The organism is Mycoplasma sp. 6934, from assembly GCF_055523595.1.
This window is the reverse complement of sequence record NZ_JBVFVE010000001.1, coordinates 922,743-980,413: the sequence shown is the minus strand read 5'-3', so window position 1 is coordinate 980,413 and position 57,671 is coordinate 922,743. Positions and strand designations below refer to the sequence as shown.

Here is a 57,671-nt window from a genome sequence, read left to right as displayed (position 1 = left end):
TATTTTCATACCAAATATTCAAATTTTTTTATTAATTTCAACAATAAAAATGGTAAATTTTTCCTAAAAGACAAAGAATTTAAAAATAAGAGAATAAAAATAGAATTAAATATTAATAATTATGACAAAAAAATTTTTACATCATTAGATGATTATAAAAATTTTTTACTTATACTCCCATTAGACAAACTTTATAAAAGCAAAAAAGAAAAGGATCCCCTATGAAAATAAAAAAACATTTCATTAGTTCATTTAGACAGGGAAGAAATATTCGGACAAAATCCGAATATTTTTAATATAAAGAAAAAGAGGTAGTTATGAGACATTTAAAGACTAAAGAATGAGTTAAAATTTTTGACTTATACGATAAATACTTGAACCTGGTAATAACCAAAGCAGAATTTGAAAATTTCTGTTTTGACATCAGAAAAGCATACTGAAATAAAGAATCAATGAAAAATATGTTAAAGAAAAGAAAACTGTATAATTTAAATATGAACATAGAATCACAAAGCGGTAAATCACCCAAGAAAGATAAAGGTGTTGGGAGAAAGAAAAAGAAAGTTCTCGATTATACATGAATTAATACTCTTAAAGATGATGAAAAAGATGCAGTTATAAAATACTACTATCGAATTTTTAATGAAAATAATATTGATGCAGATATTAAAAATATTAAAGAAATTGAAAATCTTTCATCAAAATACAAGGCAAAAATTTTTTTAATAGCAAGATCCACATATTATGAGAAATTGAAAGATAACAACAAAGCTAAAGAGATAAATGTCAAACACAAAGAAATAATTTTTAAAAGTTTTGTCGAAAATAAAGAAAGGTATGGACGAAGGAGGCTTGCTAAATATATTTTCCAAGAATATAATATTCAAATAAATCCTAGAACCCTTGGGAATTATATGAAAAAACTTAATTTAAAAACATTTGTTAGACAAAAACGTAAAAACAAAGAATCTAAAAATACTTGTGTTAAAGTGCCTGATTTAGTAAAACGAGATTATAATTCAATCAACAATAATATATATGCAACAGACGTGACCTACATACCAGCACCAAAAGACATTGAGCAAAATCATATTTATTTATCCGCAATTATCGACCATAAAACTAAGTTTGTGACCTATGAATTATCACTTAGAAATGATACCGAACTAATTTTGAATAATATCAGTAATACAAAATTCAAAAAAAATTTTATTTTACATTCTGACCATGGATCTGCTTATTCGTCGGTTGAATATACTAAAAAAATAGAATTGCTAAAAGGTAAAATATCAATGTCAAGAATTGGCAATAGTCTAGACAACCGTGAAATTGAATATTTCTTTTCAATTCTTAAAAGCGAGATTTTTCCAAATTTTGATCAAACCTGTAAAAGGCTTACTTTTATTGAATTATCACAAAAAATCAAAGAATTTATAAACTGATATAATTATAAAAGAATAAGATAAAAAAAACCTTCCCAAAGCATTCCGTTTGGCTTAGCCAAATGGTATGGTTGGGGAAGGTAAAACCGTCCGAAAAAAATTTCCCAGTTTAATTAGATATTGTACAAGTAGCAAGTGCATCAGGTGTTATAAATAATGTGAGTCAGCAACATTTAAAAACTACAAATACTCAACAAAATGATATTAATAAAGCAAAAGAATATTTATCACAAGTTAAGGCTTCTGATATAAAAGCAAAGCTTAAAAATCCGACTGAATTAAACAAAATTTTAGAAAAAAATACCCACGATAAATTCGATAAATACCGTAATAAAGCTATTACAGATGTTTTGTCTAAGGTGGTGGTTACTAACGAAAAACAAAATTTAAAGTATATAAATGAAAGAATTTTTAGCATAGATCAAAACCCTATACTATCCTATGCACATTTATACTCTGTAATTACAACACCATTAAAAAAGACTGAACAAGAAAACCTTAAAAATAGCGCTCCTGAAGTTATTAAAACTGAACTAAATTGGTATGTTAACAATGATATTAATAATAAAGATTCAGAATCTTCGAAAATATTGCATATTATGTTACAAAAAACAAAACAAGAACTAATACAAAAAGATGATTTATTAAAAAAATTACAGTACTCGATGCAAACTATTAAAGATATAGATACTGCTATTTTAGTTTTATCATTTGCAGCTCTTGGTGCTAGCCTGGTTGCTTTTTTATGACCGCCTGCAGGAGCCCTTAGTATCTCATTAAGTATCATAATAATTATTCTTAATTATATTAAATCGGTTAATATTACAAAATCTAATTCTATTAAAAAAACACTTGGTATGTTAGATTCTTTGCGGGATGATGGTTTGTTATCAATTAGTAAAGATACGGGAAAGGCTGCTTTTGATAGTTTTCTACTTCATGATGAATTAAAAGCCTTAAAACAAGAATCTGCCAGAGTTTTATCAAAATCAACAGCAACCATGTTATCTGTTGTAAGTTTTATTTATGATGTAAATTCTATGATGGTATCATATGGTGAGTTAAAAAAAGACTTGAATGAATTAATGAATATTCATTTTAATATCTGAGAGACTAATGAATTAAAACAGAAAAATAAACAAAAATGAGAAGAATTTAAAAGGTTAAATAAAATTGTTGTTATTTCTGAATCCCCACAAGATAAAGCGTATAAATATGGAGGAACTGGGGGTACAAACAGACTGTTTAAGCGCTTAATTGATGGTAAGATTTTTACTCGTAAGGAAATGCTTAGTATGAGTAAATCTGAACTTGCAAGCTATAAGCTTATAAAAGTTAAACGAACGGTTACTAAAAATAACAAAACATATACATATGAATATATACGCAGCAAATACAGTAACAAAAGCTTAAAGGATAATTTAGGTTAAATTATATGCTGCATATCGCTATTATTGTGGGATTTGCATTACTTTCTTTGCTTTGGTTTTTATATGCTATCTTGATTTTCGTACTTAATAAAAAAACTAAAAACCTTGGTTTAATAAATGCTACATTATATTTTTTGGGCTTTGGTGCCACACAAAAATATTTTATGGAAAATAGTATAAAAATTGATGACTGGTTTTTCGAAGCACTGAAGGACCTTTATGATAAATATAGTTTATACTTTCAAAAGAGATCTAAGTTATTTAATGATGCTTCAATATTATCACATATCATAATGATTTCAACAAAAATATTTTCGATTTACATACCAATGCTTTTCTTATTAATAGATACAACCCCATATCCTGGAATTCCATTTTTTCTTCTGTCTTCTATATCTTTTTTTATATTTTTGGCTTATATTATACATCTTCATTTAAAGAATTATGCTATTGCTAAAATTGATTGGGACAAAATAGAAGAATGAAGATCGTATAATAATGGTCTATCAGATGAAAATTTTCTTAACCTTAGTGAATTAAAAAATCTATATCAGGAAAAATTTTTAAAACCAAAAAGAATTAGTATTTTATTTACTAAAAAATCAAGAGTTTTATTTATCAATAAAGTAAACTATGATTTAACTGATAAGGAAATTTTTGATACTCCGGAAAAATATTTATATTTTGCACTTGTTTTACCTTATGAGAAAATATTGATAAATTTTAAAAAGAAAACACATAATTTTATTAAAGATATTTAAAAAATCAAGCAATTAATATTGTTTGGTTTTTAGTTATTAAATTTAAATTGTGAATATTCTTTATTAACACCTTCCTTAAAAACATGTGTTTTCATATTAGGGTTAATTTTAGCAAGTGCTTCGCGGTATGAATTACCTTCTGCTTGGTCTTTACCTCCTCCGTATATTAAATCGTATTGAGGTAAGTTATATTTGCCATATAATCCTTGGTAATTATATCCTTCAGATCTAAAGGCAGATGACATACCAAGTAATGTATCAGGACCCACAGAGTGGAAGATGGAAACTAATTCATTTTTATCATTGCGAACTGACGATCCTGAAGCTCCACCAGGAGCTTCATAGTTTGCTAAAGCATATCCCAAGCCCATTTGGATGAGGCTTGTTGTTTTATCATTATAAACAGTTTTTAATGGGTTTGTATCAGTATCCACTAGTGGTCAAGCCAAAAATGCATCATAAACCCCTGGTTTATTTTTAAAAGTAGTTACAGCTGGATTATTAGTTAGGCGATTTCCTATTATATTAGTGTTAGGATTCATATCGAGTTGACCAGTTGTTTGATTTAAATTAATAAACTTAGGATTTTTAGAAACTTGATTTGTTCACAAGTTTCTAAAATTAAAATCAAAATTATATCTTTCTTCAACATAATTTACAATATCTTTTTCTGTAGTTAAATTCCTTGGCCATGATAAATTATTGGCACTAAATTCTTTTGGAAACCCTAGAGCTAGTAAGGTATCTTTTTGAGATCAATCACTATTGGCAAGTGGTTGATCTATTTTGTTATAGTTTGATAAATAAGATTCATTTAAGAATTTAATTTCCCGTTTATTAGCAAAATCATTAGTAAGTTTTTTTAAAAAATCAGCTGGATTTTCAAAGTAATTATTATTTTTAGGATTTTTAATTTCTAAACCAACCTTAGAATCCAGGTTGCTAAAATCTATTTCAATAACCACAAAATCAGCATACTCTTTGAATTCAGAAAAGCGGGCTTTTTGTTCTTGTGACAAATAATCCTTTGGATCTGCTTTTAAGAAATCAACAGCACGATAGACTATTTTAACACGATCTTTGAGGCTTGGAACTTCTAAGTTAATATTAAAAGTTGTGAAATATTCATTTAAAGGTTTATTATCATTATTATTTCGATCACGCATTGTTAAATTAGTATTTAAAGGAGCTTCTGGATCTAATCTTGTTAAATTAAAGTAAGTTGTATCTTTGGTAAATTCATTTGCAACATGCAAATTGGTTGCAATATACCATTTAGTTGGATATTGATTATTTTCAGAAAGTTCATAATCAATAATTCAAGCGGTTCCAAAGTATGAACTATTAATACCTTTGTAAAGGTTAAGTGAATAAGTTTGCATAGCAATTTCTTTATAACTTTGATTGTTTAAAATGCGACCTAAACCTTTACCAGGATTATCATTTAATTTAGCATAGTTCTCTTCAGTTTTATTACTTAAAAAATCTCATTTAACCTGGATATTTAATCCGTCTATTTCCCCATTTTCTTTATAACTTGGAATTGTATTTGATTTATATCTTTGATTGTCAAAAGTATCATGGTTTAAGGTTTTAGCTAAAGTATCAAATTTTTGGGCATTTTCTGGTGATGTAGCTAATTTATTTTGGTTACGATAAACAACACCATCTTGGTATTGCGAATTTTGCTTTTGTTTGTTTAATAGTTTTAATTGGTCAACCATGTTTTTATTTTCGAGGTCAAAATGGCCCGCATTATTTTGATTTAAATAAAAATCAATATTATCTTTTTGTTCCTGAGTCAATTGTGGTGTTGGGGTGGGTGCTGGATTAACAGGTCCAGGTTCAATTCTTGGTGTGGGGTCTTGTGGCTTGGTTTGGCAACTTACCAAAGCAAAAGGTAAGGCTAAAGCACCTATGTTAAAAATTCATTGTATTTTTTTCTTCATAATTCTCCAATTATTAGTTTATTTATTATGCCTAAAAATCCAACATATTATGTTGGATTAAAAGTATTAATTGTTAAATTTAAATTCAGGGTATTCTGCACTTACTCCGTTTTTAAATAAGCGAGTTTTTATATTTGGATATAACTTGGCAAGTGATTCTTTATATGAATTTTGTTGGTCTTTGCCTCCTCCGTATATTAAATCATATTGAGGTAAATTATAATCACCAAATAATCCTTGGTAATTAAATCCTTCAGATCTAAAAGCGGCGGCCATCCCAAAAAGTGTATTATTAGCAATTGAGTGGAAGATTCCTACTAATTCATTTTTTTGGTTTCGTACTGATGAACCTGAAGCTCCTCCAGGAGCTTCATAGTTAGCAAGTGCATACCCAAGTCCCATTTGAATTAGTTTAGTTGATTTATTATTGTAAGTAACAGTTAAAGGTGCTTCAATATTATTAACAAGAGGCCAAGTTAAAAACGAATCAAAAACACCAGGTTTATCTTTAAAGGTAGTTACTGAAACATGGTTTGTTAAACGATTACCTACAATTTCAGGTATTTTAGTTAATGAATCATAAGAAGTAACTTTATCAATTAATAAGTAACTAGGATCTTTAGCAACATTATTAGTTCAAAGATTCATTTGACCTAAATCAATATTATAAGTTTCTTCAATATATTTTTGGGCTGCTTGAGGGTTATTTGCTTGGTTTTGAGGTATTGGGATACCATGACCAAAATTTGAAGGATAACCTAGGGCAAGTAAGTAATCTTTTGAATTTGCAGTGCTTGCATTATTGTTTGCCAAAGGTGTATCAATAGGTTCATAATTTTTTAAATACGAATCTTTTAGGAAGGTAGTTTGTTTATCTTCTGTTTTAGTAGCATAATTGTTAGTTAAACGCTTTAAAAAATCTTCAGTATTTAAAAATGCATTTGAATTGGGTTTTGGACTATAAATTGCCAAAGCACTTTTATCATTTACATTAGAAAAATCAATTTCAAAAACTGCTAAATCTGCATACTCTTTATATTCAGCAAATTCTGATTGCTGTTTTTCTGATAAATAATCTTTAGGGTCTTTTTTAAGAAAGTCCACACCTGTATAAACAAGCTTAATTTTATTTCTTAATTCAGGTTTTGTTAAATCAATTTTAAATTTAGTAAATCATTGATTAAATACGCCTTGTGAATCTTTTTCAGATTCAATTCTATCTTTAGTGGAAATAGTTTGGTTTAATGGTGTATCTTCATCAACACGCCCAATTCAAAAGGTTTTGGTATCTTGACCAAGGTATGAAACTACATGCAAGTTGCTTGCTAAATATCATTTAGTTGGGTATTTACCATCTTCAGATAGTTCATAATCTAATATTCATGCTGTACCTGAATATTGTCTTCCAGCATAGGGGTCATTTGGATTAGCTGAATTATTGCCTGAATTATCAATAGTAATTGCAAAAGTTTCTAGTGCAACGTCTTTGTATTTTTCATGGGTTAAAGTTCTTCCTAGTCCTTTACCATGGGCTTTATTTGCACCAACTAATAAATTTTCAATATCACTTGGAGGGATAACTACTTTCTTTTGAATATTTAATCCATTAATTATTCCAGATTCATTATAACTTGGCAAAGTAAATGATTTGTAACGCGAATTATCAAAATTGTCTAGTCCCAGCTTTTTAGCAAGATCATCATATTTATCTTTGTATGATTGATTTGTATCAAGATTATGTTGTAATTGTAATACATCGCGCTGCGCTTGCTGAATTTGCTGATTATTTCGGTGTACTTCATTAATTTGTCTTAGTTGATCCACTACAAACTTATTGTCAAAATCAAACCTTTGTGCATTATCATAGTTAACAAAGTAATCCAAACGAGTTTGGTCTACATCATTTAACTCTTGATTAGGATTTTGAGTTGTATTATTGCCTTGGTTTGGTGGTGTATTTGTTTGAGTATTATTTTGATTTGGGTTATTTACCTTTGCGGGCGGGTTTGGATCTGCTGGTTTTGTATCTTGTGGTGGATTAGGGTCATTTGGAACTTGACCAGTAGAGTTTCCAGGGTTGGTAGAATTACCATTACCAGGATTTGGGTTAATAGGGACTGGGTTTGGCTGCACCGGTGCAGGTTTTACTGGAGCTGGGCTTACCGGTGCAGGCTCTACTGGTTTGGTAGGTTCTTGGGTATTAGTGCAACTTACAATTGCAAGAGGCAAAACTAAAGAGGAAGTTGTAAGTAATAAATATCATTTTTTCTTCATAATTAATATCTTTCTTATTTAAATTTAAATTCTTCAGGTATATTATTAAACCCTTGAGGGAATAACATTGTTTTAAGATTTGATCTTTCTTTTATCATAGTTTCACGGTATGAGGTATTTTGATCTTTACCTCCACCATATACTAAATCATATTGAGGTAAGTTATAATCACCATATAAACCTTGATAGTCAAAACCTTCAGATCTAAAGGCAGCTGCCATCCCAAAAAGGTTTTGACTTGCAATTGAGTGGAAGATTGCAACTAATTCATTTTTTTGGTTTCGCACTGATGAACCTGAAGCTCCTCCAGGAGCTTCATAGTTAGCTAAACCATATAACAGCCCCATTTGCATCATATTAGTTGTTTGACCATTATAAACAGTAGTTAATGGATCACCAGTTTGCCGAATTAATCCTCAAGCTAAAAAAGCATCTGAAAGACCAGGTTTATCACTAAAGGTAGTAGCACCAATATGCTGAGTTAATCTATTACCAGTAATAGATTTATTTTCTTTAAATTCAAAACCTTCTTTATCAGTATGAACATGTAAGTATTTAGGGTTTAATGACAGTTCATTAGTTCATAAATTCTTGTTACCTAAATCTAGATTATAGGTTTTTTCTACATAGTTTAAAATACCATATGGATTAGTACCATCATCAGCTTGTTGTTGTACAGTTTGTGGTCAAGTAACAGAACGATATCCAAAAGATTGTGGATATCCTAATGCATATAAGCGATCAGTTGTCAGTTCCGTAAAGTTAGCTAATTTAGTATTAATTTTTTCATAATCTTTTAAATATGAAGTACTTAAAAACTTAACTTTATTTTCTTCTTTACTTGCAAAATTATTAGTTAATTTTTGCAAGTAATCCTGTGCATCTTTAAAGTTCTCATTTGCTTCCTTACCTGCAGGAGCATTAATGCTCAATCCTTCATTACTAGTTACATCAGATAAATCAATTTCAATAACAGCAAAATCTGCATATTCTTTATAATTAGCATATTCTTGTTTTTGAGATTCGACTAAATAATCTTTAGGATCAGCTTTTAAAAAGTCAATTGCTTTATATATGACTTTTGCTTTGTTTTTTAAATTTTCTTTAGTTAAATCTAGATTAAACTGAGTAAAGTATTCATTATAATGAATTTCATCAGAAGCTTCTGGCCATCCATTAGCCTTGTTCTTAGCTGATAATGTTTTATTAAGCGGAGCATCAGCATCTAACCTAAGTAATTCTAATTTAGTAGTTTTTTCACTTAAATGAGTTGCTACGTGTAAGTTAGTGGCTAAATATCATTTGGTAGGGTATTTTCCATTTTCCGCTAATTCATAATCCATAATTCAAGCGGTTCCATGGTGTTCTTGACTTGAACTATTAGTTGAATTATCAATGTTAATTGAAAAGGTTTGTAAGCCTATATTTTTATAAATATCATTAGTTAAAGTACGACCAAAACCAATTCCACGAGAGTTATTTAATTGTGCATTTTCGGATTCTAATTTACTTGGTGGTAGGATAAGTTTCTTTTGCACGTTTAAACCTAAAAATTTACCATTAGCATCATAACTTGGAACAGTAAAAGATTTAAGCTTTTGATTTTCTCATGTGTCTAAGCCCAATTGGTTTGCTTTTTGGTCAAACTCAGCAATTTTTTCTTGGGGGGCAGTGATTGATTTTTGATAATCAATAACTGCTTTTTCTTTTTCGTTTAAATTATTATAAGCACTTTTATGATATGCTTCAATTTGATTTAAAAAATCACCATTATCTAATTCAAATCTACGTCTATTGGTAGCATTTACATAATAATCTAAAAGTTTTTGTTGGTTTTCTGAAATAGTGGTTTTAGGTTCGTTTCCTGGGTTTCCTGGGTTTCCTGGGTTTCCTGGGTTTCCTGGGTTTCCTGGGTTTCCTGGGTTTCCTGGGTTTCCTGGGTTTCCTGGGTTTCCTGGGTTTCCTGGGTTTCCTGGGTTTCCTGGGTTTCCTGGGTTTCCTGGGTTTCCTGGGTTTCCTGGGTTTCCTGGGTTTTGAATAATTGGGGCGGGCGATGGGCCAGGTTTAACCGGCTCAGGTTTGTTTTGTGCTTGACAACTTACTGCAGCAATTGGAATAATGCTTAAAGTAGTTAGCAAGCTAAATATAGTTTTCTTTTTCATTATTTATTTACTCCTTATTGATACTTATATTTTACTACTTTAACAAGAATTTTATATTTATAAAATAAATATATAATTTATTAATATGATTTACAAATTAAATTCTGACTTTAAGCCTGGTGGAGATCAACCAAAGGTAATTGACTTTATCAGCAAAGGAATAGAAAAAGGCCATGAACACCAAGTCATACTTGGTGTTACGGGATCTGGAAAAACATTCACTATTGCCAATATTATTCAAAATTTTGATCGTCCTGTATTGATCTTATCACACAATAAAACATTGGCTAGTCAACTATATAGTGAATTAAAAGGTTTTTTTCCTGAAAATTGTGTTGAATATTATATTTCGTATTTTGATTATTATCGACCTGAAGCATATATCTCAAGCACAGATACTTATATTGAAAAAGATTCAAAAACTAATGAGCAAATTGAAATAATGCGGATGAAAACTGTGAATTCACTTTTAACTCGTAAGGATGTTATTGTGATTGCTTCAGTTAGTGCAATATATGGGGCATTAAACCCGGCTATTTATTCGCAAAGTTTTTTAAATGTATATGTTGAACAAGAAATATCAATCCAAGACTTTGCTCGTAAATTAATAAATATTAAATATGAACGTAATGATGTAAGTGATTTAAGTCCAGGCCAATTTTCTGTTAAAGGAGATATTGTAATTATTAGGCCTGCCGATTCAGAAACTAATGCTTTGCAAATTAGTTTCTGGGGAGATAATATTGAAGAAATATCATTAGTTGAGCATTTAACCAAAGATATTATTAAATCAGTAACTATTTATAATTTATCACCTGGTGATGCATATGCAGCGGAAAATTCAATTTATGATCAAATTATTCCTAAAATAGAACAAGAATTAGCAAGTCAATTAACTTACTTTACTAATGAAAATAAGTTAATTGAAAAAGAAAGAATTAATCAAAGGGTAAAAAATGATATTAATGATTTAAAAGAATTTAGAATGTGTAAAGGGATTGAAAATTATTCAATGTATTTAGATGGTAGGGATTTTGGCCAAAGGCCATATACCTTACTTGATTATTTTCCTAAAGATTCATTAATTTTTATTGATGAATCTCATATTACGGTTCCGCAAATTAATGCCATGATTAGTGGGGATCAATCTCGTAAACGTAGTTTAGTAGAGTATGGATTTCGTTTACCATCTGCTTTAGAAAATCGACCATTATCATTAAAAGAATTTGAAGAAGAATTTGAGTTTAAAAAAATTTATGTTTCGGCTACGCCAAGCCAATATGAACTCAATAAAGCAAATGGACTAGTTGCTAAAATGTATGTTAGGCCTACTGGCTTAATAGACCCTGAGATTATTGTCAAACCCACTAAAAACCAAATTGAAGATATTTTCGAAATATTAGAAGTTCAAAAACAAAACAATGAGCGGACAATTATTTTAACAACTACCAAAGAATCAAGCGAAAAGTTATCTGAATATATGCAGCAAAGAAATGTCAAAGCTGCATATATTCACTCCGAACATACTATTTTTGAACGTAATGAAATAATTAGAAAGTTAAGACTTGGTACCTATGATGTAATTATTGGTATTAATTTATTACGTGAAGGAGTTGATATCCCTGAAGTTTCTAAAGTGCTTATTTTAGATGCTGATAAAGGGGGATTTATGCGCAGCGAAACTAATTTAATCCAAATTGTAGGTAGAGCTTCACGAAATGTTAACGGCCAAGCCATTTTATATGCTGATACTATTTCTGAAGCAATGCATAAATGTATCGCCGATAATCAAGAAAAGCGGAAAATTCAATTAAATTTTAACGAAAAATACAATATAATTCCTAAGTCAGTTGTTAAAAAGATTCCTACTTTACTTGAAGATAAGCAACTTAGTGCTTCAGTAAATAAGATAATGCAAACTAAAACAAAAGGTAAAAAAGCAAGTAAAAAACACCTTATTGAACAATTGACTAAGGAGATGCTAAAAGAAGCATCTAACCGCAATTATGTAAAAGCTCAAGAACTAAAGGATTTAATTCTTGAGCTTGAAACTGAAGGAGAATAAAATGTATAAATACCAAGATTTAATTGAGAATAAGGATTCAATTACTTCATGAAGCATTGATGTAGTATCAATTTATGATGTTTTTCGAAAAATCTTTTTATTAGTTGTGGATAAAGAGGATAAATTATTCCATGAATTAACATGAAATAATTTTGTCAGAAATTCAAACTTTTCATCTGTTGTAAATAAATATATCTTTTATTTATTTAAATATTTAAAAGGTGATTATATTGGCAAAGATCAAGATATTAAAGATAAATTATCCAAAATAAATCACTATTATGATTTAGATAATAGTGATTATCCAAATCATAAATATCAAGATGAAATTTTAACGATCGCTAAAGATATCTTTAAATTAGCTAAATTAGATGGCGATGTTAAAGATATTATTTTGTTAGTTGAGAATTTTAAAATATTCCAAAACCAAGATTTTAAGGACAAATTATCTAAAGCTAACTTCGAATTCGAACCATTTAATGGTTGTGATATTCCTTGATAGTAAAAACTCCAACGAAAGTTGGAGTTTTTAATAGTTTTATTTTATTTAAGGTATTGTTCTTTGTATATGTTTTGGGGAAGGATTATCAACAGAATTTTTTAGTTTATACATTATTACTTATACTTAAATCAATTATTTCAATTTTTTTATCATCAAGCGATGTAAGTTTATCAACAACAACAAAATGAGTTGTCCTTGATATACTAGTATTTGTGGCTTCAATAGAACTATTAGATCTCACTGGAATATATTTATATATATATTTAATAATCATTTTCTTATTAGTAATTTCAATGTTGTCAATTCAGTATCCTGAGCCTTTAGCATGTCCACCAGAACTATAATGATAAGTATCTAATCCGTTTATAATTAAAATGGTTTGCCTATTAAAATCAACGTTTTTAAATTTATTCTTTATCTCTTTATAGTCTTCTGGAAAATCATCAAGATTGTTTATAAGAGTAAAAATTCTATCTTTTCAGATGTAGGGTGATTTTCCAGTCAATTAGCAACTATTTTATCAGTTATTAAGTCGCTTTCTTGCGAAAGTTTATCCAGTTCATCCGGTGTGAACCTATCTTTTTTTCTATACTCTTTGTTTATTTCATCCAAACGATTAAATAATTCATTATTTAATGTTTTAAAGTTATCATCAATTAATTTATAAACACCTATACCTATAAAGGAAAATGTGACGTTTTCTCTTGATCAAAGGCGTGTATTATTTTCTAAAACATTTTCTCCGTCCCCTCCTCTTGGATAATGTTTTCTAATTCCTGAATATCCATTTTGTGTTTTGAAATCAGAATAATAGGGCTCGGTAACTTCATTTGAACACGAACTTAAAACTAAAGGAATTGTTGCTACTACACATAAACCTAAAGAATTAATTAGTTTTTTAGTACGTTTTACTCTTAACATATGTGAATGCCACATCTCTTGCAATATGATTTTTATCACTACGATAAATTAAAAAATCATAATAGCCAGCCTTTTAAGTTGTAAACTCTACTGTTTCAGTGTTATATTGCTTATGTGTAGAATTTGTTATTAAGTTATTTTTTGAATTAAAATTTAGATAAAAACAACGGAAATACTAACAAAACCTGTTATCATTCTAAACAAAAACTTAATTTTATTATTAAATATTGACATATTATCCCTTTCATAATTTGATATTAATTTTTTACCCATTTTTATTATTAAACAATATCACTGGGATATCAAAATTATAACATAAATTATTAAACTTAACTTCCCGGTGTTTTAAGAACTATTTGATTGGATTATCTCAAACAAGATAAACCATTTTTTCCTTTATAAAACTTACTTTTAGATTATTACAAAATTATAGATAATAAAAAAGTTGACATATATAGTCAACTTTTTGTACTCCTTTATAGGTTGGAGACTTTTATATATTAATCATTAACGTTTTATTATTCAACTGAAACTTCAGCACCAGCTTCAGCTAAAGTAGCACGGATAGATTCTGCTTCTTCTGGTTTAATGTTTTCTTTAATAACTGCTGGTAAAGCATCTACAACTTTTTTAGCATCCATTAATGAAAGACCAAGAACTGCTTGAACCGCTTTAATAACTGGAATTTTCTTACCGTTATCTGCTTTTAAAACAACTTTAACACTTGTTTTTTCTTCAGCTCCACCTTCAGCAGGAGCAGCAGCAACTGCCATAGCAGCCATTGGGTCAATACCAAATTCTTCTTTCATTGCTTCTACTAATTCCATTACTTCTTTAATTGACATTTCTTTTAATGATTCGATAAATGTTTCTTTTGTTAATTTAGCCATAATTAAATTTCCCTTCTATATATTTAAAATAATTATTCTGATTGTGCTTCACTATACATTTTAAGTGATAAACCTAATTGTTGTAAAGGAGACATCATTGAACGCGCAAGAATTGCAAGTGCTTCTTCATAAGTAGGAAGAGCTGCGACATCTTTAACACCTTGAGCATCAATAACTTTACCTTCAAATGTTCCAGCTTTTACAACCATTAGTTTGTGCTTTTTAGCAAATGATACTAATAGTTTTGCAGCTGACATACCATCATTGTTTGAAAACAAGAAGATATTAGGACCAACTAAATGTTGTTCTAGATCTGCTAGACCATTATTAGCAGCAGCAATTTTGAATAAACGGTTTTTGTATACTTTTACATCAACGCCTACTTTAGCTGCTTCAACTCTAAATTTCTCTAATTCGGCAACTGTAAGGCCACGGTATTCAGCAAAAGCTACAGCAACTGAATTTTTAATTTTATTTGAAATTTCAAGAACAACTTCTTTTTTAGTTTCTTTAAATTTTGATTCTGCCATTTAAGCCCCCTTTCAAAATATTTATATTTGCAATACTAGAAATGAAGACATACATTAGGCAACATATTAAGCTTTAAGATTATTAATAAAGCAGTTGCTGTCTTTATGCATTGCTGCTTTATTATATAATAATTTTTAAAAATTACTAAATAAAAATTTTTTGTTTTGGTAATTATTTTTTGGAAATGAATCATGTACTGGCTTTCTTTTGAATTTTAATAATTTTTAACATTTTATATATTTTTCCCAAAGTTATTTTAAAAATTTAATAAATATTATGTCTAAAATAAGCATAAAAATTCCCATATTATTGAATTATATGGAAACGTTTCCAGATTGTATATTTTATATGCTATAACTATATACTATACATTAATATATTCTTTTATTTGCTGATAAAGTATTAAAAATTCTATATAAAATGCACAAAATCTTATGAATGTCATTAATTTTTATCTTGAACAGTCCATACCACCACCAACATATTGACTTTCTACTCATATATATATATATATATTAAAATTAAATTAAGGAGATATTTAATTTTAAACAAGTATATATATTTTTATTAAATAAATCCTTAATTTAAATTAACAAAAACATATAAATATAATATTGAGGACATATAGCTTATGAAATTACGAAAATTTTTATTAATAACAACTAATTTAATATCTATAACCACATTTACCGCTGTATCATGTACACCAGGTAAAGATGGTCAAGATATTAGTAAGTACTCAATAAAAAGTTTCAGAGTACTTAAAACAACTGAAAATTCTGCTGAATTAGCAGTTAAAATTACTGGCTTAACAGCTACTGATAAATTAGATGTTAAAATCGGTGATAAAGATTATACCTTTACAGTATCAAATTTAACTAAATTAGGAGAAGACGAATACAAAATAGTTATTACAGGTTTAACTAAGAATAAAGAATATGAAGTTGACGAAATTGAAGTTAACGATAATATAGACTTCAATATTGATCAAAAATTCAGAACATCAAATGGCGAGCAAGCGCAAAACACTGCCCCTGCTCCAAAAGATCCTACTAATAGTAATGCTAACCAAGAACTACCTAAAGAAGGAAATATACCTCCTAACCCAGGTCCTACTGATCCAACGCCAAAAGACCCAGCCAAAGAGCCTACCAATGATAAAGGCACACAAGAACCTCCTAAGACCGACCCAAATCCTGCGCCTGCTCCAAAAGATCCAGCCAAAGAGCCTACCAATGATAATGGCGACCAAGAACCTCCAAAGACTGACCCAAATCCTGGCCCCGCTCCAAAAGATCCAGTAACAGAAGATCCTGGAACTGGTGCAAACCAACAGGATGAGGAAAAGACAAACAATGGTACTGATAATGGATCAACTGGCGCAGATAACCCCGAAAAACCTGCTCTTCCAGAACCTACACCACCTACTAATGATGGAACTAACAATCAAGATAGTAGTCCAACAAAACCGGATGAATCAGAAACTGAAAAAAATAATAGTAGTGAGAATTCTGGAACAATTAGTACTGAACAAGACAAACAACAAGAAACACAAAAACCTGATAATGTAGACTCTACTAGTGGCACAAGAAATACTGATGCTTCAAATAACAGCGGACAAGCAAACTCTGAAATTGACCAAACTTCCTCAGGTAATTCTCAAAATGGATCTACAAGTGATAGAGAATCAGGTAAAGCAACAAAACCAGGTTCTACAGGACCTAGCACTGGAGACACAGTTTCACAGCCTGACAGTACCATTTCAAACGGAGAAACTGGATCACCAGGTTCAAATAGTGAAACAACTAGCCAATCTCCAACAACCCAAGATGGTGCTCAAACCAACGAGCAAGAAAACACTAAAAAAGTAACTTCAACTTGAAGTACTGATAATGATAAAACTAATGCGGCATCAGAGAAAAACTATTATAAATTTGAAGATCAAAAACAAGAAATTTATAAAGAAACATTACTAAGATCAGATATTTATACAGACCTAAAACTAGGTGATATTTTACCATTACGTAACTTTATGGCTGCTATCTTAGGGATAAGTAATATTAATGATTTATATGGAAATAATCAAGATCATAAACACCTTATAAAAGCGGATTTATTAAAACCTAATGCAACTGGCTATGACAATGAAAAAGAAAATGGTGAATTACATGTTCGAAAACTTGAACATCATTTCTTTGGTGCAAATGGTGACACTGTAAATGAAATAACTTCTTTAATTACTAAGTTAGAAAGTGCACTTAAGCATGATATTAAAAATAAAAAAGATGCTAGTGACACTCAAGTGGTCTCTAGTGCTTCTAATGGGTCTACAACAACTGAAGGAATGCAAAAGATTAGAGATGATATAAATGAAAAAGTGAAAAACTTTGTCAATGTTTACCGTAAAGAGGGTACTTTAAGTGATGAAGATCGTAAAAAATATGTTGATTCATATTTAAATGTTTATTTAAATGTGGCTCGTGTGCGTGTAATTTTCAGTGAATTAAAAGATCATTATACAACTAATAATTCTTCAAATACACAAGAACCTAAATGAGATGATATTTTCCAGAAAATCTTCCCATACAAGAAGGATTCTTCTTCTTCTTCTTCTTCTTCTTCTTCTTATGAAGGTAAGGGAGTTGTAGATAGTTTTTGAACAAAAGGCGGGGCAAATACTTCTGGTAATACTGACACAGATCCTAAAGCAGACGCAAACTATATTAAAGTAACTGATCGCCAAGGTATTTTAGATAATCTTTATAAACATATTGATGATCAATTTAATAAAATAACTGAGTCAAACTTAAAAGATATCTTACCTTTAAGAAATACTGTTGCATCCCTTTTAGGTATTGCAGATGTCTCTAATTTAAAAGGAAAAGAAAATAATGGTAGTGGTGCTCAAGATGATAAAGATTGATTAGTTGCTAAAGAACTTTTAAAAGAAGTAGTTAGTGATTCTACCACCGACCCATCTTATAATAGTATGAAACATACTAGTGGTGAGGCATTGCATGTTCGTAAAATCGAAAAAGAAATTTTTGGGATAAATGGTGATGGCGAAAATAATAATAAAGAACAAACTATTAGAAACTTTATTAAAGAATTAGCCAATAAATTACCTAGTGTAACTCAAAATACTACACAAACACATTCTGAAACTGCGCAAGCACAAACTCCAACAACTGAACCAGAAAAAACATTGCATGATATTAAAGAAAAAGCTAAGAAATTTGTTAATGCTTATGCAAAAGAAACAAGCTCTGGTGATGATACTAATCTAAAATTTACTAAAATCAATGATACTGACATTGATAAAGTTGTTAAACTATACTTTAATACATACTTAAATAAAGCTCGTGTTGTTAAGTGAACTTTAGATTGAATTAAACAAGATGCAAATATTAAACCAACAACAAATACTGGTTCTTCAGGAAGTACAACATAATAATATTAATATAATTAAATAATCTATTTTTAAATAGATTATTTGTTATTTTAATTTATATATAAGAGGTAATATTGTAAATGAAAAAACAACTAAAAAAGATATTTAATTTAGCCTTAATTTCAACTCCACTAATTATTAGTGTTGCTTGTACTATGACTCCTGAAACAATAACAAAACCTGATCCAAAACCTGCGCCTGATCCAGGTATAAGGGAGACAACACCACCTGAAAATCCTGGTGGTTCAAATAATCAACAGCCTACTCCCCCCACTATTACATTACCAGGCAATCCCAATAAATTAAATGAAACTAAAGTTAAAGAACTTAAAGAATTACAAAACTCTAAAACCTTATTAAATTGAGGTGATGAAAGTTTTGCTCAAAAAGTAAGATCAAAAAATTTAACTAATCTTACTTATAGTGATGAAGCAACTAATGTTGCTTCAATTGCTCCATTTAATAAAGAAGCTAAAAGATCAAATGTTATGTACCAATTAACAGTATATTCATTTGCTGATGGAAATAACGATGGAATTGGTGACTTTATTGGTTTAAAAAATAACCTAGATTACTTTGTTAATCTAGGTATTGATACTTTATACCTTTCGCCTATTCACCCAGCTTCATCATACCATGGGTATGATGTAATAGATTATACTGACGTTGCTCCTGAACTTGGGGGGATGCAAGCTTTTGATGAATTTTTAACAGCGGCCCATGCCAAAGGAATTAGGGTGGTCATCGACGTAGTTATTAACCATACTTCGTACGAACACCCTTGATTCCAAAAGGCATTGCAAGGTGATCCAAAATATAAAAATTATTACTATATGTATGATAAAAATTCTGATGGTCATGCTAAAGAAGGAACCGACGATATACGTCAAAACTTTATTTATGTAAATGAGCCTGGTAAAAATATTCCAAATACTGACTATAAATGAGTGGCAGAATTTTGATCTGGTATGCCAGATCTAAATTTAAAGAATCCTGAATTATTACAAGAGATGTTAAATGTACATAAGTTTTGAGCTGCTAAAGGTGTAGATGGGTTTAGATATGATGCATTTTACCATTTCTTTGATTCAGAAAATATTTATAAAAATACTTCTAATAAAGGTTTAGAGGTTGATTTAATGGCTGAATTTAGAAAAGTTATTGAACAAGAATATCTTAAAGCAAGTCAAAATAATATTTCAAGATCATCTGAAACTGCCTTTATGTTTGGTGAATGATGAGGAAGTTCATCTGATGATAAAGCCAAAGGAAATTGGTTTAGTAAAACTGGGCAAAAAGCACTTAGTTCCTTAATTGATGGAACTAAGTGAAAAGATGATGTTAATAATGTTTGAATTCATCCAGGGGATGAATTAAACTTAATTAAATCATTAACTGATTATAAAGGGCAAAAACGTGAATGAATTCCATTTTTAGATAATCACGACGTTGAAAGATGGATTAACAAATTTAAGTGACAATTACGTGAAACTGAAGTTAATGATGAGCCGCACAAACTAACTGATAAAGAAAGATATCGTTACATTGCCGCAATTTTCTCATTATTATCTCGTGGTGGACTACCTACCTTATATAATGGAAATGAAATTTTAATGCAAGGTGGCCCAAAAAGTGAGGATGACACTAAAGTAAGGGAAGCATATTACTGAAATGATCCTAAGAAAACAGTTTATTTTAAAGAAGCTAAAAATGATGCTGTAGTAGTGCAAACTGGAGCTTCAGTAGGTGAAGGATCAATTGAAAGCATTACTAGTGATCAATCTTCAGCTTATAACTTAATATCTAAATTAATTCAACTTCGGCAAAATTATATTTCACTGCGTGAAATGGATGAAAAATATATTTGGTGGGATTTAGACAAAGTATTAGAGTTTTCCGGTAATGATAATGATTTTAAAGGGCACAATACAACCCTGAGATTAAATGAAGATGGTACTTTGATTTTAATTCTTTATTCTGATTCACTGGAAAATGAATCAAGAATATCTCTTAATTCAAATTACTATGTTAAGGAAAAATTATTAGGAGATAATTTTAGGCATACAACTGAAAATAATAAAGATAGTATTATAGCAACTGGGAAAGGAAAATTTGGAGCTTATTTAATAGCTCCAAGATAATAAATAAATTATGAAGTTTAAGAAATTTTTATTAACTAGTTCAAGTATTATATCCCTTAGTTCTTTAATGCTTGCTTCATGTACTAATGAAAAACCCGGTGCTCCTGATAAACCAAAGCCACCAGTTAATGCGAACCCCGACCCAACTAAACCTAATGATCCTGAACCTGGGAATGGCGATGGTAAAAATAAAACTAGCCAAATCAATGAAATCAACCAAAATAAAGAAATTGTTATTGCAATTGATGGTAGTTTAAGACCTTTTTATAATCACGTCATTGATGCTTATAATAAAACTGAAATAGGTAAAAATTATAAGGTTAAAACTGTTTCAAAAGATCTTTGGGGAGCTTTGCAGTTAGCCTTTGATTCAAGTGATCAAGATAAAGATTCACTGGATATTGTCTATATGCCTTCAGATTATATAACACTCTTAACCCAAGCTAAAAAACTTACTTTCCTTGATGAATATATGCCTGAATTATTTAATGAAATAACCAGCCAAATCAAAGCAAGTCCAACTGAAAAAAATATTATGCAACAATTTGGAAGTGTTAATTTCAAATTAAATAATAATAACACTTCTAAATTACTTGGTATTGTGCATAATACCGAAGGATTAACCTTAGCTTCTAATTTACCTGAAAATGAAGCTAAAGAAATTTTAATGGATAGTTCAACTGATACTTTAGTTGAACTAATCAAAGAAGGAAAGATGCTAGTTAGATTCCAGGATTTTTGGTATTCAAATGGAGTTTTTGCTGGTGTTTTTGAGAAAATCAAACAAGATAATCCTGAGCTTAGTGATGTTAATTTAATGACTAAGATCTTATATACAAATCCAGAAACTAACAAAGTTTCTTCAGGATTTATCAACACTGATAAATATAATGTTTATTTTAAAGAGGCAATTAAAGTATTTACCTCGTTATTTTTCCCAATTTATGAGGCTGCTTATATAAAAACTGAACAAGAATTTCAAGAAACTCCATGAGCAACAAAAGGAATTAGTCAAAATGATTTAAAAGCAACTTTATCAAATAATGCAAGTGTTGCCAATGATCGTATTTTTAGTTTACTAAAAAATAATAAAATTAATTTTACGGTAATTGGTTCATGAGATGCTAAATTATCGCAAAGCCAAGCTAATGCTCAAAGTTTTTTCTCTATTGTTAAAACTGACGAAGATCATGAATTTATCCAGGCTCCAGGAGCTTGAAGCTTTGGAATTAGTTCTAAAAATAAAGACGCTTCGCCTGAACGTAAAAATGCCTTAAAGCAATTTATTAAAACTATCTTTGACGTTTCGTCTTATTATGAATTATTTAAAAATGGAACTAATATTCCATTTGTTAAAGAAGTTTATCAAGATTTAAAAACGGCAATTAAAAATGAAAACCTAGAAGAATACAATAAATTAACTGACTTAGCTAAATCACAAGGTTACCAAACCTACGAAGAATTAAAAGAATTTTACTTCCAAAAACAAGAACAAACCACTGAACTTTCAATACTTTACGAACAAGCAACTTGAGGCGAGTCTTGATCATTAGATCTTGATAAAACTAGCCCAAGTTCAGAGCAAAATATGGTTTTAGTTTCATCTTTAAAAGAAGAATTAATTAAAAAAGAACCTAATTTAACCGATCAGCAATTTAACGAAATGAAATTGCAAAATATTTTACCATTACGTAACACTGTAGCTTCCTTATTAGGTATTGAAAATATTGATAATTTAAAAGGTAAAAAATTTCCTGAATGAAGTGATGAGCATACTGACAATTGATTAGTTGGTAAAGATTTACTTAAAGAAGGTGTAAAAGAAAGCCAAATGCGCTATGAGGAAAATGGTCGTTATTCTGAAGAATCATTACATATCCGTAAAATTGAAGAATATATCTTTGGAGTCTATGGTGATAATGAAGCTCAAAAACTGGACTTTATTGATAAATTAACTAAACTACTTTGGGAAGATTATAAAAATAATTCTTCTAAGGTAGAAGAATTAAAAACTTCAATTATTAACAAAGCTCAAAGCTTTGTTAATGAATTTAGTAAAAAAGAATTAACTTTAGAAGAAATTACTAAAATAGTGCAAGGGTATTTAGCTGTATACCTTAATCCAGCATTAGTGCGATTTTTCTATGTTAAAGACTTTACTTCATTTCCAAATACAATTTATAATGAAGCGCAAATTGCTGAATTAAAGAATTGAACAAATTATAATACTTGAGGAGAATCTTGATCTAAGAATACTAATACTACTAAAGCAAATGCACAAGAGAATTTTGTTAGTGCACAAGAATTAAAAGATCAAGTTAAAAAACTTAATTCATTGCAAGAACGTGATTATGAAACATTAGAAATTGAGAGTATCTTACCATTACGTAATACCATAGCTTCATTATTAGGTCTTGAAAATGTTAATCTTTTAGTAGGTAAAGAAGAAAACCAAGATAAAGAATGGTTGGTATCGCAAGATTTACTTAAAGAAGATAGCATTAATCATCCTTTTAGCTCATTACTTCGCTATAATACTGAAGCTTTGCATATGCGAAAAATTGAAGAATTTATTTTCAGTGTTAATGGTGATAATCAAGCATCGAAAAATGCTCTTTTACAAAATTTAACTGAAGCGTTAGTTAAAGACATAAAGGCTCGCAATAGCAACAATATTGATGAAATTAAAACTTATGCTTATAGCAGGGCTGAATTATTTGTTGAAACTTATAGCAAAGTAGCAGTTAAGCAAGAAACCATAAAACAAGCAATAGATGGATATTTAAATGCTTATTTAAATCCTGCGAAAATAAGGGCTTTAGTTCTAAATATTATTCGTCGTCAATCAAAAAACCAAAGTAATGTAAGTGTTTCAGACGAAGTTTTAGAAACTATCTTAGCTTTTGAAGATAAATTTAAAACCAATAAAACAATGAATGTTTTTGGTTCAACTACTAGCATTGCTGATGGGGGGTTAGGTATTACAAGATTACAACCAATTCGTCCAGATAATTCTAATCCACTTTTTGAACAAGTATGGAATATTATGAATAAAGAGGTTTTTGGTAATAGAGCAATATATGAAAATATGGCGCGTTATAATATTAAAACCCAGGGTGCTTTTAATTCTGAACTAGGTCGAGAATTACTAATTGCCTTTAATAAATATATTACAACCTTAAATGAAGAAAATAAGAATACAAATTTAGTAATTGATAATTAACTATACAAAAATTAAAACAACAATTATTAATTTTATTAAGATTGTTGTTTTTTCTCATTTTAGCAATGCTTTACCAATTGTTGTCAAACAGTTACTCAACTATCCTTAAATTCCGATTAATTTGGACTATAACAGTGTTAAATATAACTTATTTGTTTTTAAATACAACTCAAAGGAAGATTTTCTTGTCCAGAATTATTTTGTAGTATACAATTTAGACTTTTATAAAATATATTTTATTAATTGACATTTTTCATATATAATAGTTTTATTATTATAAAATATCATATATAGCAAAGGAGTAGATTATGGCAAGAGAAGGATATACATTAGCATGTCAAGATTGCAAAATGGAAAACTATATTTCTAAGAAAAATAAGAAAAATCATCCTGAAAAAGTAGAATTATCAAAATACTGCTCAAAATGCAATTCTCATACTAATCACAAAGAAAAAAAATAATATATAACTTATTAGACAGGGAAGAAATATTCGGACAAAATCCGAATATTTTTAATATAAAGAAAAAGAGGTAGTTATGAGACATTTAAAGACTAAAGAATGAGTTAAAATTTTTGACTTATACGATAAATACTTGAACCTGGTAATAACCAAAGCAGAATTTGAAAATTTCTGTTTTGACATCAGAAAAGCATACTGAAATAAAGAATCAATGAAAAATATGTTAAAGAAAAGAAAACTGTATAATTTAAATATGAACATAGAATCACAAAGCGGTAAATCACCCAAGAAAGATAAAGGTGTTGGGAGAAAGAAAAAGAAAGTTCTCGATTATACATGAATTAATACTCTTAAAGATGATGAAAAAGATGCAGTTATAAAATACTACTATCGAATTTTTAATGAAAATAATATTGATGCAGATATTAAAAATATTAAAGAAATTGAAAATCTTTCATCAAAATACAAGGCAAAAATTTTTTTAATAGCAAGATCCACATATTATGAGAAATTGAAAGATAACAACAAAGCTAAAGAGATAAATGTCAAACACAAAGAAATAATTTTTAAAAGTTTTGTCGAAAATAAAGAAAGGTATGGACGAAGGAGGCTTGCTAAATATATTTTCCAAGAATATAATATTCAAATAAATCCTAGAACCCTTGGGAATTATATGAAAAAACTTAATTTAAAAACATTTGTTAGACAAAAACGTAAAAACAAAGAATCTAAAAATACTTGTGTTAAAGTGCCTGATTTAGTAAAACGAGATTATAATTCAATCAACAATAATATATATGCAACAGACGTGACCTACATACCAGCACCAAAAGACATTGAGCAAAATCATATTTATTTATCCGCAATTATCGACCATAAAACTAAGTTTGTGACCTATGAATTATCACTTAGAAATGATACCGAACTAATTTTGAATAATATCAGTAATACAAAATTCAAAAAAAATTTTATTTTACATTCTGACCATGGATCTGCTTATTCGTCGGTTGAATATACTAAAAAAATAGAATTGCTAAAAGGTAAAATATCAATGTCAAGAATTGGCAATAGTCTAGACAACCGTGAAATTGAATATTTCTTTTCAATTCTTAAAAGCGAGATTTTTCCAAATTTTGATCAAACCTGTAAAAGGCTTACTTTTATTGAATTATCACAAAAAATCAAAGAATTTATAAACTGATATAATTATAAAAGAATAAGATAAAAAAAAACCTTCCCAAAGCATTCCGTAGACAGGGAAAAAATATTCGGACAAAATCCGAATATTTTTAATATAAAGAAAAGGAGGTAGTTATGAGACATTTAAAGACTAAGGAATGGGTCAAAATTTTTGACTTATACGATAAATATTTGAACCTGGGAATAACCAAGGCAGAATTTGAAAATTTATGTTTTGATATCAGAAAAGTATACTGAAATAAAGAATCAATGAGAAATATGTTAAAGAAAAGAAAACTGTATAATTTAAATATGAACATAGAATCACAAAGTGGTAAATCACCTAAGAAAGATAAAGGTGTTGGGAGAAAGAAAAAGAAAGTTCTCGATTATACATGAATTGATACTCTTAAAGACGATGAAAAAGATGCAGTTATAAAATACTACTATCGAATTTTTAATGAAAATAATATTGATGCAGATATCTCAAAGATAAAGAAAATCAAGAATCTTTCACATACTAAAAAATCTAAAATGATATGTGTTTCAAGATCTACATATTACGAGAAATTGAAAGATAACAACAAGACTAAAGAACTAAAGGTTAAACACAAAGAAATAATTTTTCAAAGTTTTGTCGAAAATAAAGAAAGGTATGGACGAAGGAGACTTGCTAAATATATTTTCCAAGAATATAATATTCAAATAAATCCTAGAACCCTAGGAAATTATATGAAAAAACTGAATTTGAAAACATTTGTTAGACAAAAACATAAAACTAAAGAATCTAAAAATACTAGTGTTAAAGTACCTGATTTAGTAAAAAGAGATTATAATTCAAGCAACAATAATATATATGCAACAGACGTGACCTATATACCAGCACCAAAAGATATTGAACAGAATCATATTTATTTATCTGCAATTATTGATCATAAAACTAAGTTTGTGACCTATGAATTATCACTTAGAAATGATACTGAACTAATTTTGAATAATATCACCAATACAAAATTCAAAAATAATTTTATTTTACATTCTGACCATGGATCTACTTATTCTTCGCTTGAATATACTAAAAAAATAAAATCACTAAAAGGTAAAATATCAATGTCAAGAATTGGTAATAGTCTTGACAATCGTGAAATTGAGTATTTCTTTTCAATTCTTAAAAGTGAAATTTTCCCAAATTTTGTTCAAACCTGTAAAAGACTTACTTTTATTGAATTATCACAAAAAATCAAAGAATTTATAAACTGATATAATTATAAAAGAATAAGATAAAAAAAACCTTCCCAAAGCATTCCGTTTGGCTTAGCCAAATGGTATGGTTGGGGAAGGTAAAACCGTCCGAAAAAAATTTCCCAGTTTATATATAAAAAAAGAAACTGATTTTATTCAGTTTCTTTTTTCTTATTATGTAATCTTAATATAAATTCGACTAAGGTTGCTACTAATGGGCCTTGTGGCCGTTGATTAGCATCAGCAGTTCCAGCAATATCACAATGAATAAAATCAATGCCTTTAGTGAATTCTTTTAAAAACATTGCAGCTTGCGAAGAGTCTTGCCTTACTATTTTTGATCAACTGGCTAAATCTGCTACCTTTGAACTTTTATTACCTTTATGAAAATCTTCATGTAGTGGCATACGTCAAACCTTTTCTTGTGCTTCGCTCGCTGCCTCATTAAAGATTTCTCATTTTGAATTATTGGTTGACCAAATTCCGCTATAAACATTAGATAAACTCGTTAAGATAGTACCAGTTAAGGTAGCAACATCTATAATAGTTGTTGGCTTTAATTTTTCTGCTGCATAATAAATTCCATCTGCTAAGACTAGTCTCCCTTCAGCATCTGTATCTACAACTTCAACTCATTTACCACTCATAGATTGGTAAACATTTTCAGGTAATGAAGCATCATTATTAATACGATTATCCGTGATGCACATAATAGCACTAACGTTAACTTTAGCTTTAAGTAAAGCTAAAGTTTTAACTGTATAAGCTGCAACTACTGATCCTGACATATCATATTTCATTCCTTCCATATGATATCCTTTAGTATTAACTCCACCTGTATCAAAAGTAATTCCTTTACCTACAATGCTAGTATGCTCAGTATCTTTTGGATTACCTTTATAAGTGATAATTACAACACGTGGTTCATGGGTACTTCCTTGGTTAACAGAAAGAAGTAAATTCATGTTTAAATCTTGAATTTCTTTTTTAGTTAAAATCTCAACTTTTAAATTATCAATTCCTGAAAAGTCGCTTGAAATGATTGAAGCAAGCATTTCAGAGTTTAAGAAATTTTCAGGAGTAATTTGTAAGTTTCTTACTTGGTTTACAGATTTTGCAATTAAAGTTACTTTATTAATTAATTGCTTTTGCTCTAAAGAAGGCTGTTCAATTAGCAAGCTTAAAGATTCTTCTTTAGTTTTTGCTTCTTTTTGATATGTTTTTTTGAATAGTTTTGCTTTTGCAAAAATTGCCCCAAAGACAAATAACCGAATTAATTTATTTGTCTCAAAATGATTACTAAAAGCTTTTAAATCTAATACATAACTTCTTTGTAAATTACTTGCAAAATTATTAAATCATTGTGAAAATTCATATCAAGATTGCTTTTCCTTACTAAAATATACATATGATTCTTTTGCGTTTAATTCATCACTAATTGTAAAATTACTTTTTCCGACAAAATTTGGAAATTCAAAACCTTCAAAAGCAGGTTTTAATAATTGTGTATTTGCATCATGTTTATTGATTATTTTTATCATTATTATTCCTTTTCTAAATATTGTTCAATGGCTAATTTAGCACTTTGGCGGTATGCTTTTTGTAAACCGCCAAAACCTAGTAAAGTACCTCCAAAATACCTTACTACAATTACTAGGATATTTGGCAATTTTTTAATTCTAATTAAATCATAAATAACTTTACCAGCGGAATTAGAAGGTTCGCCATCATCACTAAAACCTCCATTTTCGATATTATTATTTAAGATTAAATATCCATAGCAAATATGCCTTGCTTTCTTATGCTCTTTTTTGAGCAAATTAATTATTTCTTTTATATTACCTTTATCAGTTATGTTATAAACATACGAGATAAAGGTAGATTTTTTAAAAATAACCTCTATACCTTGTTTAGTCAAAAGTTATTCCTTTTAAATTTCTAACCATTTGTACAAAATGGTTATAAGCTTTAGGTAAATCGAGTTTTCCCTGACTTTTAAAGAAGTTGAATTTTTTAGCATAATCGCTTAAAAGCCCATAAACTTCAATTTCATCTAGTGAAGGTTTGAGCCCTAGTTTTTCGAGTTTCTCAGGATAATATTTACTCAGTAAAACATAGAATTTAGTTGCTAAAAATTGTGGCGAGAAATTTTCGTATTTAATTGATCCTATTGCTAATAATTTGACCGCTGGTTCTTGGTCATCGAATTTTGGCAATAAAATACCAGGAGTATCTAAAAATAAAAATTCTTTATTTGCTACCCATTTTTTTTCCTTAGTAACACCAGGGAAATTTTCCACTTTTAAGGATGCTTTTTCAGTTACTAAATTAATTAAGGTACTTTTACCACAGTTTGGAACCCCAACAACAAACGATTTAATTTTAGTTTTAATTATTCCTTTTTCAAAATTTCTTGATATTTTTTCTTTATTTATTTCTGTTAATTTACGTAATATTTTATTTTTAGAACTTTGATTACGTAAATCTAGCCATAATAAATGTTCGCCGCTAAATTTCTCATTAATTTGATTTTTCTTGTTTTTATCCATTAAATCAATTTTGGTAAAAATAAATAAGCGTGGTTTATGCGGAGCTATTTTGTCAAAATCTTCATTATATGAACTAATTGGAGCTCTTGCATCTAAGACAACTATAAAAACATCGGCAAGGGCAGCACTGTTTTGAATTTCTTTAAAACCCTTGGCCATATGTCCAGGGTATCATTGAACTAGTGTTTCGTGGGTAGTTTCTTTTGGCTCAGTATACATTTTTAACTCCTTTTATTATAAATTTTATCTAAGATTATTCCAGCAGCAACTGCAACATTTAAACTTTCAAAAGCAATTGGTATATATAAACTATGATCTGCGAGGTTTTTTATTGCCTGCGATATTCCATTTCCTTCATTACCTAAAATTACAATAATTTTATCTTCCGAAAATTTAATATCGTTAAGTTTTTGGGCTTTTAAATCAAGGAGCGAAGCATATAGAGTAAATCCTTGATTTTTATAATCTTGTAATTCGTTAGCCAAATTTTTGGTTTGGATAATATTTAAATTAAAGATCGATCCTTGGCTAGCTCTAATTACTTTATCGTTAAAAGGATCTAAATTTTCTATGATAATAGTATCAAATCCAAAAGCAACGGCTAAACGCATGATAGTTCCAACGTTACCTGGATCTTGTAAATCATTTAAAGCAATAACTTTATTAACTTTTGCAGTTTTTAACTTGCTTTTATCGCATAAAGCAAGGCAGCTTTGGGGACTAGTAGTTTTTGCTAAATATTGAATGATGTCATAACTAACTTTTGTTGAATTAGGGTAAATTTTTGAATCTTCTGTTTCAAAAATTTCTAAAACTAAATTATGTTTTAAAGCTTCATTAATTAAATGTTTACCAGAAACCAAAAACTTTTGTTCTAAAGTACGGTACTTTTTTTGTTCTAATTTTTTTAAATATTTAATTTTAGGATTTTGCTTACTTGTTAAAATCATGTTTCAAAAAATCTTTCCCTTTTTCTACTTCGTATAAAGATAATGATTCAAAATTTAATTGGCGCATGATTTCAAAAGCGACAATGCAAACTGAGTTTGCTAAATTAATCGAACGCATGGCAGACACCATTGGTATTCTTAAACAATTATCTAAATTATTTTGCAAAATACTTTTATCAATACCTGTTGATTCGCGTCCAAACATGATTCAAATTTCTTGATTTTGATCATGAATTTTTTGATACTCAATATCACTATATGTTTTTAATCCATAGCGAGTAATATAAAAAATATTTTTATCATGATATTTATTATAAAAACTTTGATATGAATCATGGACTTCGTGGCGAATATCTGAAAGCATGCGTCCAGCTCCCGCTCTTTTTAAGTATTTAGGATGTAAGTCAAAACTTATTGGTTTAATGATATGTAATTTAGCGCCTAAAGCATAACAGGTTCGAATAATATTTCCTGTATTTGGTGAAATTTCAGGTTGGTATAAAACTATATTGATCATAATGTTCCTTTTCCTTATAATAATATTATATTACCTTCATTAAATATACTTTTTAATTTTACTAAATTAACCGCTTGAGTAAAATTAAAAATTAATATTTGGTATAATAATTAAAGTAATGAAGAAAAATAATAAAAGAATGAAATTATTCCTCACTTTCATGAATTTATCAATTTTACCTGCTGTGGTAATTTCATGTACTAGTAAGGAAGATAACCCAAAACCTGATGACAAAAAGCCTGGGAATGGTAAAGAATCTGCTAAACCAGTAATCCCAGCACCAGTGCAGCCAGATCCAGCCCCTATCAACACAAATCCTGGTAATGGCAAACCAGGAAATTCTACAGGCCCAGTTTTAAATAACCCTAACCCGTCACAAGATCCACAACCAAAAGATCAAAATCCTGGATCAAGTAATCAAACTAAACCTACTGATCCAGTTAATTCTACAGATTCAGGAAACCAAACAATTGAGCCAAAGCAACCAAATGAAGGTTCAGATGCAAAGACACCTTCTCAAGAACCAAGGGAACCAGAAAACCCTGGGGTTTCTAATGATTCCGCAAATCCCCAATTACGTGAAGAAGTATCTAAATTAATTGATAAAGTTCAAGATCCTGATAAAAAGAACTTTTATACATTTAGATTGCAATTTTCAAGTGATGCTGCATTAAATAACCTTAAAACTGAAGTGCAGCAAACTCTTGCCCAAGAGGAAGAATGATCTAAAGATACTTCGCCTGCCGAAAAAAGGCAATTTAGTTTTCCTAAATTAACAGAACGTGAGGCAATTGAAAAAATTAAAAATAAGACTTTTTCAATTGGTTACGGTTGAACATTTGAGACTGAAACTACTCCTTTAGCACACCCACATAACGGAACCGGTTGGTTGCTAGATTATGCTTGGGATGCTAACAAAGAAAATTTAATGCTTTTTATTGCAACAAATTTACATGTACACAAATATGCCTTTAATAGTTTTGATAAAGATTTAAAAAATGATTTTCCAGAGTATTTCACTGAAGCAAAACGAGAAACACTTTATGGCTTTTTAGGTGTTGCACGAGATGATATAAATCTTGACCCAATTCCAAATAACACCAAGCCAAATACCGCTACTAATAGGCCAAGCATTTTCACAAATGAGCCTAAAGAACGAGCGGAGCTTAAAGGAGCAACTTCATTAGGTGATATAATGAAAGCTCCGCAAACTATATTTGCTGCAATGGATTTTTATAATGAAGAAGGTAATAAAAAGATGCTTGATAATGTGTCTTGATACAAAGATACAACTTACCCAGATCGTCGTCCAGGGTTAGATTTTGCTGTTTTCGGAGTCGAAATAAATTATAAAAAACTAACAGAAAATCAAAATCAATATGCATTATTTAAAAAGCATATTGATAGAGCAATTGCCACTTTTGATAATGATGTTAAAACCATTAAATATGAAGATGATGCATTATACATCCCATTTGATTATGTTGCATCATATTTAAGACCAGGTGCTAATAAACTTAAATCATTGCGTCCTGAACGTTTGTATGTGGCAGGATACCCACAAGTTTCTAATACTGGATTATTTATGTCTAATACTTCTAGTGATTTAGATCATTCAGTTTTAATTGATAGAACTACTTTTACAAATAATATTAGTAATGAAGGAGTCTTAGACGATGCAAGGATTGCAATTGGAATTGGCTATTCATTTGCTTTAACTAATTCATCTTTAGCCGGTGGAACAAGTGGATCAGTGGTAACTAATGAATATGGGGTTCCAGTTGGTATTTATAATACTTCATCAAATACCAATGGTACTGATTTATCACAGCGATCTGGTTTTGTTCCACTAATTCAAGGTGAAGATTTAGATTCATCATATGCTTATAACTTAATTGATGGAAGCGATAAAACTAAATACCCAATGCAAGAAAAATCTTATCGCCAAAATTTAGCTAAACTTGATAAAATATTAGCTAAATATCCAAAAACAGCATTATTCCCTAATGGTGTGAAACAAACTAACTAAGAGGAGAAAAATTATGAATAACAAAAGATTATTAAAAATGTTCGAACGAACAGGGGCTGAAGTTTTAATTTCTGAAGCGCCACAAACTAGATTATGGTATGCTAATGTGCAAACTACTGATGGTTTTATTGCCATTGAAAAAGATAAAGCAACATTGTTTGTAGATGGACGCTATATTGAATATGCACAGAAGCATGCAAAAAATGTTGAGATTGTTCTAATTCAAGGAACCAATATGCAAGATTGGTTTAAAGCAAGAAACTTTAAAAAAGTTGCTTTAGAAAAAGATTACTTAATTAAAGATGTCCAAGAAAGAATTATTAATATTGTTAACCCAGAAGAATTACTTTGAGTAAATGGGCAAGAATTAAGAATTGTTAAATCTCAAGAAGAACTTAAATTAATGCAAAAAGTTGTTGATATTTCTTTAGCAGCTTTAGATGAATTTAAAACTTGAGTTAAACCAGGTATTACTGAAAAAGAAGCAGCAGCTATGTTAAACTTTTTACTTAAAAAACACGGAGCTGATAAAGAAGGTTTTGATGAAATTATTGCTTCAGGTCCAAGCAGCGCCGAGCCACATCACCACCCTACAGATAAATTAATTGAAAATAATAATTTATTAAAAGTTGATTTTGGTGCTAAATATAAAGGGTATACTGCTGATATTACTAGAACTTTTGTAATTGGAGATCAAAGTAAAGTTAATCCAGAAGCTTTAAAAATCCTAGAAATTGTTAAAGAAGCAGCGGCTTTAGGTCGTAAGGCAGTGCGCCCTGGTATTAAAGTTTCAGAAATTGATAAAATTTGCCGTGACTATATTACCCAAAAAGGATATGGGCAATACTTTACCCATTCAACTGGCCATGGTTTAGGTATTGATGTACATGAACTTCCGAATGTTTCAACTCGTTCAAACACTATTTTAGAACCAGGTATGATTATTACTGTTGAACCAGGTATTTATATTGAAGGCTTAGGCGGTGCTAGAATTGAAGATGATGTTTTAGTAACTGAAGATGGTTACTACGTATTTTCTAGACCATATGAAACAAAACAAAACTAAGCAAAATAACTTACTTGAAGCAAATTATCTTCAAGTAAGTGGAGGGCACTCTATCTATTACCAAATATATGGAAATCCGCAAGGATTTCCTATCTTTATAATTCATGGAGGACCAGGCGGAGGCTCAACTCCGATCTTAAATAAATTATTTAATTTAAATGTTTTTAAGCTAATTTATATTGACCAAAGAGGCTGTGGCAAATCTAAACCTCGTTTAGAGCTAAAAAATAATACTACTCAAGCCTTAATTGAAGATATTGAAGCTGTAAGACTTCATTTAAATTTAAATAAAATAGCTTTATTTGGCGGAAGCTGAGGAACAACACTTGCTTTAGCATATGCAATTAAATATCCGCGCAATGTTGAGCGGATATTACTAAGAGCAGTTTTTTTAGGACGCCAAGAAGATATAGATTTTTTATATGAAGCAAATGGAGCAAGTGATTATTATCCTGATTATTTTGAAACTTATAGCAAGCTAGTTAAGGATATTCCAGGGAATAGTATTTTAGAAAAATACTATAATGTATTTACCAGCCATGATTGAGAATTTAAAAACTTAGCAGCACAAACTTTTTATAATTGAGAAGCATGCTTAGTTTCCGTTAATCAATTTAGGGCTAAGTTAAATCCAAGCAAACAAGAACTAAAGTCATACTTAGATGTTGCATTATTAGAAACTCATTATTTTGTTAATAAATGTTTTTTTGATGATGACAATTACATCCTTAAGCATGTTAAAATTCTTAAGGATATTCCAGTTGATATTGTGCATGGGCGACAAGATGTGGATTGCCGGCCAATTGGGGCTTATTTATTACATAAAGAATTAAATAATTCAAAACTGTATTTAGTTGATGGAGCAGGTCACACTTCACTTGATAAAAACCTTTGGAATGCTTTAAAAACTGTAACAAAAAACTGAGAAAATATTTATGCTATACAAACCAAGAATTAAGTTTCTTGGTTTTTTATATTTGACTTGTCAAGTGCTTTGAGTATTATTGACAAACTATTGTAATTTTTAATAAAATTTAAATATGAAGAAATATTTTAAATTACTATTGAATATAAGTGCTTTGCCAATTTTTGCATGTACTTTGGTAGCTTGTTCAACTCAAGAATTAAAATATGATCAAGCTCGTGAATTTAAAAAATTGCAAGATACCAAAACCTTATTAAATTGAGGTGATGAAAGTTTTGCTCAAAAAATAAGATCAAAAAATTTAACTAATCTTACTTATAGTGATGAAGCAACTAATGTTGCTTCAATTGCTCCTTTTAATAAAGAAGCTAAAAGATCTAATGTTATGTACCAATTAACAGTATATTCATTTGCTGATGGAAATAACGATGGAATTGGTGACTTTATTGGTTTAAAAAATAACCTAGATTACTTTGTTAATCTAGGTATTGATACTTTATACCTTTCTCCTATTCACCCAGCTTCATCATACCATGGGTATGATGTAATTGATTACACTGACGTTGCTCCTGAACTGGGTGGGATGCAAGCTTTTGATGAATTTTTAACAGCGGCACATGCCAAAGGTATTAGGGTGGTTATTGACGTAGTTATTAACCATACTTCGTACGAACACCCTTGGTTCCAAAAGGCTTTGCAAGGTGATCCTAAATATAAAAATTATTACTATATGTATGATAAAAGTCAAAATAGTAATGAGCAACAAGGAACTGATGATATTAGACATTTATTTAAAGTAGTTAATACCCCTGGTTCAAATCCGCCGCAATCTAATTATAAATGGGCAGCGGCCTTTTGATCAGGAATGCCAGATTTAAATTTATCAAATCCTGAAGTGATCCAAGAAATTAAGAATATGCATAAGTTTTGAGCAACTAAAGGAATTGACGGGTTTAGATATGATGCATTCTACCATTTCTTTGATTCTCCTAATATTTATAAAGGAAGAAGTAAAAAAGGCCATGAAGTAGAATTATTTAGTGAGTTTCGTAAAGTAATTAACGAAGCATATAAAGAAGCTGCAAATAATGGAATTGTTCGTTCTTCTAATGATGCATTTATGTTTGGAGAATGATGAGGTGATTCAAGTGATGCAAATGCTCAAAAAAATTGGTTTAACAAACAAGGAGATGTTTCACTTAGTTCATTAATTGATGGAGTAAGGTGGAAGAATTCAACAGATGTAAGATTAAATTCATATGAGGAACTCAAGTTAATTGAAGGTTTAACTGATAAAAATGGTGTAATTAGGGAATGAATTCCATTTTTAGACAATCATGATGTTGAAAGATGAATTACCAGAATTAAACAAGGAGTAGGGGGTGCTCCTGCGACTAATGAACCATATAAATTATCATTAGATCAACGCAACCGGTATATTACAGGGATCTTTGGACTTTTATCTCGTGGTGGTTTACCAACTTTATATAATGGAAATGAGATTTTGATGCAAGGAGGGCCTAAAAAGCGGGATGTAAATGTTCGTGAAGCTTTTTGGTGAGAAGATACAACTAAGAATGTTGATTTTTACGAACTTAAAAGCCCTGATGATCGGATCTCACCAAAAGCTTCACCAGGCGAAGGAAGCGTTGAATCAATAATTAAAAATCCTAATTCATCATATAATGTAATTGCTCAGTTAATTAACCTACGTAAAGAATATATTTCACTACGTGAAATGAATTCTAAATATGTAGTAAGTAATTGAAGGGATATTTTGGACTTTGAAGATGTCCAAAATGGCTTTAGCGTCAATAACACAACATTGAGAAAAAATGATGATGGAACTTATTTATTAATTGTATATAACCCACTTGGTAATAATGAAGCAAAAATTACTTTAAAAAATAATTTGGTGGTCAAAGAAAAATTATTAGGAAGTAATTTTACAATCAAAAATATAGACAATAATGCAACTATTATTGGGAGTGGCCAAGGTAAGTTTGGAGCCTTTCTAATTGGTCCTAAATAGTTTGATATTGCAAGGTAAATTATCAACACTATATTTTAAGTATATTATAAGTGAACAAATAATATTTAATATTTTGCTATAATATTTATAGAAAAATGAAAAAAAAATACAAATTTAAGCGAATTCCGCTCAAAACTAAGTTAAGATATTTGATTTTTGGTAAATATCCACTTGAAAGACGGTATAAACCAAAGATTTTAGAGTACTTATTTATGATTTTTTCAAACATTGTTGCTTTTGTAATCACAATTTTATTGTTTTTTATTATAAAAAAGGCTATAAACGAAGGTACAGAAGGAACAATATATGGAAACGTTTCCACAAGGTTAAATGCATATGAAAGTCGTATCTTTATTTCAATTCTTTTACTAACTTATATAGTTAATTTGATACTTTCAATCCATGTGCTTTATATTTTGAAAAAAACGGAATTTAATAAAATATTCGCTGTGCTTGGAGTTATTTCTTCATTAACTTTTTTAACTCCACTTGCAATCATTTTTCTAATTATTGCTTATCAAAAAAATGAATTGGCTTTTGAATAAGCCATAGATTGAAAATAGATATTTAAGGAATTATTATGAAAATACGTAAATTTATATTATCAGCAACAAGCTTATTATCCGTAGGTACATTTGCAGCTGTTTCATGTACTGGTGGTGGTAATGCCAAACAAGAAGAAATTGTTGTTGCAGTCGACGGGGTTCAAAGAGCCTTTTATGAAAAAGCTATTGAAGCTTACAACAAAACAGAATCAGCTAAAAAATACAAAATTCGTACAATTGAAAAAGATGTTTGAGGTGCTTTAGACTTCAGTCTTCAAGGAATTACATCACCTGAAGTAGCTGACATTTTCTATTTACCTGGAGATAGAGTTACTGACTTAACTCAACAAAATGCACTTAGTTATATTGACGAATTTATTCCTAGTTTAATTGATGAATTATCAACATCAACAGGTGCTACTGCTGCAGAAAAAGAACTTCTTAGAGCATTTGGAACAATTCGTACCCGTGTAAAAAATGGGCAAAATATTACTAATGTTACAAAATTAATGGCTATTAGACATAACACTGAAGCAATTTTAATGGCTTCAAGACTTCCAGAAGCAGATGCTCGTCGTGACTTAAGTAATGCAAACACAGATACTTTAGTTGAACTAGTTAAAGAAGGAAAACTTCTTTTAAGATTCCAAGACTTCTGATATGGTAATGGAGTTTTAGCCGGAGCTTTAGAAAAAATTAAAACTCAAAATTCACTTGATCCAAAATTAAACTTAATGTCAAGAATCTTATACACCGATGAAACTCGTGGTCAAATTACTTCTGGATTTATTGACGGAAACCAATACAATGCTTACTTTAAAGAAGCATTAAAAGTATACTCTTCATTATTCTTCCCAATTTATGAAGCTGCTTTCTTAAAGAGTGAATCAGATTTTGGTCAAACTGTTTGAGGTAAAAAAGGTATTTCTCAATCAGACTTAAGACAAACTTTGGTTAAAGAAGTTGGTGAAGCTCAAGCTACAATCTTTAGTTTAATGAACCAAGGAAAAATTGACTATGCTGTTATTGGTTCATGAGATACACAAAATTCAGAAAAATCAGCTGGCGCTCAATCATTCTTTAACGTAGTTAAAACAGATGATAACACCGAATACTTACAAAGCCCAGGTTCTTGATCATTTGCTATTAACTCAAGAAACAATAGCGCTAGTGAAGAAAGAAAAACTGCTATTAAAGAATGATTTAAAGCAATTTATTCTGTAGCAGCTTACAAAGAATACTTTAAAAATGATTCAAAAGTTCCATTTGTTAATGGAATTCAAAAAACCTTAATTGATGACATTAAAGCTGAAAATTCAGCTCAATTTACTGAAGTTGAACAATTTGCTAAAGACCTTGGATTTGCTTCATATGATGAACTTAAAACTGAAAGAAATTCAAAAACTGCTAAAATCTCAGTATTAGCAAACCAAAAAGTATGAGGAAATACTTGAAGTGCTGACAAAGATCAAACTAGCCCTTCTGCTGAAGCAAACCTACTTAAAGCAGCTGATCATAAAGCATCAATTGAAAAACCTGAAGTGCTTACTGATGCAGACTTTAATGCAATTACTTTAGGAGATATTTTACCGCTTAGAAACCTTGTTGCATCATTATTATCAATTAGCGATGTTAAAACTTTAGTTGGAGTTCAAAATTCAGATAACCCAGGAAACGAAGAATGATTAGTTGGAAAAGCTTTACTTAAAGATGGATCATTTAATATTCCACAAGCTGAAACCTTGAAGCATGGAGATTCTTCATTCCACATGCGTAAAGTTGAAAAAGAAATCTTTGATGTAAATGGTGATAATGAAGATGAAAAAGAAAAAATTATCAAAACATTAACAGAAGCTTTAACGAAAGATAAAACAAACAACAATACAGCAGAACTAGACAAATTAGTTACAAAATACCTAAATAAAGCAAAAAGTTTTGTTTACAACTTTGCAAAATCATCACTAGATGATGCTAAGGTAAAAGAATTTGTTACTTTATACTTAAATACATACTTAAACCCTGCTCGTGTTAGACTATCAGTTGGAGATATTTTCAACAATAAAAAATTTATTGAAGGGAAAGATGCAACTTATAAACAAGTTGATGAAAAAGTTTCTGGATATGAATCTAAATTAACCTTTAATAAATTACTTAACGTTATCTCATCAACACAAGCAATTAGCGAAGGGGGACTTGGTGTTCTAAAAACCCAATTAACTCGTGCTGATAACTCTAATCCACAATTTACAACAGTTTGAGGATTTATGAATGATCGTACATTTGGTAATGCTGAATTATACAGAGAATTTGCCAATAAAAACATAGATACTCTTGATAAATTTACCAATGAAATGGCCAAAACATTATCTAAAGTATTTGACGAGCAAGCTGGTAAATTGAATGCAAGTAACTCAGATACATATGTAACTATTTCTAACTAATGGTTAAATATAAATCAAACATAAATAAAATTAGTTTCTATACCCTTTTAGTACAAATAGCACTACTTACAGCAGTGCTCTTTGTTTGACTGTTAATCCCTTTTGGTATGGGGATTAGTGCTGAACAATATCAGCATTTAACCAGAGATTTAACTGATGAACAAATAAGTGATTTAGGACAACAAATTGCAATGCGCAGCTTAATGTCATATTTAGCAAACACTTTTGTAATCTTATTTTTCTTAGGATATTTAGTAATGCTTAGACATAAATTAAAACATGGATATATTTTTTTATATTCATGAATGATTGTCTTCTTGACGTTAGCTTTTTCTCCATTTTTTAATGGCACGGAGCTTTTGTCAACCTTACAAATTGTTATAGGAAGCTTAATATCTATTTTAAATATCAGCTTAATTATCACTTTAATTTATCTCTTGGTGCAATACCACATTAAACGTAAATTTTATTATTATGAATGGTTTAAAATACATAGAGGAGGAAGCAAGTAGTTGTGAAAGAATTAAAACTTTATAATTGATACGGCGAAGAATTCGACAGTATCCTACCGTCTTCCGTTGGTAATTTAAAAGCATATAAAAAACAAGTCAAAAATATTTTCTTGCGTAATAATGACAAAATTAAAGCGCAAGAAAGAGTTGACCGTGACTTATATTTGCGGGCAAGAAATAAATTAAGTGATAATTTAAAACGTGAACTTGCCAGCCATAGAGTTGCATACAAAAATAAAATTGGTGTCCTAAAAGACTCAATTAAAAAGTTAAAACATTTTGATTCAATGCCTTCATTATTACGTTTTGAAATCAAAAAATTAGCTAAAAGCAAAAAAACTATACAAAATTATGCACAAGACTTTGTTTATTCTTTAACAAAGTCTGCTGATGAACTTAATTATAAAATCTCCATTATTGAAGATTTAAAGAAAAAAACATATCTTGATGAAAAAGAAATCTTTAAAAAATATACTATTTTCAATATTATTTTGTTATATATTGAAAATAACCAAGATTTAACTTTTGATATTGAGAAAATTAAAGATCGTTTATTACCGCTTGAAATAGCATGAATAGATAAATTAGCTAAAACTCATAATGTTGGTGAATATTTTTTAGATATTTATAATAAACTCGAAGTTCAAAGAGTGAGTTTAGTAGCTAAAAAGACTGAATTATTACGTCAATATAATGAAACGCACCAATTACAAAAAGAGTTATATTTAAAAGAAAAAAGCAATATTCAATTAGAAACTAAACAAAAGATTTTAACTTTAGAATATGAATATAATGCTAATTTAAAAGAACAACGAGAAAAAGTTAAAGTTAATAAGCAAAAAACCCTTGAAAAAATCGAGACCCAAAAAGAGCAAATTTTAGCTGTAGAACATAAAAACCAGGAACTTACTAATCAAATAATTCAAGAAGCTAAATCAAAAATTAAAGAAATTGATTTTGAATATAAAAAACAACTTGTAAGTTCCAAAATTCGTTCAAAAATCCAAGTTTATAAAGATTTATATAAATTTTTATACAAAAATGAAGTTGACTTAGCACAATTTGATTTTACGTTAAATAATCTTTCAGACCAAGAATTAACCCAAAAAGTAACTGAATTACAAGGTTACTTCAACTCATTTCAAACTAACAATGTTTTAGCTAAAATCGCATTAAAAGAATATTTAACGAAACTTAATTTCTTTAAATCATGTCGCGAATTTAAATTATTAGTTAAATCACAATACAAAGAAAAAGTTGGGCAAATTCTAAAAACTTATAGTTATGAAGGATTTTATAACCTTGAAGAAGCAAAGGCTTTAAAAGAATCATTTATTGATTATCGTTTAACTCGCCTTAAATTCTTAGGCGAAAAGATTGAAGCTAAAACTAATTTAGCACAACTTAAAGAACAAGGTGTTTACGATCAAGAGCAAAATGATTTTAAAACTGCTAAGGCAAAAATTATTGAACAATTTAAACTCCAAAAATTAGAAGCTAAAAACCGTATTAAAAATAAAGAAATAACTAAATCAGCATTTAAAAACAAAAATATTGAACTTAATATTTTCAAAAAAGAATCAATTAACGAAGAAAAATTAAAGTCAAAAGTTCAATCAAATAAACAAGTTTTAAAAACTTTATTTTGACGTGAATGAGCCGAAAATAAAATTAACAAAAAACTCTATGAAAGTAAGGTGACTGAGGCTCAAAAATCAATTCCAGTTGAAACTATGAAAAACTTACGTTGAATTAGTTTATTTATGAACTTTGTTTTCCCAGGTTTTGCTGAACTAGTTTTCTTTAAGCAACGTCTTAAAGGAAGCATTATGGCAGCTGTTTCATTTATAACGATTGCTTTAATTATCCCATTTGCTTTTGGAGCATATTGAAAAGCAATGGGCGGGATACCTGGATTTAGTGACTTAGGAGCAGCTGGTCACAGTTTTACTAAGGGATTGTTCCCAGATGCTAGGGTCTATTTATTTGGTGGTGTGATCTCTGTGATAGTTTTGGTCTTTGCACTGATTTATCACACGGTTTCAGCCTTAGGAGCTTATCGGGTAGCCAAATTGCTCGAATATGGTTCTCGTCCAAGTAAATGAGCCCAAACTAAGCGATGATTAAATACCAGTGGATTCCCTTGAATGATTTCCTTACTTGGGTGAATCTTAATGGTCTTTATTGTGGCAACTCCAGTTATTACTTCGATTTTAGTATCCTTTACTAACTATGGATTTAAACACGAAGCACCAGCTCGTACTGTGGATTGAGTTGGCCTTAAACAATGAGGAAAATGATGAGTTTTCAGAGAACAAAGATTATTTTTATCATTAAGTAGAGTTATTTTATGAACGGCAATTTGAACAGTTTCTTCAACTCTTATTCCTATTTCGCTTGGTATTTTAATCGCTGTATTAACTAATAACCAAAGAATCCGGTTCAAAAAGATCTTTAGACTAATTTATATTTTACCTTGAGCAATTCCGGCCTTTGTTACCCTAACATTTATCCGGAGCCTCTTCAGAGGTGGTGATGATGGGGTAATGAACGTAATTCTCGTGTCAATGGGTCTTTTAAGTAGTTCGAAAAACTGGCTTACTGAAATTGGAACAGCTCGTGTTTTAGTTATCTTAGTACAAACATGGATTGGTTATGCTTGAATCTTCATGCTTGTGACTGGTAATTTACAATCAATACCAAGAGATATTTATGAAGCGGGATCAATTGACGGAGCCAAAGGTCGCCAACTATTTTGATACTTGACGTTGCCTTCATTGCTAATTTCAATTGCCCCAATGTTAATAGGACAATTTGTTGGAGCCTTTAACAACTTTACCACTATTTCGATTTTCACAGGTGGTGGACCTGCTTATGCTAATTCAACTTCATTTGGAGAAGCATCAACAGATATTATTATTTCATGAGTTTATAAATTAACCACAAGTTCAGGACAATTCGAAGGTAATCAAGCCTTTGCTGCAGCCTTAACTACATTAGCTGGTTCATTCAGTATTGCAATTAGTGCAAGAGGATTTATTAAATCAATGTCAAGGAGAGATTAAGAATGTTAAGTAGATTTAAAAGACAAATATTTTATAAACATAAGTTTGATTCGCTTACAATTTCAGAACAAAAACTATCTCCAAAGCGTTTAAAATTTAATGAATCAGACTCAAAGCCACCTACAGCACTTGAGATTATTTGACTGTTCTTTAATTACATAATCTTACTATTTTGAGCAATAATCATTTTATTCCCAATTGTCTCACTGATAACAGCAGCCTTTAACGTTGCTAACATTCGTGTCGTTGGACTTTCGCCATTTTCATTTGGTTGAGATAACTTTGCTTACTTATTTACTAATGAGCGTAGTTTATTCTTAACTTGATATGGAAATACATTAGTTATAGCCGGGCTTACTTCTTTAGTATCAACAGTGGCTGTTGCACTAAATGGATATGCCTATTCGCGTTTTAAGTTTACAGGATCAAGGCATTCATTAACAATCGTTATGATGCTACAAATGATTCCGGCAACTTCATCACTAATTTCGCTATATATCTTAGTAAAATTAGGAGAAACCTTACTTGGATTTTCAGCTATTATGATGTTAATCTTGATTTATTCAGGTGGTGCCATTGCTGGAAATACCTTTATGCTTAAAAGTTATTTAGATACTGTTTCATCAGAGTTAGATGACTCAGGAAAAATTGATGGATGTAATAACTGGGGATTATTTTTCAAAATTTTACTTCCAGTTATTAAACCGGCACTGATTATGGTTGCCTTATGATCATTTTTAACTCCTTTTACCGATGTTATCTTGCCAAGGTTCGTCTTAATTGAGAATGACAAAAAAACCTTAGCCATAGGGCTTGATACCTTCATTAATGCTGAACAAAAACATATTAACTATGGTGCTTATTCTGCTGGTTCAATTTTAGCTTCGCTACCAGCATTTGCCTTATTTATGTACTTGCAAAGGTATATTGTTGGCGGACTTAGTGATGGAGCTGTTAAAGGATAATATATGATGAAATATGATAAACATACTGAACAAGAAATACTAACAAATGATGAATTAGATTTAGATACTTCAGGATTTGAAACAATTGATATTGATCAAATGATTTCTGAAGTTGGGGAATTTTATAATTCAAATAGCGGTGCACACATAAACTTAGTAAACATCTCTAAAAAATATGAAGGAAATGAAAACTATACACTAGAAAATATTAACCTTGAAATTAAACCTGGAACATTCTGTATTTTTCTTGGCCCTTCAGGTTGTGGAAAAACAACCTTGTTAAGAATGATTGCAGGACTTAATTCCATAACTAAAGGAGACTTGTTATTTAATAACAAGAGATATAATAACTTATTACCAAATGAAAGAAATATTGCAATGGTATTTCAGTCATATGCACTTTATCCACATATGAATGTTTATAATAATATTTCATTTGGATTAAGAATTGCTAAAGAAAGAAAAGACATTATTGATAAACGCGTCAAAGACGTTGCGAAAATTCTTAAAATTGATAATTACTTATATCGAAAACCACGTGATCTTTCAGGGGGACAAAGGCAACGTGTTGCAATTGGCCGTGCTATTGCACGTAAACCGCTTGTATTCTTAATGGATGAGCCTTTATCAAACTTAGATGCAAAATTACGTGAAAACATGAGACGTGAAATTGTTAATATTCACCGTATGCTTAATACTACAAGTATTTATGTTACTCATGACCAACTTGAAGCAATGACCATGGGGGACCAAATTGTTGTCTTTAACGATGGTAAAATTCAACAAAATGGAAAAAGTAAAGAACTTTACTTTAAACCTGCAAATATTTTCGTAGCTAAATTTATTGGTTCGCCAACTATGAATACTTTTGATGCAACTTATCAAGATGGACTCATTTGAGATAAAGCCAAAAAAGTTGCTATTGAAGTAGACCAAGAAACTAAAGATAAATTAAAAGCTAATCAAGAATTAGTGGTTGGTTTTAGAAGTGAAGATTTAAGAATTCACCATGGTGAAAAAACTGGAAATAACTTTATTTCAGGTAAAATTTCAAATGTGGAATTAATTGGTAAAGATCAATTAGTTTTAGTTAAAGTAAGCGATGATTTAGAATTTATCGTTAATGCTTCAAATAGTGAAGAATTTGAATTATTCTCATATATCACAATTGAATTCATTACTTCAAGAATTCATATCTTTGATAAAGAAACCGAAAACAGAATTAACTAATGCAAAAATTTGAAACAAATTATTTAAAGCGCAAAATTCTTTTAATTAGTTTACTAGTTTTATTAAGCTTAATCTTTATTTTTCAACTAGTAATGATTAAAAAATTCTTTGCTTGGATTGAATATGAGTATCAATGGATTCAAGCTGGTGAATTAAGCAAAACATGAAAAATAGATCAAGTTGAAAATAATGCTCCAGCATTCCAACTTAAAACATTATTTTTATCACTAAATAGCATTTTTCTAGTGCTTACTTTTAGTGCAATAGTACTTGTTTCGCTAGTAATTTATACCTTATTTAAAAATACATATAATGGTGATCTTTATTTAAAAATTGTGAATTACCTTGTCCCAATTGTCTTTGTATTACTCTTTTTTATTCTTTCATTGCAACCAACTGAAGTATATCAAGAAAACATTATTCAAGCTGAAGATGATGCTGGCGAAATTAGAAACACTCCCTTTAAAAAAAGTGGAGGTCAATTAAGTTACTTACTAACTTGGCTAGCGCTTGGTTTTAGTTTTATTAACATTTTCTTGATTGTAATTGCTCGTAAATCATTTGGTTTTTTAACCAAAGACCAAATCTTAGCAAAACAATTAATTCCAACTGATGAATTAAAAATCAAAATACAAACTATTCTAGATAATAATTAACCTAAAACTCCTTGTAAAAAACAAGGAGTTTTTCATTAAAATATATTTAATATATCAACTTGCATAAGTAGATAAAAATAGTATAATATTACTATGAGCAAGTTATACGAGAAATGAAAGCTAGAAAGAATATTTAAAGGTTATTTAAAAAAGCAAATTAGAACTAAGGCTGCAACTTGAGATGATCCAAGCTTCCAAATGCCTAAATATCATTTAGATTACACTGATTTATGAAAAAAAGCCCCTAAAGCTAAGTTATTCAAAAAGTTACGTAATACAAATGTTATTTACCAATTATTAGTTTATAATTTTGCTGATGGTAATAATGATGCTCTAGGTGATTTTATTGGACTTAAAAATAAAATTCCTTATTTAGTAAATTTAGGAATCGATCAATTATGGTTAAGTCCAATTCACCCTGCTTCTTCGTACCATGGGTATTCTGTAATTGATTATTGCAACGTTGCTCCCCAACTTGGTGGCATGGATGCTTTTATTGAGTTTTTATCATGTGCCCATGACAACGGAATTAAAGTTTACTTAGATTTAGTGTTTAACCATACATCCTATGAACATCCTTGGTTTCAAAAAGCCTTATATAAAGATCCTTTATATGAACAATTTTATCGCTTTGAACCAACTTATAAAGATTCAGATGTAAAGACAGATACCAAATACATTAGAGCTAAATATCATCGCCTGGATCAAAAGATTCAGGCAACTAATCGTGATTATTTAGGCCGTTTTACTTATGGTATGCCTGATTTGAATTTAGATAATGAATTAGTAATTAAACAACTGCTTGAAATTCAAAAATTTTGAACGGCTGTTGGAGTTGATGGTTTTCGCTATGATGCAATTGCCGAATTTTATTCCAGTGAACAAGAAACTAAAGATAACTTTAATGAAGCCAAGATTTTTAGTTTGCTGCGCGAAGCAAGCGACTCAATAACTAATTTAGAACCTGGCCGCGAGGAAGTTTTTATGATGGGTGAATGAGTCTTTAGCGATCCATTAAAAGGGTTAGAGTATACCATGTACCAAGGTAAACAAGCTTTAGATACAGTTTATGATGGCTTTAAGTTTTTTAGACATAATCCTGATGTTAGAATTAGTTACCAAGAATTAGTGAATGTGGCAAGCAAGTATGCACTTGCTTCTTCTAAAACTAAATGAGTACCTTTTTTAGATAATCATGATGTTTTTAGATGGCTAGATTATTACCGTCAGAATGTTACTAAGTTAAAAAAAACAGAGCATCATAAACCTTTAAGTCTTGATGAATATGAAGCACAAAGAATTGCACTAATGCAGCTTTTAGCCTTACCAGCTACACCAATTATTTATTATGGTAATGAACTTGGTTATTATGGAACAAGGATTTATGGAGATCCAACCTTGCGTGAACCAATGAAATGGTTAACGCATGCTGAAAATTGTTATATTTTTGATAATAAAGTTAAAGAATCACGTAAAGATTATGTTTTATTAACTTCTGCTTTGTCTAGGCCTTATGTTGAAGAGGCGATTGAAGATCCAAATTCCCTATTTAACTTTATTAAATTTATGTTAAAGCTCAGAAATGATTATCCATTTCTGAGCCACAGAGAACCAAGAACAATTATCGATCCATATCAAGTAATTGACAGCGAGGATTATTCATCATTTATGGTCCGTGCTCAAGACCACAATGCTAAAAAGCTGTTATTATTTGGATTTTGCAATTACCAAAATAAATTCTTAGCAGTAGCTAAGATTTCTCGTAACTATCATTTTAAACCTTTATATTTATATAAAGCTAAAAATAATAGTTGAAATATTGAAATAGAAAGAGGAGGATTGATTATTTTTGAATTAACTCAAAAATAATTAGAAAAATTATGAGACCAAAATATAAATTTACATATAAAGATACTTTTCAATTAGATGATCCAGATGTTACTAAAACAAGTGAGATTATTTTATATTTAATTGACTTAATTAAAACCAAGAAAGTACCAGTTAACAAAATTATGCCTTCAGAACATGCTTTAATGGAACGTTTCAAATGTTCTCGTAGTGTTATTGTTACAGCTTACCAAAAACTACGTACTATCGGTGCAGTTTACTCAATTAAAAAAAGAGGACACTTTGTTTCTGAAAACTTTCATAACTTAATTAAACCAGTTAGTTATTTAATTAAAGCTGACCGTCAAATGGGGCATGAAGTGTTTGACTTTGTAGAACCTGAATGATTTGCAGATAAAAACATTATCTTTACAGACGGAGCCAGATTTTTCCAAAAGAAAATTTATAAGAAAAATAAAGTGATTGGTGAAGCTGAAGTTTGATTATCTGCAAAATGGCTTGGTAAAAACGAACCAATTGATTTGACTGTACCATTAATTGACACTATTAACAACAAAAAGAAAGTTGAAAATGTAGTTTACCATCTTGAATATGAAAAAGATGTTAATCGTTTAGGGCACCAAAATATGATGGTTTTAACAATGTTTGGTTATGATGATGAAGCAATTTGTATTGCTGGTAAATATTATATTGACCCAGAACACCTTAAATTTTATCACCAAGAAATATCTTTATTATAAAAGAGACAAAAGCACCCTTAATAGGGTGCTTTTTTACTCCTTTTTATGATTTATTCTCTAATTTTATATACTATAGATTGACTGGTCAAGTTGTATTAGTAGTTTTTAAAAAATTTAATAATAATCATTATAATTATTGCATATGAAATTAGTCAAAAAAGATTCGCAATTTTTTAAAGAATTTGATCAAAAATTTGCTTATAAGGAAAATGATTTAGGAGCCATAATTTTAGAGAATAAAATTCAAATAAAATTATGGCAACCTTTAGCAAAGGAAGTCTTTCTTTTGCTTTACAAAAAAAATGATTTAGAAAATCCATATTTAAAGTTGTCAATGCAAAAAGTTTATGCACAAACAAGCAATGATATTTTTGTTTGAGATATAACAATTAACAAACAAAAATATCAAACTAGTTATTATAATTTTGAAATTATTCATCAAGGTAATAAAGTAACTAGGGCATTAGATCCTTATGCTAAATCTATGGCTCCATTTAATTGACAAGGGATGGAGGATAAAGTTGGCTTAGGTGCCTTTATTGATTTTAAATCACCAAGAGTAGGAGATAAACCAAGAGATCTAGTTACTAACTTAAATAATTCAGTAGATGCAAATATTTATGAACTGCATGTACGTGATTTTACAAGTTTAAAACCTAACAGACCAAAATACCAAAAAGTAGGTAAATTTAATAATTTACTAAAACATGATTTATTTGGATATTTAAAAAATTTAGGTTTTACCCACTTGCAACTTTTACCAATTCATGCTGCATATACTGTAAATGATTTAGATAAAACAATTTATTTAAAAGGAACTGGGAAAGGGTGAACTACTAATTATAACTGAGGTTATGATCCACATAACTATTTTACAATTAATGGTCTTTATGCATCTAACCCTAAAGATCCATATACCAGAATTAAGGAATTTAGAAATTTAGTTGATAAAGCACATGAGCAAAATATTGGCGTGATTGTTGATGTGGTTTATAATCACATGATGACAAACAATATTTTTGATAATATTTTACCTGGCTATTATTATCGTGATAAAGCAATTAAACGTCCGGTAAATTATCCACCATTAGCTGATGAAAGATTTATGGTGCAAAAATTAATGATTGATTCATTAAAATATTATGTTGAAGTATTTAATGTGGATGGTTTTCGCTTTGATCTTTCATGTTTTCACCACCAAGAAACTTTGGATTTAATTGCAAGAGAACTTAGAAAACTAAATCCAAAGATAATCTTGCATGGAGAAGCATGGCCTTTTAGTGACCTTGAATTTAGTAGTTCATACATTAAAGGATCAAGTAATAATACAATTAAATTTGGATATTTTAATGATACTTTACGAGATTCAATTAAAGGAACTGAGCATGAAAAGTATGGAACTGGCTTAATTCATAAATATTCGAAAACTCAGTATAAACAATATGTAACTAGTGTTGTTGGAGGTTTGAAAGATTATGATTTTGGCAATATTCCACATTCGAAAACTAAATATGACTTATATAATGATGATATTGCAATTAACCTAAGTTATAGTGCATGCCATGATGGTATGACTTTATGGGATAAAATTAATATTTTAAGTCCTAAAAAGAGTTTTAAACAGCGTCTTGAAGCCTACCGCCAAGGTTTATTAATGTCATATTTAACCCAAGGGAGACATTTAACTTTAGCAGGCACTGAATTATTGCAAAGCAAACCTTGTGATTTAAGTGGTGAAGAAGGCTTTAAATGCCAAGCTAGCTTACATGATGATTTTAATGAAAAACCTGACAATAATGCTTTTATGCCTAATTCATATAAAACTACTGATTATACTAATGGGCTAAAATGAAAACATTTAGAAAATCCTGAGGTTAAAGAATATATTTTTGATTTTCAAGCCAAAATCAATCATTTTAGATTAGCTAATGATTATTTGAGGCTTGATACAAATCAAAAAGTGTTTGAAAGATTAAAATTTGAATATAGCGATCTAGAATCTGGAATTTTAATTTATAGCATTGCAAATCAAGAAGGAACTAAAGAACTTTTAGCCTTGCATAATTTTGGTGATCGAGATTTTGATCTAAGTTTGTATCAAGGTAATTTAATCTTTGATTCAAAAATAGATCACACACCAGGAGTTTTAAAAGCTCATTCAACACAAGTAACAGAAAGGAATAAATAAAAGTGAAAACAATTAAATTAGAAGATAAAATCTTTTATCAAATTTTCCCTCGTTCATTTTATGATGCAAATAATGATGGCGATGGAGATTTAAAAGGAATTACAAAAAAATTAGGATACTTAAAAAATCTAGGTATCAATGGGATTTGGCTTTGTCCAACATATGAAACTCAGTTTGTTGATGCTGGATATGATGTTTTAGACTATAAATCAGTATGAAAACAATTTGGTACTTTAGATGATTTTAAAAAAATGGCAGCTAAGGCTAAAGAATATGGCATAGACATTATTATGGATATTGTTTTAAACCATGTGTCTAACGAGCATTCATGGTTCTTAAAAGCCTTAGAATCACCTTCAAATAAAGAACATAATTACTTTATTTGAAGGGATGAATTAACCCAAGAAGAACAAAAAGCTAAAAGTATTTTTGGTGGATCAGCTTGAGAATATGTGCCATCATTAAATAAATACTATTTCCACTTATTTTCAAAAGAACAAGTGGATTTAAACTGAGCTCATCCTGATACTATTAAAGCTATGGTGGACGTTATTGATTTTTGATATGATTTAGGAGTACGTGGTTTTAGACTTGATGCTATTAAACATGTTGCTAAAACGTTCGATGAAGTTGATAAAAACCCATATTTTGCTTGAAATAAAGGAGCCGTTGAATATCTTAAAGAATTTAGTAAATTAGCTTTTGCTAACAAACCTGATGCTTATACATTAGGAGAAGCAAGTGGTATTAGTGCACAAGAATTATTACAATATGGAGCAGGGGAAAACAAAGTATCTGATAATTACTTTAATTTTGCGTGGTGATGAATTGGGTGAGGAAAAGAAACTGGGCGCAATGGCTTAGATACAAATTGAGACTATAAAGAATTTGCTTACCAACAAGCTCCATTTCAAGAAAATCCTCATATTACATCAGATATGTTTACTAACTTTCTATCAAATCATGATACATCTCGTAGCATTTCGCGTTGAGGAGATGAAACTTTTTACCGTAAAGAAGCAGCTAAAACTCATGCTTTAATGCTCTTAACTTTAAAAGGAATTCCATGCATTTACTACGGAGAAGAAATTGGAATGGTTAACGTTACTTTTAATGACCGTAGTGAATTTAGAGATGTTGATATTAAAAATGGATTTAGGGACTTAGTTGACCAAAATCCAATTTATAGCGAACAAGAATTTATTAAATATTTAAATATTAATTCACGTGATGCAGGGCGCGCTTTAATGCAATGAAATAAATCTATAAATGCTGGATTTAATAGAGGGCATAAACCTTGAATTAAAAATGGGCGTAATAAAGATGAAATTAATGTTTATGCTGCTTTAAAAGATCCAGATAGTATTTTTTACTTTTACAAAGATTTAATTGCATTACGTAAAGATAAATATCATGATATTTTAATCTATGGATTATCAAAAATTTATGTTGACCAAAACGGTGTTTTGGTAATAAAACGTAGCTACCAAAACCAAAAATTAGTTGTTTATTTAAATCCAACTAAATATCAGCTTAATTTAGAAGCAAAACTAGGAACTTTGATCATGTCTAGTTATAGCGATCAAAAAATGCCACAAACTGTTTTAAGACCATTTGAATCAATACTTATTGAATTATAAAAGGAGGAATATGAATTACTTAAAATATGATTTAGAAAATAAAACAATTTCACAAATTAAATTTGACAAAAATGTGGTTGCCAAAACTGAGAGTATTTTTGCACTTGGAAATGGACATATTGGAATAAGAAGTGCTGATGAAGAAAATACTTCTTATAACAAAGAAAACTTCTTTGTTAATGGTATCTTTAACAAAGATACCAGAGAAGAAGTATCAGAATTAGCTAATTTAGCTGATTTAATGACAACACCTATTTATTTTAATAATGAACAATTTGAAGTGAGTTGCTGTGATCAATATAATAAAACCTTATATATTAAAGATGGATTTTTAAAAAGAACTATTATTGCAACACGTAAAAGTGGTAAATATGAATTAACCTTTGAAAGATTTGTGTCACGAGATGATGCTAATTTATATGCTCAAAAAATCCAAGTTAAAGTTTTAGAATTAAATGATTTAGGAAAAGTAAATTTACTTATTAAACCAAGAATCAATGGGCAAGTAACCAACTCAGGAACACAGCATTTTAGCGAAGGTCATAAGCGTCGTTTAACTAAAGAATCATTACAAATGTCACAAACTACGACCATTTCAAAACGTTTTATTGTTCATAACTTGATTACTAAGGCATACCTAAATGATCAATTAATCACTGGTGGAACTGATGATTACATCGTGGAAATGAAGCGCCGCTATATTGGATTTAAAATTAATGTCCCATTAAAAGTAGGTGATGTCTTTACTTTAGAAAAAATTATGTCAGTGCATACACCTGTTGATGCTAAAAAATTGCTTAAACAAGATGAAATACAAGATTTAGCAAATCAAAAACATACTTATTTATTATCTGCTAATTATGAGCAATTAAAGCAAGCTTCAATTGCTAAAATGCATTCAAATGTTTGAAATGAATTTTCAGTGCAAATCGAAGGGAATGAGCAAGCTAAATATGATGCATTAGCACTGGATTTTGGAATTTTCCACCTTAATGGATTTGTGCCAAGACATACTACTAATATGAATGTTGGAGCTAAAGGACTTTCTGGTGAGGGATACCAAGGACATACTTTTTGGGATACTGAATTCTTTATTAATCCAATTTATTTATTTAATCAACCTCGAATTGTAAGAAACCTTTTAACATATAGATATAAAGGCCTAGAAGGGGCCAGAGCTAAAGCATTTGAGAAAAAAGAACGTGATGCTGAAAGTAACTTACAAGGAGCCCAATATCCTTGAGAAATGGCTTGACCTACTGAAGGTGAAGTTTGTCCATATTGAGGTCAAGCTGATGTAGTGAGCGGACAGCAAGTTCCAATTGCATCACGTCGTCAAGAAATTCACGTTTCTGCTGATGTTGCCTATGCTGTTGATCAATATTTCCAAGTTACTAAAGATTATAAATTCATGGAAACCATGGGATATGAAATGATCATTGATACTGCAATTTTCTATGCCAATCGTGCTGAATTACAAAGTAATGGGACTTATGAAATTAAAGATGTTATGGGGCCAAACGAATATAAGGGGAATATTGATAATAATGCTTATATCAATATGTTTGCTAAATATAACATTGATTTAGCTCTTAAGTATATTGATTATTTAAAAGTAAATAAAAAAAATGTATGAAATGCACTACAAGACAGAATTCCATACCCAATTGATTATCAAAAAATGCAAGATGTATCAGCTAAATTAAAACAACAATTACCAAATGAAAATTTAATTATTGCAGAAAATGATACTTTCTTACAACTACCATTAGTAGATGTTTTACCATTCCAAATGCTTGGTGATGCTGGTAAAAAATTATTTAATACTAAAGAAGGCCACCTTCGCCTTGAATCACAACTTGTCAAACAAGCTGATGTTGTATTATTATTAAATATCTTGCCACATTTATATTCTAAAGAAGTGCGTAAAGCCAACTTTGATTATTATGAACCTATTACAACCCATGATTCATCATTAAGCCCGGCTACTTATGCTATTGAAGCGGCAAGGCTTAAAAATATTGTAAAAGCATATTCAATTTTTAAATATGGAATTAATATTGATTTAGGTCCTGCTATGCATACATCAAATGCTGGAATTCATGCTGGAGCATTAGCTGCAATTTACCAAATGATTGTATTTGGATTTGGAGGTTTAGATTGACATAATGGTAAGTTACACTTAGACCCAATCTTACCTGATAATTGAACTAGTTTAAAATACAAATTTAAATACCAGGGCTCACATTTCGAGGTTAATGTCGGCAAACAAATTTTCAGTGTTAAATTGCAATCAGAAGACTTCAAAGGAAAATTATTTATTAATGTCCAAGGTAAATATGTACCTTTTAACAAAGATAACTTTATGCAAAAAAATAATGTTTTAGAATTTGGTATTAACCGTGATTAAAGGTTTTGTTTTTGACCTAGATGGTGTAATTACTGACACAGCTATTTTACACTTTCAATCTTGAGCACATAAAGTTAAAGATCTTGGCATTGAGTATACTTTAACTGATAATGAACAATTAAAAGGGATTCCGCGTCTTGAAACATTAAAAGAAATAATTCGCTTAAAAAAACCTGAATTAAAGCTAAGCGAAGCAGAATTATTCCAAATTGCTAATGATAAAAATGAATATTATAAAGAATTATTAAAAACTCAGATCAATGAAGCTTCAATATTACCAGGACTATTAAATTTTCTAAAAGAAGCAAAAGCTAATAAAATTAAATTAGCAATTGCTTCAAGTAGTTTTAACGCACCACTTATTTTAACTAAACTGGGCATTCTAGAATTATTTGATTTTATTGTTTACCCTGGCGATGTAAAAGCAGGTAAACCTGCTCCTGATATCTTCTTACAAGCTGCAAAAGGAATTAATTTAGATCCAAGTGAATGCATTGGGTTTGAAGATGCCCCTGCGGGCCTTGCCGGAATTAGAGATGCCAAAATGCATTCAGTAGTAATTACTCATAATTCTCATGAAGATTTTTCTGGTGCAAATTTAATTTTAACTAATACTAGTGAATTAAATTATCAAAAAATTATCAATTATTTTAATCAAAAAACTAAGCTATAATAAACTGGGAAATTTTTTTCGGACGGTTTTACCTTCCCCAACCATACCATTTGTCTAAGCCAAACGGAATGCTTTGGGAAGGTTTTTTTATCTTATTCTTTTATAATTATATCAGCTTATAAATTCTTTGATTTTTTGTGATAATTCAATAAAAGTAAGTCTTTTACAGGTTTGATCAAAATTTGGGAAAATTTCACTTTTAAGAATTGAAAAGAAATACTCAATTTCACGATTGTCAAGACTATTACCAATTCTTGACATTGATATTTTACCTTTTAGTGATTTTATTTTTTTAGTATATTCAAGCGAAGAATAAGCAGATCCATGGTCAGAATGTAAAATAAAATTATTTTTGAATTTTGTATTGGTGATATTATTCAAAATTAGTTCAGTATCATTTCTAAGTGATAATTCATAGGTCACAAACTTAGTTTTATGATCAATAATTGCAGATAAATAAATATGATTCTGTTCAATATCTTTTGGTGCTGGTATATAGGTCACGTCTGTTGCATATATATTATTGTTGCTTGAATTATAATCTCTTTTTACTAAATCAGGTACTTTAACACTAGTATTTTTAGATTCTTTAGTTTTATGTTTTTGTCTAACAAATGTTTTCAAATTCAGTTTTTTCATATAATTTCCTAGGGTTCTAGGATTTATTTGAATATTATATTCTTGGAAAATATATTTAGCAAGTCTCCTTCGTCCATACCTTTCTTTATTTTCGACAAAACTTTGAAAAATTATTTCTTTGTGTTTAACCTTTAGTTCTTTAGTCTTGTTGTTATCTTTCAATTTCTCGTAATATGTAGATCTTGAAACACATATCATTTTAGATTTTTTAGTATGTGAAAGATTCTTGATTTTCTTTATCTTTGAGATATCTGCATCAATATTATTTTCATTAAAAATTCGATAGTAGTATTTTATAACTGCATCTTTTTCATCATCTTTAAGAGTATCAATTCATGTATAATCGAGAACTTTCTTTTTCTTTCTCCCAACACCTTTATCTTTCTTAGGTGATTTACCGCTTTGTGATTCTATGTTCATATTTAAATTATACAGTTTTCTTTTCTTTAACATATTTCTCATTGATTCTTTATTTCAGTATACTTTTCTGATATCAAAACAGAAATTATCAAATTCTGCCTTGGTTATTCCCAGGTTCAAATATTTATGGTATAAGTCAAAAATTTTGATTCATTCTTTAGTCTTTAAATGTCTCATAACTACCTCTTTTTCTTTATATTAAAAATATTCGGATTTTGTCCGAATATTTTTTCCCTGTCTATAAGCTTAGTTTTTTATTTGAATAATTTTTTATATTCTGCATATCCTTCTTGTTCTAAATCTTTATAAGCTATGAATCTCAAAGAACCTGAATTAATACAATATCTTAAACCACCTTTATCTTTTGGTCCATCATTAAAAACATGTCCTAAATGCGAATTTGCACTAGTGCTTTTAACTTCAGTGCGAACCATATTATGTGATAAATCAAGGTGTTTTGAAACAACAGAATGATCAATTGGTTTACTAAATGCAGGCCAACCACAACCCGAATCAAATTTATCACTAGAAATAAATAGCGGCTTTCCATCTACGATGTCAACATAAATTCCTTTTTCAAAATGTTGGTCATATTCATTTTCAAAAGGTCTTTCGGTGTACCCTTCTTGGGTAATTTTATATTGTAAGTCAGTTAAATGACTGAGATCTTTTCTTTTTTCCATAGTGTTATTATAACAAATTAAAATTAAAGCAACAAACTTACAATAATATATTAAAATATATGCATGGGATTTTTTAAGAATTTAATTAACAAGGTTTTCAAGAAAGAAGCCAAAGATGTTGAAACTTTAAAACTAGAATTAAAACAAGAAGAACAAAAAGCAATTATAAATAGTGAGAAATTTAAAAAATATGAGGCAGGTCTAGAAAATAGCTCGAGTCTTGGTAAAAAAATCTTAGAGATACAAAATAAATATAATAAAATTGATGAAGATTTTTTTGAAGAATTAGAAGAACTCTTAATTATGTCTGACATTAACTTAAAA

44 protein-coding genes (2 of these 44 cut by a window edge) are annotated in these 57,671 nt (G+C 29.4%); 30 read left to right on the top strand and 14 right to left on the bottom strand.

Going from position 1 to position 57,671, the window contains the following annotated elements; genetic code table 4:
- The 4 genes from AC0B4S_RS04195 to AC0B4S_RS04180 form a co-directional block, all read left to right on the top strand.
- Window positions 1-231 carry the 3' portion of a hypothetical protein gene (locus AC0B4S_RS04195; RefSeq protein WP_465101843.1) on the top strand. Its footprint begins 483 nt before the window's first position, so 231 of the gene's 714 nt are visible here — the last part of the coding sequence; its start codon lies off the left edge, out of view; its stop codon occupies window positions 229-231.
- A gap of 86 nt (window positions 232-317) precedes the next feature.
- Window positions 318-1,466: an IS3 family transposase gene (locus tag AC0B4S_RS04190; RefSeq protein ID WP_465101219.1), complete on the top strand. Its 1,149-nt coding sequence runs from the start codon at window positions 318-320 to the stop codon at window positions 1,464-1,466.
- A 134-nt stretch (window positions 1,467-1,600) separates the two neighbouring features.
- Entirely contained in the window at window positions 1,601-2,872 is a 1,272-nt protein-coding gene (locus AC0B4S_RS04185) for a hypothetical protein (RefSeq protein WP_465101842.1), read from the top strand.
- 5 nt (window positions 2,873-2,877) lie between these two features.
- The gene (locus tag AC0B4S_RS04180) at window positions 2,878-3,633 is read left to right on the top strand and encodes a hypothetical protein (RefSeq protein ID WP_465101841.1); all 756 of its coding nucleotides are present in this window, start codon (window positions 2,878-2,880) and stop codon (window positions 3,631-3,633) included.
- Between the two features lie 29 nt (window positions 3,634-3,662).
- On the opposite strand, the gene mip (AC0B4S_RS04175) is transcribed toward AC0B4S_RS04180, so the two are convergent.
- From mip (AC0B4S_RS04175) to mip (AC0B4S_RS04165), 3 genes are all read right to left on the bottom strand, one after another.
- Window positions 3,663-5,582 (bottom strand): Ig-specific serine endopeptidase MIP, encoded by a 1,920-nt coding sequence (gene mip / locus AC0B4S_RS04175; protein WP_465101840.1) that lies wholly within the window; start codon window positions 5,580-5,582, stop codon window positions 3,663-3,665.
- 66 nt (window positions 5,583-5,648) lie between these two features.
- Window positions 5,649-7,856, bottom strand: coding sequence for an Ig-specific serine endopeptidase MIP (mip, locus tag AC0B4S_RS04170; protein ID WP_465101839.1), 2,208 nt, complete (start codon window positions 7,854-7,856; stop codon window positions 5,649-5,651).
- A 14-nt stretch (window positions 7,857-7,870) separates the two neighbouring features.
- A complete protein-coding gene (gene mip, locus AC0B4S_RS04165; protein ID WP_465101838.1) occupies window positions 7,871-10,018 on the bottom strand; it encodes an Ig-specific serine endopeptidase MIP in 2,148 nt (715 codons plus the stop codon).
- A gap of 85 nt (window positions 10,019-10,103) precedes the next feature.
- Between mip (AC0B4S_RS04165) and uvrB the strand changes: the two genes are divergently transcribed.
- Complete coding sequence (gene uvrB, locus AC0B4S_RS04160) at window positions 10,104-12,083, top strand: excinuclease ABC subunit UvrB (RefSeq protein ID WP_465101837.1); 1,980 nt, start codon at window positions 10,104-10,106, stop codon at window positions 12,081-12,083.
- Between the two features lies 1 nt (window position 12,084).
- Window positions 12,085-12,585, top strand: a complete 501-nt coding sequence (locus AC0B4S_RS04155; RefSeq protein WP_465101836.1) for a hypothetical protein — start codon at window positions 12,085-12,087, stop codon at window positions 12,583-12,585.
- 103 nt (window positions 12,586-12,688) lie between these two features.
- Here the strand turns inward: AC0B4S_RS04155 and AC0B4S_RS04150 are convergent, their stop codons facing one another.
- The 4 genes from AC0B4S_RS04150 to rplJ form a co-directional block, all read right to left on the bottom strand.
- Window positions 12,689-13,090, bottom strand: a complete 402-nt coding sequence (locus tag AC0B4S_RS04150) for a hypothetical protein (protein WP_465101835.1) — start codon at window positions 13,088-13,090, stop codon at window positions 12,689-12,691.
- Window positions 13,039-13,506 (bottom strand): hypothetical protein, encoded by a 468-nt coding sequence (locus AC0B4S_RS04145; protein ID WP_465101834.1) that lies wholly within the window; start codon window positions 13,504-13,506, stop codon window positions 13,039-13,041. The genes AC0B4S_RS04150 and AC0B4S_RS04145 overlap by 52 nt, the downstream gene beginning before the upstream one ends.
- Window positions 13,507-14,024: 518 nt before the next feature.
- The gene (gene rplL / locus AC0B4S_RS04140; RefSeq protein WP_465101833.1) at window positions 14,025-14,396 is read right to left on the bottom strand and encodes a 50S ribosomal protein L7/L12; all 372 of its coding nucleotides are present in this window, start codon (window positions 14,394-14,396) and stop codon (window positions 14,025-14,027) included.
- Between the two features lie 32 nt (window positions 14,397-14,428).
- Window positions 14,429-14,926 (bottom strand): 50S ribosomal protein L10, encoded by a 498-nt coding sequence (rplJ, locus tag AC0B4S_RS04135; protein WP_465101832.1) that lies wholly within the window; start codon window positions 14,924-14,926, stop codon window positions 14,429-14,431.
- Between the two features lie 632 nt (window positions 14,927-15,558).
- On the opposite strand from rplJ, the gene AC0B4S_RS04130 reads away from it, so the two are divergent.
- The 6 genes from AC0B4S_RS04130 to AC0B4S_RS04105 all read left to right on the top strand — a co-directional run bounded on the left by AC0B4S_RS04130 (window position 15,559) and on the right by AC0B4S_RS04105 (window position 26,666).
- A complete protein-coding gene (locus AC0B4S_RS04130; protein ID WP_465101831.1) occupies window positions 15,559-18,378 on the top strand; it encodes a hypothetical protein in 2,820 nt (939 codons plus the stop codon).
- Between the two features lie 80 nt (window positions 18,379-18,458).
- The gene (locus AC0B4S_RS04125) at window positions 18,459-20,519 is read left to right on the top strand and encodes an alpha-amylase family glycosyl hydrolase (RefSeq protein WP_465101830.1); all 2,061 of its coding nucleotides are present in this window, start codon (window positions 18,459-18,461) and stop codon (window positions 20,517-20,519) included.
- A gap of 10 nt (window positions 20,520-20,529) precedes the next feature.
- Window positions 20,530-23,742, top strand: a complete 3,213-nt coding sequence (locus AC0B4S_RS04120) for a hypothetical protein (RefSeq protein ID WP_465101829.1) — start codon at window positions 20,530-20,532, stop codon at window positions 23,740-23,742.
- 308 nt (window positions 23,743-24,050) lie between these two features.
- Entirely contained in the window at window positions 24,051-24,203 is a 153-nt protein-coding gene (rpmG, locus tag AC0B4S_RS04115) for a 50S ribosomal protein L33 (protein ID WP_465101828.1), read from the top strand.
- A 76-nt stretch (window positions 24,204-24,279) separates the two neighbouring features.
- Complete coding sequence (locus AC0B4S_RS04110; RefSeq protein WP_465101219.1) at window positions 24,280-25,428, top strand: IS3 family transposase; 1,149 nt, start codon at window positions 24,280-24,282, stop codon at window positions 25,426-25,428.
- Window positions 25,429-25,517: 89 nt separating this feature from the next.
- A complete protein-coding gene (locus AC0B4S_RS04105; protein ID WP_465101233.1) occupies window positions 25,518-26,666 on the top strand; it encodes an IS3 family transposase in 1,149 nt (382 codons plus the stop codon).
- Between the two features lie 110 nt (window positions 26,667-26,776).
- Here the strand turns inward: AC0B4S_RS04105 and AC0B4S_RS04100 are convergent, their stop codons facing one another.
- The 5 genes from AC0B4S_RS04100 to AC0B4S_RS04080 are packed head-to-tail and all read right to left on the bottom strand — an operon-like array spanning window position 26,777 to window position 30,640.
- Window positions 26,777-28,165, bottom strand: coding sequence for a M17 family metallopeptidase (locus tag AC0B4S_RS04100; protein ID WP_465101827.1), 1,389 nt, complete (start codon window positions 28,163-28,165; stop codon window positions 26,777-26,779).
- A 2-nt stretch (window positions 28,166-28,167) separates the two neighbouring features.
- Window positions 28,168-28,542 carry a YigZ family protein gene (locus tag AC0B4S_RS04095; protein ID WP_465101826.1) on the bottom strand — a complete coding sequence of 125 codons (375 nt, stop codon included), beginning with the start codon at window positions 28,540-28,542 and terminating at the stop codon, window positions 28,168-28,170.
- On the bottom strand, window positions 28,535-29,392 hold the full coding sequence (gene ylqF / locus AC0B4S_RS04090; RefSeq protein WP_465101825.1) for a ribosome biogenesis GTPase YlqF: 858 nt from the start codon (window positions 29,390-29,392) through the stop codon (window positions 28,535-28,537). Before ylqF ends, AC0B4S_RS04095 begins: the two co-directional genes overlap by 8 nt.
- Before the next feature lie 2 nt (window positions 29,393-29,394).
- Window positions 29,395-30,123, bottom strand: a complete 729-nt coding sequence (locus AC0B4S_RS04085; RefSeq protein WP_465101824.1) for a TrmH family RNA methyltransferase — start codon at window positions 30,121-30,123, stop codon at window positions 29,395-29,397.
- The gene (locus AC0B4S_RS04080) at window positions 30,107-30,640 is read right to left on the bottom strand and encodes a tRNA (cytidine(34)-2'-O)-methyltransferase (protein WP_465101823.1); all 534 of its coding nucleotides are present in this window, start codon (window positions 30,638-30,640) and stop codon (window positions 30,107-30,109) included. Before AC0B4S_RS04080 ends, AC0B4S_RS04085 begins: the two co-directional genes overlap by 17 nt.
- Window positions 30,641-30,758: 118 nt before the next feature.
- Between AC0B4S_RS04080 and AC0B4S_RS04075 the strand changes: the two genes are divergently transcribed.
- The 17 genes from AC0B4S_RS04075 (at window position 30,759) to pgmB (ending at window position 55,605) form a co-directional block, all read left to right on the top strand.
- Complete coding sequence (locus AC0B4S_RS04075) at window positions 30,759-32,669, top strand: MIP family Ig-specific serine endopeptidase (RefSeq protein ID WP_465101822.1); 1,911 nt, start codon at window positions 30,759-30,761, stop codon at window positions 32,667-32,669.
- Between the two features lie 13 nt (window positions 32,670-32,682).
- Window positions 32,683-33,735: a M24 family metallopeptidase gene (locus AC0B4S_RS04070; RefSeq protein WP_465101821.1), complete on the top strand. Its 1,053-nt coding sequence runs from the start codon at window positions 32,683-32,685 to the stop codon at window positions 33,733-33,735.
- On the top strand, window positions 33,716-34,693 hold the full coding sequence (pip, locus tag AC0B4S_RS04065; protein ID WP_465101820.1) for a prolyl aminopeptidase: 978 nt from the start codon (window positions 33,716-33,718) through the stop codon (window positions 34,691-34,693). The genes AC0B4S_RS04070 and pip overlap by 20 nt, the downstream gene beginning before the upstream one ends.
- Window positions 34,694-34,775: 82 nt before the next feature.
- Window positions 34,776-36,692 carry an alpha-amylase family glycosyl hydrolase gene (locus tag AC0B4S_RS04060; RefSeq protein ID WP_465101819.1) on the top strand — a complete coding sequence of 639 codons (1,917 nt, stop codon included), beginning with the start codon at window positions 34,776-34,778 and terminating at the stop codon, window positions 36,690-36,692.
- A gap of 95 nt (window positions 36,693-36,787) precedes the next feature.
- Complete coding sequence (locus tag AC0B4S_RS04055) at window positions 36,788-37,237, top strand: hypothetical protein (protein ID WP_465101818.1); 450 nt, start codon at window positions 36,788-36,790, stop codon at window positions 37,235-37,237.
- A 35-nt stretch (window positions 37,238-37,272) separates the two neighbouring features.
- Window positions 37,273-39,678, top strand: a complete 2,406-nt coding sequence (locus AC0B4S_RS04050) for a hypothetical protein (protein WP_465101817.1) — start codon at window positions 37,273-37,275, stop codon at window positions 39,676-39,678.
- Window positions 39,678-40,190 carry a hypothetical protein gene (locus AC0B4S_RS04045; protein WP_465101816.1) on the top strand — a complete coding sequence of 171 codons (513 nt, stop codon included), beginning with the start codon at window positions 39,678-39,680 and terminating at the stop codon, window positions 40,188-40,190. Before AC0B4S_RS04050 ends, AC0B4S_RS04045 begins: the two co-directional genes overlap by 1 nt.
- Window positions 40,191-40,192: 2 nt before the next feature.
- The gene (locus AC0B4S_RS04040) at window positions 40,193-43,255 is read left to right on the top strand and encodes an ABC transporter permease subunit (RefSeq protein WP_465101815.1); all 3,063 of its coding nucleotides are present in this window, start codon (window positions 40,193-40,195) and stop codon (window positions 43,253-43,255) included.
- Window positions 43,256-43,257: 2 nt separating this feature from the next.
- Window positions 43,258-44,220, top strand: coding sequence for a sugar ABC transporter permease (locus tag AC0B4S_RS04035; RefSeq protein ID WP_465101814.1), 963 nt, complete (start codon window positions 43,258-43,260; stop codon window positions 44,218-44,220).
- A gap of 3 nt (window positions 44,221-44,223) precedes the next feature.
- The gene (locus AC0B4S_RS04030; protein ID WP_465101813.1) at window positions 44,224-45,450 is read left to right on the top strand and encodes an ABC transporter ATP-binding protein; all 1,227 of its coding nucleotides are present in this window, start codon (window positions 44,224-44,226) and stop codon (window positions 45,448-45,450) included.
- Complete coding sequence (locus AC0B4S_RS04025; RefSeq protein ID WP_465101812.1) at window positions 45,450-46,106, top strand: hypothetical protein; 657 nt, start codon at window positions 45,450-45,452, stop codon at window positions 46,104-46,106. Before AC0B4S_RS04030 ends, AC0B4S_RS04025 begins: the two co-directional genes overlap by 1 nt.
- Before the next feature lie 93 nt (window positions 46,107-46,199).
- A complete protein-coding gene (locus AC0B4S_RS04020) occupies window positions 46,200-47,975 on the top strand; it encodes an alpha-amylase family glycosyl hydrolase (protein WP_465101811.1) in 1,776 nt (591 codons plus the stop codon).
- A gap of 11 nt (window positions 47,976-47,986) precedes the next feature.
- Complete coding sequence (locus AC0B4S_RS04015) at window positions 47,987-48,694, top strand: winged helix-turn-helix domain-containing protein (protein ID WP_465101810.1); 708 nt, start codon at window positions 47,987-47,989, stop codon at window positions 48,692-48,694.
- Window positions 48,695-48,836: 142 nt separating this feature from the next.
- Window positions 48,837-50,882: an alpha-amylase family glycosyl hydrolase gene (locus tag AC0B4S_RS04010; protein ID WP_465101809.1), complete on the top strand. Its 2,046-nt coding sequence runs from the start codon at window positions 48,837-48,839 to the stop codon at window positions 50,880-50,882.
- Window positions 50,883-50,884: 2 nt separating this feature from the next.
- Entirely contained in the window at window positions 50,885-52,522 is a 1,638-nt protein-coding gene (locus tag AC0B4S_RS04005; RefSeq protein WP_465101808.1) for an alpha-amylase family glycosyl hydrolase, read from the top strand.
- A 10-nt stretch (window positions 52,523-52,532) separates the two neighbouring features.
- A complete protein-coding gene (locus tag AC0B4S_RS04000; RefSeq protein WP_465101807.1) occupies window positions 52,533-54,932 on the top strand; it encodes a glycosyl hydrolase family 65 domain-containing protein in 2,400 nt (799 codons plus the stop codon).
- Window positions 54,925-55,605: a beta-phosphoglucomutase gene (pgmB, locus tag AC0B4S_RS03995; RefSeq protein WP_465101806.1), complete on the top strand. Its 681-nt coding sequence runs from the start codon at window positions 54,925-54,927 to the stop codon at window positions 55,603-55,605. The genes AC0B4S_RS04000 and pgmB overlap by 8 nt, the downstream gene beginning before the upstream one ends.
- An 87-nt stretch (window positions 55,606-55,692) precedes the next feature.
- Here pgmB and AC0B4S_RS03990 read toward each other — a convergent pair whose 3' ends face one another.
- Window positions 55,693-56,841 carry an IS3 family transposase gene (locus AC0B4S_RS03990; protein WP_465101805.1) on the bottom strand — a complete coding sequence of 383 codons (1,149 nt, stop codon included), beginning with the start codon at window positions 56,839-56,841 and terminating at the stop codon, window positions 55,693-55,695.
- 77 nt (window positions 56,842-56,918) lie between these two features.
- Entirely contained in the window at window positions 56,919-57,347 is a 429-nt protein-coding gene (gene msrB / locus AC0B4S_RS03985) for a peptide-methionine (R)-S-oxide reductase MsrB (protein ID WP_465101804.1), read from the bottom strand.
- A gap of 63 nt (window positions 57,348-57,410) precedes the next feature.
- Here msrB and ftsY point away from each other — a divergent pair, with 63 nt between their 5' ends.
- On the top strand, window positions 57,411-57,671 hold the start of the coding sequence (gene ftsY, locus AC0B4S_RS03980; protein WP_465101803.1) for a signal recognition particle-docking protein FtsY. It continues 786 nt past the right edge of the window; 261 of the gene's 1,047 nt are visible here — the first part of the coding sequence; the start codon lies at window positions 57,411-57,413; its stop codon lies off the right edge, out of view.